This window comes from Haloarcula salina, assembly GCF_010119195.1.
In the GTDB taxonomy this organism is placed as follows: Archaea; Halobacteriota; Halobacteria; order Halobacteriales; family Haloarculaceae; genus Haloarcula; species Haloarcula salina.
This window is the reverse complement of sequence record NZ_WRXL01000009.1, coordinates 57,672-112,720: the sequence shown is the minus strand read 5'-3', so window position 1 is coordinate 112,720 and position 55,049 is coordinate 57,672. Positions and strand designations below refer to the sequence as shown.

The 55,049-nt window shown below is 66.4% G+C and carries 57 protein-coding genes and 1 pseudogene; 25 read left to right on the top strand and 33 right to left on the bottom strand.

The window, feature by feature from the left end:
- The first annotated feature begins 77 nt into the window (after window positions 1-77).
- The gene (locus GM656_RS18665) at window positions 78-881 is read left to right on the top strand and encodes a sugar phosphate isomerase/epimerase family protein (RefSeq protein WP_162415219.1); all 804 of its coding nucleotides are present in this window, start codon (window positions 78-80) and stop codon (window positions 879-881) included.
- A 58-nt stretch (window positions 882-939) separates the two neighbouring features.
- Here GM656_RS18665 and GM656_RS18660 read toward each other — a convergent pair whose 3' ends face one another.
- The 5 genes from GM656_RS18660 to GM656_RS18640 all read right to left on the bottom strand — a co-directional run bounded on the left by GM656_RS18660 (window position 940) and on the right by GM656_RS18640 (window position 7,396).
- Entirely contained in the window at window positions 940-2,028 is a 1,089-nt protein-coding gene (locus GM656_RS18660) for a Gfo/Idh/MocA family protein (protein WP_162415218.1), read from the bottom strand.
- A gap of 132 nt (window positions 2,029-2,160) precedes the next feature.
- Window positions 2,161-2,994 (bottom strand): ATP-binding cassette domain-containing protein, encoded by an 834-nt coding sequence (locus GM656_RS18655; RefSeq protein ID WP_162415217.1) that lies wholly within the window; start codon window positions 2,992-2,994, stop codon window positions 2,161-2,163.
- A 141-nt stretch (window positions 2,995-3,135) separates the two neighbouring features.
- Window positions 3,136-4,668 (bottom strand): ABC transporter permease, encoded by a 1,533-nt coding sequence (locus GM656_RS18650; protein WP_162415216.1) that lies wholly within the window; start codon window positions 4,666-4,668, stop codon window positions 3,136-3,138.
- A gap of 276 nt (window positions 4,669-4,944) precedes the next feature.
- Complete coding sequence (locus GM656_RS18645; RefSeq protein WP_162415215.1) at window positions 4,945-6,198, bottom strand: substrate-binding domain-containing protein; 1,254 nt, start codon at window positions 6,196-6,198, stop codon at window positions 4,945-4,947.
- Window positions 6,199-6,298: 100 nt separating this feature from the next.
- Window positions 6,299-7,396, bottom strand: coding sequence for a Gfo/Idh/MocA family protein (locus GM656_RS18640; RefSeq protein ID WP_162415214.1), 1,098 nt, complete (start codon window positions 7,394-7,396; stop codon window positions 6,299-6,301).
- Between the two features lie 220 nt (window positions 7,397-7,616).
- On the opposite strand from GM656_RS18640, the gene GM656_RS18635 reads away from it, so the two are divergent.
- Both GM656_RS18635 and GM656_RS18630 read left to right on the top strand, forming a co-directional pair.
- On the top strand, window positions 7,617-8,420 hold the full coding sequence (locus GM656_RS18635) for an aldo/keto reductase (RefSeq protein ID WP_162415213.1): 804 nt from the start codon (window positions 7,617-7,619) through the stop codon (window positions 8,418-8,420).
- 66 nt (window positions 8,421-8,486) lie between these two features.
- Window positions 8,487-9,305 (top strand): sugar phosphate isomerase/epimerase family protein, encoded by an 819-nt coding sequence (locus GM656_RS18630; protein ID WP_162415212.1) that lies wholly within the window; start codon window positions 8,487-8,489, stop codon window positions 9,303-9,305.
- A gap of 30 nt (window positions 9,306-9,335) precedes the next feature.
- Here the strand turns inward: GM656_RS18630 and GM656_RS18625 are convergent, their stop codons facing one another.
- The 3 genes from GM656_RS18625 to GM656_RS18615 all read right to left on the bottom strand — a co-directional run bounded on the left by GM656_RS18625 (window position 9,336) and on the right by GM656_RS18615 (window position 12,713).
- Window positions 9,336-10,268, bottom strand: coding sequence for an EamA family transporter (locus GM656_RS18625; RefSeq protein WP_162415211.1), 933 nt, complete (start codon window positions 10,266-10,268; stop codon window positions 9,336-9,338).
- Window positions 10,269-10,293: 25 nt separating this feature from the next.
- Window positions 10,294-11,361, bottom strand: coding sequence for a 2,3-butanediol dehydrogenase (locus GM656_RS18620; protein ID WP_162415210.1), 1,068 nt, complete (start codon window positions 11,359-11,361; stop codon window positions 10,294-10,296).
- 116 nt (window positions 11,362-11,477) lie between these two features.
- The gene (locus tag GM656_RS18615) at window positions 11,478-12,713 is read right to left on the bottom strand and encodes a mandelate racemase/muconate lactonizing enzyme family protein (protein WP_162415209.1); all 1,236 of its coding nucleotides are present in this window, start codon (window positions 12,711-12,713) and stop codon (window positions 11,478-11,480) included.
- A 354-nt stretch (window positions 12,714-13,067) separates the two neighbouring features.
- Here GM656_RS18615 and GM656_RS18610 point away from each other — a divergent pair, with 354 nt between their 5' ends.
- Window positions 13,068-13,865, top strand: a complete 798-nt coding sequence (locus tag GM656_RS18610) for an HpcH/HpaI aldolase family protein (RefSeq protein ID WP_162415208.1) — start codon at window positions 13,068-13,070, stop codon at window positions 13,863-13,865.
- A 194-nt stretch (window positions 13,866-14,059) separates the two neighbouring features.
- Here the strand turns inward: GM656_RS18610 and GM656_RS18605 are convergent, their stop codons facing one another.
- Window positions 14,060-15,562, bottom strand: a complete 1,503-nt coding sequence (locus tag GM656_RS18605) for a CoA-acylating methylmalonate-semialdehyde dehydrogenase (RefSeq protein WP_162415207.1) — start codon at window positions 15,560-15,562, stop codon at window positions 14,060-14,062.
- 100 nt (window positions 15,563-15,662) lie between these two features.
- Between GM656_RS18605 and GM656_RS18600 the strand changes: the two genes are divergently transcribed.
- On the top strand, window positions 15,663-16,448 hold the full coding sequence (locus GM656_RS18600; RefSeq protein WP_162415206.1) for an SDR family NAD(P)-dependent oxidoreductase: 786 nt from the start codon (window positions 15,663-15,665) through the stop codon (window positions 16,446-16,448).
- 144 nt (window positions 16,449-16,592) lie between these two features.
- Window positions 16,593-17,747 carry a scyllo-inosose 3-dehydrogenase gene (gene iolM, locus GM656_RS18595; protein WP_162415205.1) on the top strand — a complete coding sequence of 385 codons (1,155 nt, stop codon included), beginning with the start codon at window positions 16,593-16,595 and terminating at the stop codon, window positions 17,745-17,747.
- 111 nt (window positions 17,748-17,858) lie between these two features.
- On the opposite strand, the gene GM656_RS18590 is transcribed toward iolM, so the two are convergent.
- Entirely contained in the window at window positions 17,859-19,598 is a 1,740-nt protein-coding gene (locus GM656_RS18590; protein WP_162415204.1) for a thiamine pyrophosphate-binding protein, read from the bottom strand.
- A gap of 54 nt (window positions 19,599-19,652) precedes the next feature.
- Window positions 19,653-20,630, bottom strand: a complete 978-nt coding sequence (locus tag GM656_RS18585; RefSeq protein WP_162415203.1) for a TIGR03557 family F420-dependent LLM class oxidoreductase — start codon at window positions 20,628-20,630, stop codon at window positions 19,653-19,655.
- A 299-nt stretch (window positions 20,631-20,929) separates the two neighbouring features.
- On the opposite strand from GM656_RS18585, the gene GM656_RS18580 reads away from it, so the two are divergent.
- Window positions 20,930-21,694 (top strand): IclR family transcriptional regulator, encoded by a 765-nt coding sequence (locus tag GM656_RS18580; protein WP_162415202.1) that lies wholly within the window; start codon window positions 20,930-20,932, stop codon window positions 21,692-21,694.
- Window positions 21,695-22,376: 682 nt separating this feature from the next.
- Here GM656_RS18580 and GM656_RS18575 read toward each other — a convergent pair.
- Complete coding sequence (locus GM656_RS18575; RefSeq protein ID WP_162415201.1) at window positions 22,377-23,678, bottom strand: PAS domain S-box protein; 1,302 nt, start codon at window positions 23,676-23,678, stop codon at window positions 22,377-22,379.
- Between the two features lie 105 nt (window positions 23,679-23,783).
- Here GM656_RS18575 and GM656_RS18570 point away from each other — a divergent pair, with 105 nt between their 5' ends.
- Window positions 23,784-24,110 (top strand): hypothetical protein, encoded by a 327-nt coding sequence (locus GM656_RS18570; RefSeq protein WP_162415200.1) that lies wholly within the window; start codon window positions 23,784-23,786, stop codon window positions 24,108-24,110.
- 138 nt (window positions 24,111-24,248) lie between these two features.
- Here GM656_RS18570 and GM656_RS18565 read toward each other — a convergent pair whose 3' ends face one another.
- Entirely contained in the window at window positions 24,249-25,088 is an 840-nt protein-coding gene (locus tag GM656_RS18565) for a VOC family protein (protein WP_162415199.1), read from the bottom strand.
- 910 nt (window positions 25,089-25,998) lie between these two features.
- Complete coding sequence (locus tag GM656_RS18555) at window positions 25,999-26,214, bottom strand: hypothetical protein (RefSeq protein ID WP_162415123.1); 216 nt, start codon at window positions 26,212-26,214, stop codon at window positions 25,999-26,001.
- Between the two features lie 327 nt (window positions 26,215-26,541).
- On the opposite strand from GM656_RS18555, the gene GM656_RS18550 reads away from it, so the two are divergent.
- Both GM656_RS18550 and GM656_RS18545 read left to right on the top strand, forming a co-directional pair.
- Window positions 26,542-27,771 (top strand): glycosyltransferase family 4 protein, encoded by a 1,230-nt coding sequence (locus GM656_RS18550; protein WP_162415198.1) that lies wholly within the window; start codon window positions 26,542-26,544, stop codon window positions 27,769-27,771.
- A 456-nt stretch (window positions 27,772-28,227) separates the two neighbouring features.
- Entirely contained in the window at window positions 28,228-29,019 is a 792-nt protein-coding gene (locus tag GM656_RS18545) for a helix-turn-helix domain-containing protein (RefSeq protein ID WP_162415197.1), read from the top strand.
- A gap of 239 nt (window positions 29,020-29,258) precedes the next feature.
- On the opposite strand, the gene GM656_RS18540 is transcribed toward GM656_RS18545, so the two are convergent.
- On the bottom strand, window positions 29,259-29,600 hold the full coding sequence (locus GM656_RS18540) for a DUF5789 family protein (protein ID WP_162415196.1): 342 nt from the start codon (window positions 29,598-29,600) through the stop codon (window positions 29,259-29,261).
- 142 nt (window positions 29,601-29,742) lie between these two features.
- Here GM656_RS18540 and GM656_RS18535 point away from each other — a divergent pair, with 142 nt between their 5' ends.
- The 4 genes from GM656_RS18535 to GM656_RS18520 all read left to right on the top strand — a co-directional run bounded on the left by GM656_RS18535 (window position 29,743) and on the right by GM656_RS18520 (window position 32,200).
- Window positions 29,743-29,892, top strand: a complete 150-nt coding sequence (locus tag GM656_RS18535; RefSeq protein WP_162415195.1) for a hypothetical protein — start codon at window positions 29,743-29,745, stop codon at window positions 29,890-29,892.
- 759 nt (window positions 29,893-30,651) lie between these two features.
- Window positions 30,652-30,972, top strand: coding sequence for a DUF7471 family protein (locus tag GM656_RS18530; protein WP_162415194.1), 321 nt, complete (start codon window positions 30,652-30,654; stop codon window positions 30,970-30,972).
- A gap of 59 nt (window positions 30,973-31,031) precedes the next feature.
- Window positions 31,032-31,601 (top strand): nitrous oxide reductase accessory protein NosL, encoded by a 570-nt coding sequence (locus GM656_RS18525; protein ID WP_162415193.1) that lies wholly within the window; start codon window positions 31,032-31,034, stop codon window positions 31,599-31,601.
- Between the two features lie 71 nt (window positions 31,602-31,672).
- Window positions 31,673-32,200, top strand: a complete 528-nt coding sequence (locus GM656_RS18520; RefSeq protein WP_162415192.1) for a winged helix-turn-helix transcriptional regulator — start codon at window positions 31,673-31,675, stop codon at window positions 32,198-32,200.
- A gap of 6 nt (window positions 32,201-32,206) precedes the next feature.
- Here the strand turns inward: GM656_RS18520 and GM656_RS18515 are convergent, their stop codons facing one another.
- From GM656_RS18515 to GM656_RS18505, 3 genes are read right to left on the bottom strand one after another with little or no spacing between them, the layout of a single operon-like run.
- Entirely contained in the window at window positions 32,207-33,022 is an 816-nt protein-coding gene (locus GM656_RS18515; protein WP_162415191.1) for a hypothetical protein, read from the bottom strand.
- Window positions 33,019-33,744 carry an ABC transporter ATP-binding protein gene (locus tag GM656_RS18510; protein WP_162415190.1) on the bottom strand — a complete coding sequence of 242 codons (726 nt, stop codon included), beginning with the start codon at window positions 33,742-33,744 and terminating at the stop codon, window positions 33,019-33,021. The genes GM656_RS18515 and GM656_RS18510 overlap by 4 nt, the downstream gene beginning before the upstream one ends.
- Window positions 33,741-35,654: a NosD domain-containing protein gene (locus tag GM656_RS18505; RefSeq protein WP_162415189.1), complete on the bottom strand. Its 1,914-nt coding sequence runs from the start codon at window positions 35,652-35,654 to the stop codon at window positions 33,741-33,743. The genes GM656_RS18510 and GM656_RS18505 overlap by 4 nt, the downstream gene beginning before the upstream one ends.
- Window positions 35,655-35,792: 138 nt before the next feature.
- On the opposite strand from GM656_RS18505, the gene GM656_RS18500 reads away from it, so the two are divergent.
- A complete protein-coding gene (locus tag GM656_RS18500; RefSeq protein WP_162415188.1) occupies window positions 35,793-36,476 on the top strand; it encodes an SCO family protein in 684 nt (227 codons plus the stop codon).
- Between the two features lie 98 nt (window positions 36,477-36,574).
- Here the strand turns inward: GM656_RS18500 and GM656_RS19570 are convergent, their stop codons facing one another.
- Entirely contained in the window at window positions 36,575-36,697 is a 123-nt protein-coding gene (locus tag GM656_RS19570) for a hypothetical protein (RefSeq protein WP_277815067.1), read from the bottom strand.
- Window positions 36,698-36,797: 100 nt separating this feature from the next.
- On the opposite strand from GM656_RS19570, the gene GM656_RS18495 reads away from it, so the two are divergent.
- Window positions 36,798-37,514 carry a helix-turn-helix domain-containing protein gene (locus tag GM656_RS18495; protein WP_162415187.1) on the top strand — a complete coding sequence of 239 codons (717 nt, stop codon included), beginning with the start codon at window positions 36,798-36,800 and terminating at the stop codon, window positions 37,512-37,514.
- A gap of 21 nt (window positions 37,515-37,535) precedes the next feature.
- Here the strand turns inward: GM656_RS18495 and GM656_RS18490 are convergent, their stop codons facing one another.
- From GM656_RS18490 to GM656_RS19645, 3 genes are read right to left on the bottom strand one after another with little or no spacing between them, the layout of a single operon-like run.
- Window positions 37,536-39,284, bottom strand: coding sequence for a b(o/a)3-type cytochrome-c oxidase subunit 1 (locus tag GM656_RS18490; RefSeq protein WP_162415186.1), 1,749 nt, complete (start codon window positions 39,282-39,284; stop codon window positions 37,536-37,538).
- Window position 39,285: 1 nt separating this feature from the next.
- Window positions 39,286-39,801: a cytochrome c oxidase subunit II gene (locus tag GM656_RS18485; RefSeq protein WP_162415185.1), complete on the bottom strand. Its 516-nt coding sequence runs from the start codon at window positions 39,799-39,801 to the stop codon at window positions 39,286-39,288.
- 2 nt (window positions 39,802-39,803) lie between these two features.
- Window positions 39,804-39,974 carry a halocyanin gene (locus GM656_RS19645; RefSeq protein ID WP_162415226.1) on the bottom strand — a complete coding sequence of 57 codons (171 nt, stop codon included), beginning with the start codon at window positions 39,972-39,974 and terminating at the stop codon, window positions 39,804-39,806.
- Window positions 39,975-40,442: 468 nt separating this feature from the next.
- Between GM656_RS19645 and GM656_RS18475 the strand changes: the two genes are divergently transcribed.
- Entirely contained in the window at window positions 40,443-41,339 is an 897-nt protein-coding gene (locus GM656_RS18475) for a sulfurtransferase (protein WP_162415184.1), read from the top strand.
- 34 nt (window positions 41,340-41,373) lie between these two features.
- Here the strand turns inward: GM656_RS18475 and GM656_RS18470 are convergent, their stop codons facing one another.
- The 4 genes from GM656_RS18470 to GM656_RS18455 all read right to left on the bottom strand — a co-directional run bounded on the left by GM656_RS18470 (window position 41,374) and on the right by GM656_RS18455 (window position 43,903).
- Window positions 41,374-42,150: a sulfite exporter TauE/SafE family protein gene (locus GM656_RS18470; protein ID WP_394352103.1), complete on the bottom strand. Its 777-nt coding sequence runs from the start codon at window positions 42,148-42,150 to the stop codon at window positions 41,374-41,376.
- A complete protein-coding gene (locus tag GM656_RS18465; protein WP_162415182.1) occupies window positions 42,150-42,347 on the bottom strand; it encodes a hypothetical protein in 198 nt (65 codons plus the stop codon). Before GM656_RS18465 ends, GM656_RS18470 begins: the two co-directional genes overlap by 1 nt.
- A 61-nt stretch (window positions 42,348-42,408) precedes the next feature.
- On the bottom strand, window positions 42,409-43,677 hold the full coding sequence (locus GM656_RS18460) for a M20 family metallopeptidase (RefSeq protein WP_162415181.1): 1,269 nt from the start codon (window positions 43,675-43,677) through the stop codon (window positions 42,409-42,411).
- Window positions 43,678-43,681: 4 nt separating this feature from the next.
- A complete protein-coding gene (locus GM656_RS18455; protein WP_162415180.1) occupies window positions 43,682-43,903 on the bottom strand; it encodes a YgaP family membrane protein in 222 nt (73 codons plus the stop codon).
- A 209-nt stretch (window positions 43,904-44,112) separates the two neighbouring features.
- On the opposite strand from GM656_RS18455, the gene trxA reads away from it, so the two are divergent.
- Window positions 44,113-44,508: a thioredoxin gene (trxA, locus tag GM656_RS18450; protein WP_162415179.1), complete on the top strand. Its 396-nt coding sequence runs from the start codon at window positions 44,113-44,115 to the stop codon at window positions 44,506-44,508.
- A 97-nt stretch (window positions 44,509-44,605) separates the two neighbouring features.
- Here the strand turns inward: trxA and GM656_RS18445 are convergent, their stop codons facing one another.
- The 7 genes from GM656_RS18445 to GM656_RS18415 all read right to left on the bottom strand — a co-directional run bounded on the left by GM656_RS18445 (window position 44,606) and on the right by GM656_RS18415 (window position 48,698).
- Window positions 44,606-45,289 (bottom strand): DUF1641 domain-containing protein, encoded by a 684-nt coding sequence (locus tag GM656_RS18445; RefSeq protein ID WP_162415178.1) that lies wholly within the window; start codon window positions 45,287-45,289, stop codon window positions 44,606-44,608.
- 10 nt (window positions 45,290-45,299) lie between these two features.
- Window positions 45,300-46,442: an NAD(P)/FAD-dependent oxidoreductase gene (locus GM656_RS18440; protein ID WP_162415177.1), complete on the bottom strand. Its 1,143-nt coding sequence runs from the start codon at window positions 46,440-46,442 to the stop codon at window positions 45,300-45,302.
- Window positions 46,443-46,486: 44 nt separating this feature from the next.
- Window positions 46,487-46,729 (bottom strand): sulfurtransferase TusA family protein, encoded by a 243-nt coding sequence (locus GM656_RS18435; protein ID WP_162415176.1) that lies wholly within the window; start codon window positions 46,727-46,729, stop codon window positions 46,487-46,489.
- A 51-nt stretch (window positions 46,730-46,780) separates the two neighbouring features.
- Window positions 46,781-47,179 carry a DsrE/DsrF/DrsH-like family protein gene (locus GM656_RS18430; protein WP_162415175.1) on the bottom strand — a complete coding sequence of 133 codons (399 nt, stop codon included), beginning with the start codon at window positions 47,177-47,179 and terminating at the stop codon, window positions 46,781-46,783.
- A gap of 150 nt (window positions 47,180-47,329) precedes the next feature.
- Entirely contained in the window at window positions 47,330-47,731 is a 402-nt protein-coding gene (locus GM656_RS18425) for a helix-turn-helix domain-containing protein (RefSeq protein ID WP_162415174.1), read from the bottom strand.
- Between the two features lie 113 nt (window positions 47,732-47,844).
- Window positions 47,845-48,444 (bottom strand): DsrE/DsrF/DrsH-like family protein, encoded by a 600-nt coding sequence (locus GM656_RS18420; RefSeq protein WP_162415173.1) that lies wholly within the window; start codon window positions 48,442-48,444, stop codon window positions 47,845-47,847.
- On the bottom strand, window positions 48,441-48,698 hold the full coding sequence (locus GM656_RS18415; RefSeq protein WP_162415172.1) for a sulfurtransferase TusA family protein: 258 nt from the start codon (window positions 48,696-48,698) through the stop codon (window positions 48,441-48,443). The genes GM656_RS18420 and GM656_RS18415 overlap by 4 nt, the downstream gene beginning before the upstream one ends.
- 241 nt (window positions 48,699-48,939) lie before the next feature.
- Here GM656_RS18415 and GM656_RS18410 point away from each other — a divergent pair, with 241 nt between their 5' ends.
- The 7 genes and pseudogenes from GM656_RS18410 (at window position 48,940) to GM656_RS18380 (ending at window position 54,704) form a co-directional block, all read left to right on the top strand.
- Complete coding sequence (locus GM656_RS18410) at window positions 48,940-49,413, top strand: YeeE/YedE family protein (protein ID WP_162415171.1); 474 nt, start codon at window positions 48,940-48,942, stop codon at window positions 49,411-49,413.
- The gene (locus GM656_RS18405) at window positions 49,410-49,868 is read left to right on the top strand and encodes a DUF6691 family protein (RefSeq protein ID WP_162415170.1); all 459 of its coding nucleotides are present in this window, start codon (window positions 49,410-49,412) and stop codon (window positions 49,866-49,868) included. Before GM656_RS18410 ends, GM656_RS18405 begins: the two co-directional genes overlap by 4 nt.
- 269 nt (window positions 49,869-50,137) lie before the next feature.
- Window positions 50,138-50,281 (top strand): annotated as a pseudogene (locus GM656_RS18400) (DUF7512 family protein); the annotation flags it as partial.
- 68 nt (window positions 50,282-50,349) lie between these two features.
- Entirely contained in the window at window positions 50,350-51,381 is a 1,032-nt protein-coding gene (locus GM656_RS18395) for a sulfite exporter TauE/SafE family protein (protein ID WP_162415225.1), read from the top strand.
- Window positions 51,382-51,561: 180 nt separating this feature from the next.
- Window positions 51,562-52,755, top strand: coding sequence for an MBL fold metallo-hydrolase (locus GM656_RS18390; protein ID WP_162415169.1), 1,194 nt, complete (start codon window positions 51,562-51,564; stop codon window positions 52,753-52,755).
- Between the two features lie 88 nt (window positions 52,756-52,843).
- Window positions 52,844-53,677, top strand: coding sequence for a DUF2270 domain-containing protein (locus GM656_RS18385; protein ID WP_162415168.1), 834 nt, complete (start codon window positions 52,844-52,846; stop codon window positions 53,675-53,677).
- A gap of 568 nt (window positions 53,678-54,245) precedes the next feature.
- Window positions 54,246-54,704 (top strand): hypothetical protein, encoded by a 459-nt coding sequence (locus tag GM656_RS18380; RefSeq protein ID WP_162415167.1) that lies wholly within the window; start codon window positions 54,246-54,248, stop codon window positions 54,702-54,704.
- Window positions 54,705-55,049 lie beyond the last annotated feature (345 nt).

The window sequence follows — 55,049 nt, the reverse complement described above, 5'->3', positions numbered from 1 at the left end:
CGGTCCGGCTATCGAGCGCAGGCGCGTCGACTCGTGTACAAAAGGTTTTGTCCCTGGCCCGTGTGAGATGTAGCCGTATGGGAACCGGATACGCGACCATCATGTACGACTCGGAGGCGGTCGTCTCCGAGGGCATCGGCGACTTCGCGGCCTGCCGCTACGACGGCGTCGAGATCGGTCTCGGCAAGGCGGAGGCAATCGGCGAATCGACACTGCGTGACCTGCTCGAGGAGTACGAACTCGACCTGTACTGCGTCATGGCCGGCTGGCTCAACACCGAGGAGGACCTGCGGGCGGCCGTCGACGGCGCGGGACTGGCCGGCTCGCTCGGCGCGGACTTCCTCGGTATCCTCCCGCCGCCTCGCGGCGTCGTCGACGACGAGACGTTCGCCGACTGGCTCGACCGGATCGGGGCCGCCGCGGCCGAGGCCGGCGTGACACCAATCGTCCACCACCACTTCGGCGCGCACGTCGAACAGCCAGAAGAGATCCGCCGCTGGCTCGACGAGGGACCGGACAACCTCGAACTCCTGTTCGACACCGCCCACTACTACGCCTACGGCGACATCACCGAGGGAATCGAGCGGTTCGCCGACGACATCGCCTACGTCCATCTCAAGGACGTCGACCCGCCGGCGGAGTTCCAGACGCACGTCGAGAACCTCACCGCCGGCAAGAAGGACTACGACAGCATCGTGAACTACATCTGGGCCTTCACCGACCTCGGCAAGGGCGACATCGACTTCGGCGAGGTCTCGGAGACCCTCGATGCGGTCGGCTACGACGGCCACCGAACCATCGAGATCGAGAACCAGAAGGACCACCCGCTGGTCCACGCGAAGGAGAACATCGACCACCTGCGATCGGTAACCGATCGCTGAGCGCTGTCAGAACCGGTCCGGTCGGCAATTCGTTTCGGAACGCGAATCGGCTGCGGAGTTACGTCCGGGCGTCGCCGACGAGGTCGCGACCCTCGAACTCGCGGAACAGATCGGCGATGAGTTCCACGTCGCGTTGTGCGTCGGTCGGTGTCGTTCGCGGCGTCGCGTCGCCCTCGACGCAGCGCGCGAAGTGTTCGAGTTCGCGTTTGAACGCCTCGTCGTACGACGGCGTGTGAATTGTCTCCTCTGTCTCCTCCGTGCCCCGCTTCACGCGCACGTCGGCCGGCGTGTTCTTGATGAACGCGTTGGAGAAGCCGATAGAGACGGAGCGGTCCGGCGCGTCCACCTGGATCCGCTCGTCGTACCACAGCCGGTCCGTCGCGCCGGATTCGAGCATACAGCGGAGGTCGCCCTCGTAACGGAGTTGTGCCGTCAGGTACTTCCAGCCGTTGAACACGTCGACGTGGTCGATGCCCGTGACAGAGCCGAACACGCCGCGCAGTGCGTTCACGTCGTGACAGATGCTCTCTAAGTGATAGCCGTAGGCGCGTCCGAGCGTCTCGCCGTCTGTCCCGATGGCCTCGGCGCACTGTCGCTGGCGAGCGGCCATGCTCTCCTCGATGAACGCGTCGTCTAAGTCGGCCTGGACGAGGTCGTACGTGTCTTCGAGGATCGCCCCCACGTCCGGCGGGATGACGACGCTGGTCGCGAGGTCGATCTGGTCGAGGTCGTCGACCAGTTCGGCAAAGCGCTGGAAGCCGGGATCGTAGCGCTTCATGTAGCCGACCATGCACACCGCATCGGTGGTCTCAGCCGTCTCGACGACGCGCTCCGCGTCCTCGGGCGTGACCGCGATCGGCTTCTCGACGAACGTGTGCAGTCCCGCTTCGAGCGCGGCGATGGCGAGATCGGCGTGGGTCTGCATCGGTGTGGCGATGACGACCCCGTCGAGATTCTCCCGTTGCTCGTCGATGAGCGTTTCGCTGTCCTGGTAGCGATTGGGAACGTTGTACCGATCACCCAGCGTCTCAGACGTGTTCTCACCAGGGTCCGCCAGCGCTTCGATCTCGACCTCGGGAAGCTCCGCGAGGTACGGGAGATGCATAATCTGGGCGATACTACCTGCTCCGATCATCCCTACTTTCATGACGTGCGAAGATGCGGGAGACGGTCACAAATAGGTTTCCCTCGGCGGGGTGAACCGACGTGCGAGAGCGACGGACTGGCCGCTGAACGAGGCAGCGAGAGACGAAAAACGGGCCGGGATAGCGGGCCGGAGTTACTGGATCGCGCCCGTCATTCGACCGACGAGGTCCTCGCGGTCGATGGTCCCGTTGTTGTCCAACTCGGCGACGAGGTTCCCCGAGCGGAGCACGGCCACGCGGTCGGCCACGTCGAAGACCTCTTGGAGATTGTGCGTGATGAAGATGACCGTCTTCCCGGAGGCCTGAAGCTCCTCGATCAGGTCGAGGATCTTCTGTGACCCCTCGACGGACACCTCGGCCGTCGGCTCGTCGAGAATGACGATTCGGGGGTCGGAGATGAGCGCGCGCGCCACCGCGACGGCCTGCTGTTGCCCGCCGGAGAGCTCCTCGGTGATGGCCCGGGGGTCGATCTCGAACCCGATCTCGTCGAGCGCCTCGATGGACCGCTGTTCCATGTACTCGCGGTCGATCCGCCGGAAGAGCTTGCCCGAGAGCCCGCCTTTCAGCGGCTCTCGGCCCATGAAAACGTTCGATGCCACGTCGTGTTGCAGCGAGAGCGACATGTCCTGGAACACGGTCTCGATGCCAGCCCGCTTGGCCATCGACGGGGACTCGAGGACGATGTGTTCCATCTCGCCGGTCTCCGGGTCGCGCATGTGAAACGACCCGGAGGTGGCGGGGATGACGCCCGAGAGGAGCTTGATGAACGTCGACTTCCCGGCCCCGTTGTCGCCGACGATGGACAGCACCTCGTTCTCCTTGATCGAGAGCGACACGTCCTCCAGGGCGACGACGCCGCCGTAGTGCTTCGAGACGTTCTCGACGGAGAGGATCGTGTCGTCGTCCGTCTTCGACGCGCTGGCGGTGCTCACGTCAGTGTTTACCGCGGACTCGTCTGCCTTTGACATGGTATGAATCTCGGCATCCACCATCATAAATGTGGTGGGTTACGACATCGGATTGGGAGGCAGCTGAGCGCCTGTATCGGGAGTTCGCGACGACTATCGGTCGAGCGCGCGTCCGGTGACGAACGGAAAACGGACCGGCACTCAGTTGACGCCCGAGACCTGCGTCAGCGTGAAGGCGGCGACCAGCGCCCAGAGGACGACCATCGTCGCGACCGACAGCGCGGCGTCTCGTCCGCTGAACTCGTGGAGGACCCGCGTCGACCGATACAGCAGGTACAGCGCCGGGAGGAACACGAGCGCGGCCGTTCCGAGTACGAGCGGCGTGAGGAAGCTCCACCCGGAGAGGAGGATCGGCACGAACAGCAGGACCGTCGGCGCGAAGCTGTAGATCACGCCCTGGAGCGTGGTGTCGAAATCGCGCCGCGTCCCGACGGCCTTCACCCCGGCGTGCAGGAAGACGGTCGACAGCAGGATGAGGCCGGCCATCAGCATGAACGTCACCAGCGGGAGGGTCCCGAGCGCCGCGACGCCCGGGCGCACGATGGTGAACGAGAAGCCCCAACCGACCGCGAAGTCGACGACGGTCATCGCGACCAGCGTCACCAGCGTCAGGATGAGGGTCCCGATAGTCGCGAACATGAGCGGCTCGTCGATGCCCTGCACGTCGCTGCGGACGTACTCGAAGAAGGACTCCGCGTCGCCGGCGAGGTCCGTGAGCGGGTCGATGTATTCCTCGGTCAGGTACTCGATGCGGACGTCCCGGCTCAGCACCTCGATCAGCACGGCCGAGATGATGAAGATGCCCGTGAACACCTGGAACAGGCGAACGCCCAGCCCGGCGAGCACGAGGATGTTCTGCGTGAGCGCGAACACGAGCGCACCGAGGAACGTCCCCGGCATCGATCCCTCGCCGCCGAAGAGGTTCGTCCCGCCGATGACGACGCTCGCGATGACGATCAGTTCAGTGCCCTGGCCGGTCGAGGGCGAGACGGCCTGCGTGAACGCGAGCTGACCGATGCCGGCGAAGGCCGCCAGCAGCGCGACCAGCATGAAGTTGATAATCTTCACGTGGTCGGTCTTGATCCCCGTCCGGGTCGCGCTCTCCTTGCTCCCGCCCGTGAACATCGCCCGGTAGCCAAAGGCGGTCTTGTTGAGGACGTAGTAGCCCAGAAGCAGGAACGCGATGGTCCAGACGATCTGGATCGGGAACTGATTGAGCAGGGCGGGCCCCTGTCCGAGTTCCGCGACGCCCCCGATGTAGTAGATGAGCCGCGGGTAGTTGTCGCTCGATATCGTCGCGGTCTGGCCCTGCAGGATGACGAGGTTCGCCCCTCGAAGCAGGGTCAGCGTCCCGATGGTGACGATCAGCGACGGGAGTCCCAGCTTGGTGATCATCAGCCCCTGGAACAGCCCGTACAGCCCCGCGAACAGGAGCACCAGCAATACGACGAACAGGATGGGGTAGCCGGTTCCGTACATCGTCGCGACCAGCGCGCCGCAGACGGCCATCAGCGACCCGACCGACAGGTCGAACTCGCCGGACACCATCAGCAGCGTCATCCCGTACCCGATGATCGCCGTCACCGCCGTGTTCCGAACGATGCCGACGAGGTTGTCCGCGCTGAGGAACACGTCCGCCCGAACGATGGTCCCGAGAACGAGGAGGACACTCACCGCGAGTATCGCCCCGACTTCCCGGCTCTGTAATAGCCGTGACACGTTACCTAGACCGCTGTCTCTTGATACCGAGGCGTCGACCTCTGCCATAGAGGTACGGTCGTCTTCATGAATTATAAAACATTGGTATCTGTGAATGTCGGTCGACTGTTGACGCCGAGAGACCGACGCCGCGCTCGCGGCGGTATCGGTCCATTACCGCCCCTGTGTGGGAAGAAAAGTGAGTCCGCGGGTCGATTCCGGTCAGTGCCAACTGATGGGCCGGATCGGTGGTCAGTAGTTGCTGTCCTGCCAGCTCTGCAGCGCGCCCCAGGACCCCGAGCGGCGGCGGGCGAACTCGAGGTTCGACTGGTCGATGACGGAGATGCCGGTGTTGAAGTCCTTCATCGGGATGCCCCGCTCCATGTAGTTCCACATCATGTTGACGGGCATGTTCCCCTGGCTGAAGGGGTCCTGTCCGGCGGTGAAGTCGATGGTTCCCTTCGCGATTCCTTCGAGCGTGGGTTCGGGCAGGTCGAAGCCGCCGACCGTCATCTCGCCCTGCAGGCTGTTGTTCTCTACGAGGCGGCCGCCGGCGATGGCGCCCTGCAGGGCCGTCCCGAGGATGAGGTTGATGTCGGGCGAGGAACTGTACTTCGTGTCCACGCGGTTGATCGCCTGCGAGAGGTCCCCGCTGACGTTGAGCGTGTCGAGGACCCGCACGTCGTCCTGGGCTTCGAGGGCCATTCGGATGCCCTCGCCTCGCGCGGAGAGCGCCGGGTGGTCCGGCGCGGAGGTGGTCGGCAGCGCGACGATCTCGCCGTCGACCTTCTCCTTTGCCCGTTCGTAGCCGGTCAGCCCGACGGCCACGCCCGCCGGAACGAACTTCTGGCCGATGTAGGGAATGACCGTCCCGAACGTGTCCATCATCTCGTTGAACTCGCCGGCGTAGACGCTCGTGTTGAACGAGGCGACCGGGATGTCGTTGTCGATGGCGTTCTGGATCGGCCCCGTGTACTGGTCCTTGTTCAGGATGCTCGTCGCGAGCGCGTCCCGGCCGTTACGGAGGCGCGAGACGGTCGTGTTGAGCGTCTCGATCTGCTGGGCGGGGGAGTGACTCGACGGACCGATGAACTCGCCCGTCCATCCCATGTTGTGCAGGGCGTCGTTCATTCCGACGATGATGCCGGTCATGAACTCGTCGACGACGTGCGTGACGAACACCATCTCGCGCTCCTCCTGGGTCGGGTTCGAGAGGTCCATGCTGTCGGCGGTTGGCGGGGGAATGAGCGGAACGCGGAGCGCAGCAGGCAGCGAACTCGAGCCGCCGCCGTCGCTCTGTCCGCCAGACCCGTCACCATCGCCGCTCTCCGTCTCCTCGCTGGTCGGTGTCTGACTGTCCGAGCGAAGTCCGCCACAGCCTGCCAACGCCGACAGACCGCCCGCGAGACCGACTGCACTCATCTGTTTCATCAGATTCCGTCGCGATACGCCGAGGTCGATCGACACGATGCCGTCTCTCTGGTCGGGTGCGTTACCGTCAGGCATACACCTACCACATTAGGGAACACACAGATAAACATTTTCATTAATCACCCATAATTTGGCCGTCGGCGAGGATGGGCTCCCCGTACGAGAGCGCGAGCGCTCAGACCGTGACCCACTCGCCGCGGTCGTCGCTCTCGCGGATGGCCTCGACCACTCGCTGGACCGCGACGCCGTCCTCGAAGTCCGGCCGGTACCGCTCGCCGTCCGCGACCGCCGACAGGAATTCGTAGTTCTCGTGGACGAACGTGTGCTCCCAGCCGACGACGTGGCCCGCCGGCCACCAGCGATCCATGTACGGGTCGTCGTCGTCCGTCACCAATACCTGCTGGTAGCCGCGGTCGTCAGTCCCCTTGACTTGGAGTTCGTTCAGCCGGCGGAGCGAGAACGTCAGCGCGCCCTCGGAGCCGTATATCTCGATGGCGTTGTCGGCCTTCCGCCCAGTCGCGATGCGGGAGCCTTCGAGGACGCCCTCAGCGCCGTTCTCGAACTCGACGAGCGCGGAGTACTCGTCGTCGGTCGTCACCGGCCGAGTCCCGTCGCCGTCTGGGTCCGGCCGCTCGGTGACCTGCGTCGCGAGCGAGCCGCTGAGGCGGTCGATATCACCGACGAGCCAGCGCGCGAGGTCGATGGTGTGCGAACCCACGTCGCCCACCACGCCGGTGCCGGAAACCTCGGCGTCACACCGCCAGTTCCACGGGAGAGTCGGATCGGCAAGCCAATCCTGGAGACAGCGCCCCTTCACGCGGTAGATTCGACCCAGTTCGCCTCGGTCGACCAGTCGCTTGGCCAACTGGAGCGCCGGCACGTAACGGTAGTTGAACCCCGTTGCGGCGAGAGCGTCGCTCGCGCGGGCGGCGTCGCGCATCGCTCTCGCCGTTTCGATGTCCGGCGCGAGCGGTTTCTCGCACAGGACGTGGACGTCCGACTCCAGAGCCGCGATGGTCGGTTCGGCGTGGACGTGGTTCGGCCCGAGGTTGTAGAACACGTCCACCTCGTCGATCACGTCGCGCCAGTCCGTCGCGACCCGGTCGAATCCGAATCGGTCCGCCGCGTCGCGGACCGCCGCCTCGCTTCGGCCGACGAGCACGTCTCGGTTCGTCGCCGGCGCGTCGGGGAAGAACATCGGGAGCCGAGCGAGCGCGTTCGCGTGAGCTTTGCCCATGAAGCGGTAGCCGAGGAAGCCGACATCGAGGGTCATGGGGTCACCCCCGACCTATCGCGTTCGCCCGCGGTAGGTGGCCTGCCCGGACAGATATCCAATACTGACACGTTCGAGTGACGGCGGGCACCGTCGGTGTGGAACTCTGCGCACATCGGATGAAATCTCGGTACCCCTCGAAATAAAGATTTGGAGAGCCGCGACCCTGGGACTGATCGAAGCCGGTACCACTTTACGACTCGCATCTGTACGCGCAGCTATGCTCGAAGGCGAAACGCGACTCGGACTCGGGACGTACACGCTCACCGACGCGGACGGCGTCGAGACCATCAAAGCGGCCATCGAACACGGTTACCGCCACATTGACACCGCACGACTCTACGGGAACGAGGAGGAGGTCGGCGAGGCTATCGCCGCCGCAGACGTGGACCGCGACGACCTCTTCGTCGCGACGAAAGTGGCGCACTTCGAGGAGCCCGAGAAGACGACGGAATACGTCGAGCGGGCGGTCGACGAGAGCTTCGAGAAGCTCGGCCTCGACCGCATCGACCTGCTCTATCACCACTGGCCGCGCGGCCAGGACGACATCGAGACGGTCCTGCCGGTGCTCGCGGACCGGGTCGACGACGACCGGATCGACAACCTCGGCGTGAGCAACTACACCGTCGACGATCTCCTGCTCGCCGACGACCTGATCGACCGCCCCGTCGACGCGCTCCAGGTCGAGATGCACCCGCTGCTCCAGCAGGCCGAGATCCGGGCGCACCTGGACGGCACCGACACCGACGTCGTGGCCTACTCGCCGCTGGCCCAGGGCGAGGTGTTCGACGTGGCTCCTATCTCCGATATCGCTGAGAAGCACGGCGTCTCGGAGCCGGTCGTCTCGCTGGCGTGGCTCCTCTCGAAAGAGCGCGTGGCGGCCATCCCGCGGACGAGTTCGGTCGACCACCTCCGCGACAACTTCGGCGCGCTCGACCTCGAACTCGACGCCGAGGACATCGAACGAATCGACGCCATCGAGCGGACCCACCGCTGTGAAGACCCCGACTGGATGACCTGGTAGGAACGCTCCGTTCTGGTGGGTGTGTCCGACCCACACGCTTTTGACGACGACGGAACAGTACCGAGTATGGGAACCGGATACACCACCATGATGTACGACAGCGCCGACGTCGAACAGGGGTTCGAAGACATCGCCGCGTGTCGCTACGACGGGGCGGAGATCGGCCTCGGAAAGATTCGTGCGGCCGGTCCCGAGACGGTCGAGCGCGCTCTCGACGAGACGGGACTGTCCCTCTACTGCGTCATGAGCGACTGGCTGGAGTCCGAGGCGGCAGTCGAGCGCGTCGCCGAGGACCTTCCGATGATCGCCGACCTCGGGGCCGAGTTCGTCGGATTGCTCCCGCCTCAGCGGCACCGCCACGACGACGCCACCGTCCAGCAGTGGTTCGGTCGCCTCGCGGACGCGGCGACCGAGGTCGGCGTGACGCCGCTCGTCCACCACCACGGCGCGACCCACGTCGAACGGCCGGCCGAGACGCGGCGGCTCCTGGACGCCGTCGACGACCTCGAACTGCTGTGGGACTCGGCGCATCACTACCCCTACGGCGAGCACTTCCCCGAGGGCGACGTGTCTGACGGCGTCGAACGGTTCGCCGACGACATCGCCTACGTCCACCTCAAGGACGTGGCCCCGCCGACCGGGTTCGACGACGTTCGAGACAGCCTCACCGAGGGCGACTTCCACCTCGACAACGTCATCAACTACTTCCGCTCGTTCACGGACCTCGGAAAGGGCGTCCTGGACTTCGAGGGACTGTCAGACGCCCTGACCGAGGTGGGCTACGACGGCCACTGCACCATCGAGATCGAGAACCAGACGGAGAAGCCCCTCGTCCACGCCAAGGAGAACTTCGACTACTGGCGGGCGGCCCGCCAGGGACGCTGAGGCGGACCGCTGTGGTCGCCGTCGGACCGCTCAGGACAACTGCATCAGCGTGGCCCCGGCGACGATGGCGGTGATGCCGGCGAGCACCCGCGGCGACTTCGGCAGCCGCCGGGCGAGTCCGTACGACAGCGCGACGATGACCAGCGGATAGACGTTCGACAGCGGGACGACGGTCACGACGGTCCCGAGCTGGAGCGCTGAGAACCAGGCGAGCCAGTTCCCGGCGACGAACAGCCCCGCGAGGACGAACGCCAGCAGGGCCGTCCGGTCACGGATTCTGACGCGTCGCCGGGAGTCCGACGAGACGCCGAACAGGCCGACGAAGGCGACGAGCGCGGCCGTCTGTCCCACCGCGGTCGCGACCAGCGGCTTCGAGTAGGCGTTGAGCCCGATCTTCACGAGGACGAACGAACAGCCAAGCAGCGCCATCGCGGCGAGCGGGAGCACGAGGTCAGTCGGCGCCATGGCTCCGAGTTCCTCGGAGATGAGGTCGCCGGATTCGCCCGCCTCCGTCCCCGAGAGCTGGAGCAGGGCTCCGCCGGCGACGATACAGAGCAGTCCGACGCCTGTGAGGACGGTGAACGGCTCGCCCAGCAGTGGCAGGGCGAGCACCGCGGCGACGGCGGGGTTCGCGCTGACGACCGCAGCCGAGACGCGCGCGCCGATGCGATCGATGCTCCGGAAGTACAGCAGCCGGAACGCCGCGGGGTTGGCGAGGCCGGCGACGGCGAACGGGGCGAGCTGCAGCGGTTCGACGCCGGCCAGTGATGTTCCGCGCGCGAACAACAGCGCCCAGAACACGACGACGCTGACGACGATGCTGAGGACCGCCGCCGTCAGCGCCGGCTCCCGGTCCTCCAGGAACGACCCGTTGTCGAGGCCGTACTCCACGGAGAGCGACTGGAAGGCCGAGAGCACCGACGCCAACAGTGCCAGCCCGGCGCTCAGTTCCAACAGCGCCATCGCTACGCAGCGCTCTCGACCGCGATCATGGCTCGACGAGGATCTTGACGTGGTCGGTGTCCGGCGAGCCGAGTTCCTCGATGCCCTCGTCCACGAGATCGGCCAGCCCGATCCGCCTCGTGACGAAGGCGTCCGCGTCGACGCCGCCGTCGCCCAGCGACTCGACGACGGCGTCGAACTCCGTCCGGAACGACCGCGGGGGGAAGCCGTAGCAGTAGGTGCCGCGGACGGTCCGCTCGCCCGTGACCACCCGCTGGAGGTCGACGTCCGTCGTCCCGCTGGTCATGCTCCCGACGGTCACACCGCCGCCGCGGCGCGTGCTCTCGATGGCGGCGTTGACCGCCGGAGCGACGCCGGCGAACTCGAACGACGCGTCCACGCCGCCGTCGGTCGCGGCCGTGATCCGCGCCGCGGCGTCCTCTGCCGTCGGATCGACGGCCACGTCCGCCCCGAGTTCGAGCGCGACCTCGCGCCGCGCCGGGTTGGGTTCGGAGACGAAGACGCGCTTTGCGCCCGCCTCGCGGAGCGCGCGAACGACGGTCAGCCCGATGGGGCCGCAGCCGAAGACCGCGGCGGTGTCGCCGGCGCGCAGCCCCGATCGGCGGACCGCGTGGAGTCCCACGGCGAGCGGTTCGACGAGCGCGCCCTGCCAGACGGGCACGTCTGCGGGGAGCCGATGGACCTGCTGGGCCGGGACGACCGCCGCCTCGGCGAAGCCGCCGGCCCCGGTCTGGAGGCCGACCGCCAGCACGTCCGCACAGCGGTTGTAGGCCCCGTCCTCGCAGTAGCGACACGAGCCACAGGGGATGTTGGGGTGGACGGCGACCGGGTCGCCGACCGCGACGCCGGTCACGTCGTCGCCGACCTCGCTGACGATCCCGCTGAACTCGTGCCCGATGGTGATGGGGCGGCTCGCGCCCGATCTGGGATGGGCCTCCGCCGGCGTGTACTCGGCGTGTTCGTACTCGTGAACGTCCGTACCGCAGATGCCGCAGGCCGTCACGTCGATCCGCACGTCGCTCGGCCCGACCGCGGCCGGCTCAACGTCGTCGATCCGCACGTCGCCCGTGCCGTAGAAGCGCGCGGCTCTCATGGCTGTCTCACCGCTGTGTCACTCGGTTGCATGTGCAGTCTAGCGTGTCTCTCGGATGCGTGCTAACACTTTCGGTCAGATGATCGCGAAAACGAACCGGCGGTGCGCTATCGACGTTACTCCTTGCGGTGTTGCTCCACGACGTCCCAGTCCAGTTCGATGCCCAGGCCCGGCGAGTCTGGGATCTGGATGCGCCCGTTCCGGATGAAGTCCGCGTCGCGGGCGAGCAGGTCCTCCCACCACGAGACCTCGCGAGCGTGATACTCCAGTGCGACGAAGTTCGGCACCGTCGCGCCGACGTGGGCCGTCGCCGCGGTGGCGACCGGGCTGCCGATGTTGTGCGGGACGAGCGCCTGGTAGTAGGCCTCGGCCATGTCGGCGACCTTCTTCGTCTCGGCGATGCCGCCCGTCTTCGGCACGTCGGGCGCGAGGAAGTCGACGGCCTGGTCCTCGATCAGGTCGCGGAAACCGTGGCGGCCGTAGCGGTTCTCACCGGTGAGGATGGTCGCGTTCACCCGGCGCTTGAGTTCGCGCATCGCGTCGGTGTTCTCCGGCGGCAACGGGTCCTCGATCCACGCGAGGTCGTACGGTTCGAGCGCGCGACAGAGCCGCTCGGCCGTCTCGGGACTGAAGTTCCAGTGGAGGTCCACGGCGACCTCGGCGTCGTCGCCGATCTCCTCCATGACGGCCGCGACGACGCGCTGCTTGTGGTCGATCTCCGGCGGGTCGAAGTGGCGAGACAGCGTGTCGATCTCGCGGCCCGAGGGCACGTCGAGGTCGAACTTCACGATGTCGAAGCCGTCCTCGACGGCGGCGCGCGCGGCCTTCGCGTAGGCCTCGGGCTCGTAAGTCTCCTCCTCCTGGCCCTCCTCGGCGGACTCGACCATCGCCTCGCCGGCGTGGCAGTCGGCGTAGACGGCCACTTCTTCGCGGACCTTCCCGCCGAGCAGCTGATAGACCGGCTGGTCGAGCAGCTTGCCCGTCGCGTCCCACAGGGCGAGTTCGACGCCGCTGATGGCGATCGTGCCGACGCCCTCCTGGGAGCCGCGTCCGGAGAGGCTCTCGCGCATGAGGTTGTAGAGCCGCTCTACGTCTGTCGGGTTCTCCCCGACCAGGACGGGGCGGAGATAGTCCGTGATAATCTCGTGGACGCCCGGCGAGGGGTAGGCCTCTCCGATGCCGGTGACGCCCTCGTCGGTCTCGACGGTGACGATGGTCCACGGGAAGTTCCCGTCGATGACCAGCGTGTTCAGGTCGGTGATCTCTGCCGGTGGGCCGTCCGCGCGGCGCGGCGTCTCGTCGAAGTCGGCCCACATCGTCGCTGCGAGCTTGGATGCGAAGTCTTCGTACATGGTTTGTGTGTCAGTCCGTACCTGGGACCGGTACGGGATGGGTGTGTCGGAGCGGGGGGCGACCGCCCGCGGTTCCGTCTCGGCAACCCGGCATCGCCGGTCCAGTGACTCCGCGCGGGAGCCGCCGGACCCGACGATACCGAATCGCATCGTTTGCGATATACACGTTTGTCCTGTTATAAGTTCCGATGAGGCCGACGGCTCGGAGGGGCCTCCCTGAGTGCCCGGTCTCGTGTGCGACGCGCACCCGCATTTTTTTATGCTTTGACCCGAATACCCATCATAGACAACTCGACTGACAGCCGAGACTAGTCGGTCGTGGCACCGTCTGACTCGGCAAGGACTCTGATACACATGACCCACATCAAAGACGCAATCGAATCAGCCGACAACCCTCTCGGGACCTGGATCTCGGTCGGGCATCCGACGGTCGCGGAGGCGACGGCCCAGCTCGACCTGGATTTCCTCCTCGTCGACATGGAACACACGACGATGGACTTAGAGACGATAGAGAGCATGGCGCGCGGCGTCGACGCCGCGCCCGGCGATACGGACATGATCGTCCGCGTCCCGTGGAACGATCCGGTCCGGCTCAAGCGCGTCATCGACATCGGCGTCGCCGGCGTCATGGTCCCGATGGTCGGCTCCGCCGAGGAGGCGGAAGAGCTCGTCCGCTCGCTCCGATACCCGCCGGACGGCATCCGCGGCATCGCCGGCAGTCGGGCGACGCGCTACGGCAAGAACTTCGAGGAGTACGTCACGAGCGCCAACGGATCGATTCTCACCATCGCACAGATCGAGACGGAACGGGGGATGGAGAACGCTCGGGAGGTCGCCGCCGTCGACGGCATCGATTCGCTGTTCGTCGGCCCGGCCGACCTGTCGGGCTCCCTCGGGATGTTCGCCGAGTGGGACTCGGCGGAGTTCGACGAGGCCGTTCAGTCGATCATCGACGACAGTCACGCGGCCGACGTGCCCGTCGGAACGCTGACGACCGATATCGGGGGCGACGCCATCGAGTCCCGCGTGGAGCAGGGCTTTGACTTCCTCATCGCGGGCAAGGACGTGGCCCTGCTGATGGACAGCGTCGAGGTGGCCATCGACAACTACGCCGACGCGCTCGACAAACCGCTCTCCGCCTCCAACGACTGACCGCGCGACTTCTGCCGTCCGACACAACGGATTCGCGAACCCACAGGCACGGGACTGTCGTTCGTCACGTGGGCTGTCCGCGGGAGACGGACGGTTCGGGACGCGAGACCCACTGCTTGTCCGGGAGTTCGCAGACGCGAAGCGAAAAAACGAACGAGACGACGTCGTGGAGCTGGGGCCGCAAGCCGCGGATTTCAGTGGCTGTAGTAGCGCTCGATGGTGATGGTCTTGTCCGTGTAGAAGTTGATGGCGTCCTCGCCCTGGGCGTGGAGGTCCCCGAAGAAGGAGTCCTTGCGCCCGCCGAAGTGGAAGAAGCCCATCGGCGCGCAGACGCCGACGTTGATGCCGATGTTGCCGGCGTCGACCTCGTAGCGGTACTTCCGGGCCTCCGCGCCGTTCTCCGTGTACAGCGATGAGGCGTTGCCGTACTGGGTGCTGTTGACCATCTCGATGGCCTCGTCGATGTCGTCGGCCTTCGTCAGCGCCATCACCGGGCCGAAGATTTCGGTCTGGGTGATGTCCATGTCCGTCGTGACGCCCTCGAGCAGCGTCGGCCCGAGGAAGTTCCCGTCGGGGTAGTCGGGGTGCTCGAAGTCGCGCCCGTCGACGACCAGGTCCGCGCCCTCGTCGATGGCGTCCTCGATCATGCCCTTGACGCGTTCCGCGGACTCGCCCGTGATGAGCGGGCCCACGTCGGTGTCCTCGTCGAGGCCGTTGCCGACGGTGAGGTCGTCGACGGCGTCGAGGACTTCCTCGCGCAGCGGTTCGTAGCTGTCGCCGACGCCGACGACCACGTCGTTCGCGAGACAGCGCTGCCCGGCGTTGCCGTACACCGAGCCGATGACGTTCGGGACCGCCTCTTCGAGTTCGGCGTCCTCGGAGACGACGGCGTAGTTCTTCGCACCGCCCTGGGCCTGCACGCGTTTGCCGTGCTCGGCGGCGGTCTGGTAGATGTGCTGGGCGACCGGTGTCGATCCGACGAAGGAGATGCCCTCGATGTCGTCGTGTTCCAGCAGGGCGGTGACCGTGTCGACGCCGCCGTTGACGAGGTTCACGACGCCGTCCGGGAAGTCGACCGCGTCCACGGCTTCGAAGATGAGCTGGGAGCTGAGCGGGACCTTCTCGCTCGGCTTGAGGACGAACGTGTTGCCCGTGGCGACGGCGTACGGCAGGAACCACAGCGGGATCATCGCCGGGAAGTTGAACGGCGTGACGGCGGTGAACACGCCCAGCGGCTGTCGGATGGCGTGTTCGTCCATGCCCTTGGCCACGTCCTGAACGTTGCCGCTTCCCTCGCGCATCATGTTGGGGATGCCGGCGGCGACTTCCACGTTCTCGATACCGCGGCGAATCTCGCCGCGCGCCTCGTTCAGCGTTTTGCCGTGCTCGCGCGTCAGCGCCTGCGCGATGTCCTCCTGTCGCGCTTCGAGTTCCTGCTTGAGATCGAAGATGTACTGGACGCGCTCGACCGGCGGGGTGCGAGACCACTCTTCGAACGCCTCGCTCGCGGTCTGAACCGCTTCGTCGACGTCCTCGGCGGTCGCGAACGGCACGTCCGCCAGTGTCTCGTTGGTCGCCGGGTTGACGACGGGCTGGCCCTCGTCTGAATCGACCGAGACCCACTCGCCACCGACGTAGCTGTCTACGGTGTCTGGGACGGCAGTCGCGTCTGGCGACTGCTCTTGCTTGCTCGTCATACGTAAAACACCTCTCGGTCCACATATAAATGTGTTACGCCATCAACACCGGGTGCGACGCAGTCGCACCACTCTTGATGGTCCAGCCGTAACGTCCGGTATGGGTTCAGTTACGTACGACTTCGACGGGGAAACGGTCATTGTCACCGGCGGCAGTTCGGGTATCGGACGGGCGGTCGCGCTGGCGTTCGGCCAGGCGGGTGCGACGGTCATCAACGCCGACATCACGCCCGAGACGAAAGACGCCGACGCGACGCGGCCGACCCACGAGGCCATCGAGGACGACGGCGGTCGGGCAGTGTTCGTCGAGACCGACGTCTCGGAGCGCTCGGACATCGAATCCGTCGTCGAGGCGGCCCGGGAGTTCGGCGGCGTCGACGTGATGGTGAACAACGCCGGCTGGTTCACCCGTGGCGACCTCTTCTCGGTCGACGCCGAGACGTTCGGCCGGATCCACGACGTGAACAGCCACGGCGTGTTCTTCGGCTGTCAGGCAGCGGCGGCGGACATGCGAGACCGCGGTGCGAGCGGGGCCATCGTCAACACGGCGTCGATCAGTTCGACGCACGCGCAGGTCGGCCAGATCCACTACGACTCGACGAAGGGGTCGATCAAGATGATCACGCGCGGTGCGGCGCTCGAACTCGCGGACGACGACATCCGCGTCAACGCGGTCGCGCCCGGCCACATCGCCACCGAGTTCGGCTCCGGAGCCGAGCAGAAAGAGGCGTCCGTCGAGGCGGGCGACCTCATGAAACCGATTCCGCTCGACCGACCGGGCTACCCCGAGGACATCGCCCCGGCAGTCCTGTTCCTGGCGAGCGAGCAGGCCGGCTACGTGACCGGCGAGATGGTCTACGTCGACGGCGGCTGGCAGACGTACTGAGCCGGTCGGAGCGACGGTGACAGATGGCGGTCGACGGTGACCGCGGCCGCGCCTTCGCCGCGGTCGACGGGTCCCCCGCCAACCGCGCAATTTCCGGTGTGTGAATCCAGTACAGTTATGTCACCGGGAACCACACGCAGAAACATGCGTTCACTAGTGCTCGACGCGGAGTGGAATCCGCGCTCAAGCTACGACCTGACGGACGACGAGAAGCAGCGCCAGCGCGCGATGGACAGTTCCAGCATCTGGCAGCACCCCGAACTCCGCGTCGAGGAGCGCGAGCGGCCCGAGCCGGCCGCCGACGAGGTCCTCGTCCGCGTGAAGTACGCCGGCATCTGCGGCAGCGATGTGGCCATGACGGAGACGGACGACGACGGCTACATGCACTACTCGGCGTACACGCAGCTCCCGAACGTCATCGGCCACGAGTTCTCCGGCGAGGTCGTCGAGACCGGCGACGACGCGGACCTGTTCGAGGCGGGCGACCCCGTGACCGCCGAGGTCACCGACTACTGCGGCCGCTGTCAGATGTGCCGCCAGGGGTTCCACGGCCACTGCGAGAACTTCGAGCAGCTCGGCTTCACGTTCGACGGCGCGTTCGCCGAGTACGTCGCCGTCCCCGAGAAAATCCTCTGGGGCGTCTCGGAGCTGTCCCGGCAGTACGAGGACGAAGACGACCTGTACCGCGCCGCCGCGACCATCGAACCGAGCACCATCACGTTCTACGGCCTCTTCGGGCGGGCCGAAGGCATCTGGCCCGGCGACTACCACGTCTACCACGGCGTCGGCCCCATCGGTCTGACTGGGATGAACGTCTCGCGCGCCGCGGGCGCGGGGAGGGTCATCGCCTTCGAGCCTTCGGACGAGCGCCGCGAGATCGCCCACGACCTCGGCTTCGAGCACGTCTACAACCCCATCGAGGTCGACGCGGTCGAGAAAGTCGACGAGGTCACCGGCGGCGAGGGCGCAGACGTCCACGTCGAGACCAGCGGCGCGGTCGGCGCGACCTACCCCGTCATCGAGGACACGCTGGCCGAGCGTGCGAACGTCGTCCACATCAGCAACGCCGGCAGCGACCCTGACATCGCGCTCCGGAAGTACCAGGGGTCGAGCGCGCAACTGTACGGCTCCGAGGGCCACACCGGCCAGCAGGTGTACCCGCGCACCATCCGGCTGATGGCCAGCGGCCGACTGGACAACCTCCCGATCGTCACGTCGACGTTCGATCTCGGAGACGCGGACGAGGCCGTCGCGCAGGCCCGCAAGCGCGTCGACGGCAAAGTCCTGATCGAAGTCTGAGCCGACCGCCAGGGAACCGCCGCCGACCGATTTTCGTCCGCTGACGCTTCGAGCGCCGCGACTAGTGGGACGGTCACTACACGCGATACGCCGGAAAACGACCGAGCGCGATCAGTGTTCGAGGTCCGCGAGGTCCCACTCGCCGGTGATGATCGCGCCGGAGTCGGGATTGTCGGGCTCGACGACCGCTTCCACGAAGGACGGCCCGTCGTGGGCGAAGGCCTCTTCGAGGACGCCGTTCAGGTTCTCGGGCTTGACGACGCGCTCGGCGTAGCCGACGTTGAACGACTCGGCCATGTCCATGAAGTCGACCATCGTCTCGTCGTCGAACTCCGTGTCGAGGACGCGGTCCCAGCCGTACTTGTTCACCTGGAGGTTCCGGATGGACTTCCAGCCGTTGTTGTTGACGACGACGTAGTTCACGTCGATGTCGTGTTCGACGGCGCAGGCGACCTCCTGGTTGCACATCAGGAAGCTGCCGTCGCCCTCGAAGTCGACGACCGTGCGCTCGGGGTCAGCGAGCTTCGCGCCGATGGCGGCCGAGACGCCCCAGCCCATCGTCGAGAAGCCGCCACAGGAGATGTTCGTCCGCGGCTCGTACACCGGGAACTCGGGGTTGATCGTCTCCTGGGGCTGGCCGGCGCTGGTGACGATGCTCCCGTCCCGCGGGAGGACTTCGCGGACCGCCCTGGCCACGCGCGAGATGCTCATCGGGACCTCGTCGCTCTCCCAGCGCTCGTCGACCTGCGCCTGCCAGTCCTCCCACAGTGCCTGGATCTCGTCGTAGTAGTCGTTGTCCTCCGTGGAGACGGGGTCGACGCGGTCCTGGACGGCCTCCGTGATCTGGCGGGTGACGACCTTCGCGTCGCCCTGGATGCCGACCTCGACCGGGTAGTTCTTCCCGATCTCCTGCGGGTCGATGTCGACGTGGACCAGCTTGCTCGGCGGGATCTCGAAGCTCACGCCCTCCTCGAAGGAGGAGGTGTGCATGTCGGTGAACCGACAGCCGACGGCGAGGATAACGTCGGAGTTCGCCGCGAGTTCGTTGCCGGCCGAGGAGCCGATCCAGCCGGCGTATCCGACGAACAGGTCGTGGTCTTCCGGGATGATTCCCCGGGACTGGAACGTCGGAATGACGGGGGCCTGGAGGTGTTCGGCGAGGGCCTGCACCTCGTCCCAGGCCTCGGCGAGCATCGTCCCGCCGCCGGGGACGATGACGGGCCGGTCGGCCTCGGCGAGCAGGTCCGCGGCGTTCGAGACCGTGTCGGGGTCGCCGCCGGGGCGACTGTGGGGGCGGTGCTTGGTCGGTTCTGGCAACTCTACGTCCGCCGCAGCGCCCTGTACGTCCATCGGCACGTCGACGTGGACGGGCCCGGGGCGACCGGACAACGCCGTCTGGAACGCCCGCCGGAGGATGCGAGGGAGCTGTTCGACGTCGCGGACGACGAAGCTCTGCTTCGTGACGGGTTCCATCACGCTCGGGAAGTCTCCGGGCTTCTGGCGCTCGATCTCCTGGAGGATTCCCTCACCGTACTCGTGGGTCTGGGGCGCGCCGGTGAAGATGACCATCGGGATGGAGTCGACGTAGGCCGTCGCCGCGCCGGTGACGGTGTTCGTCGCCCCCGGCCCGATGGAGGTGAACACGGCCAGCGGCTCGCCGGTCGCGCGTGCGTACCCGTCCGCGAGGTGTGTCGCGCCCTGTTCGTGCCGGGGTTGAATGACCTCAACCTCGGAGTCGTTGAACGCGTCGAGCAGGTTCGTGCTCCCGTGGCCGGGAATCCCGACGAGGTACTCGACGCCCTCTTTTTCCAGATAGTTGGCGATGATCTCGCCACCGTTCAGTCTAGGCATCTCATCACAAACGTGCACGCCGGTTTTATTAAACGTTCCCCCACGCGACCGCCTTCATAGCGAGGGGATGACCTCGTCGCCCATCACCTCGAAGAGCCGCTCCGGTTCGGGGCTGGTGTTTCCGAGCGCGATGCGGTCGAAGCCCATCTCGGCGTACTCCTCCAGTTGGCCGGCGATGGTCGCGGGATCGTCGGCGATGAGGAACTTCGCCTCGATCTCCTCCTCGGTCGCTTTCTCGCCCTCTCGTTCGATGTCTTTCGGGTTCGCCATCGCGCGGTCGAACACGTTCTGCGTCGTCGCCCACCACGGGCGGGTGGCCTCGCGAGCGCGCTCGTAGTCCTCGTCGTAGGAGGCGATGACGAGCAGCGTCGTCTCGATGCTGTCGGGATCGCGGCCCTCCTCCTCGGTGTAGCGTCGAATGGCGGGGTAGAGCCGGTCCGTGTACTCCTCGCCCTTCTTGACCGTGATGAAGCCGTCACCGTAGACGCTGGTCAGCGAGGCCGTCGTCGGACCGTTGGCCGCGAGGTGGATCTCCGGGCGCTCCTCGGGCATCGTGTAGAGCTTCGCATCGTCGACCTCGTAGTGCTCGCCCTCGTAGCTGAAGAAGTCGTCCGAGTCGTAGAGCCCGTGGATGATCTCCAGAGTCTCTTCGAGGCGGTCCCGCCGGACCGGGTACTCGGGCCACTCGTGGCCGAGCGGCTTCTCGTTCATCGCCTCGCCGGTCGAGAGGCCGAGCACGACACGCTCGTCGTGCATCTCCTGGAGGGTCGCGAACGCCTGCGCCATCATCGCCGGGTGGTAGTGCTCGCCGGCGGGCGTCACGCAGGTCCCGATCGGGATGTCGACCCGCTCGGTCGCGGCCCCGAGCCACGACCACGCGAAGCCGGCTTCGGCGTCCGTGTGGAACCACGGGTGAAAGTGATCCGAGGTCCAGATGAACTCGTAGCCGTTCTCCGCAGCGAGTTCGGAGTACTCCAGTAACTCCGACGGGCTGTACTGCTCCTGATGGGCCATGTAGTCGATGCTGACCATCGTACCTCCGACTTGTGGTGTCCGTGTAATATCGTTTTCCCCACGGGACGGGCTATTCGTGAGCGTGTGCGTCACCGAAACCCACGTACCGGTGTGCCACTCAAGCGTTTGAGAGGTGCGAACAGCCATCTGGTCGGCCGCGTGACGCACGGCCGACTAGCACACTGCTGCTCGGGAAAGACGGGTAATCCGCGACCTCGCCCGTCACCACCCTCCGATTACGTTCGCAGCTTCCGAACGGCCGAAATCGTTCGTCGCTGACGAACAGCTTTATGGGGGACGACGGCAAATTGCATGGTATGGCAACGCACGACGGCTCCCGAACGGTGGAAGCGGTCCAGACGACACTCGACATCATCGAACTGCTCCTCGAGCGAGACGGGGCCGGAATCACGGAGATCGCCTCCGAACTGGACCGGTCGAAGGGGACTATCCACGGGCACATGGCCACGCTCTCTCAGAACGAGTTCGTCGTGAAAGAGGGCGATACGTACCGTCTGAGTCTGCGATACCTCGAACTGGGGGAGAAGGTACGCGACCGACTCCAGATCTACGACGTCGTCACGGAGGAACTGGACGACCTCTCCGCGTCCTGTGGCGAGCTCGCCCAGTTCGCGATGACGGAACACGGACGCGCGGTATACATCTATAAGAGCGCCGGCGAGAACGCCATCCAGTCCGCGTCATCCCCGGGAAAGCGAGAGTACATGCACTGTCTCTCGCTGGGAAAGGCGATGCTGGCACACATGCCCAGAGAGCGCGTCGAGGAGATCATCGACCGCCACGGCCTCGTCGGGTACACCGAGAACACGATCACCGACCCCGAGACGCTGTTCGAGGAGCTCGAGGCCATTCGGGAGCGCGGCTACGCCTTCGACCGCGAGGAGAAGATCGAGGGCCTGCGCTGCGTGGCCGCCCCGGTGACGACGAAAGACGAGATCGTTGGCGCCATCAGTATCTCTGGGCCCGCCAGTCGATTCGAGGGCGACTTCTACGAGGAGGAACTCCCGAGCATGATCACACGGTCTGCGAACGTGATCGAAATCAATTCCCAGTTTTCCTGATGGGCGCCGCGTTTGATTCTCACGAACACGTGATTCGAAATCAGTCCCTGATTCAACAGCGATCTTGGACAGCCCCTCCTCCCTCATAACAGTAGTACGCATGTTATTTCAGTGGGTGCCGTACCTGTGCAGTACAGTCTGTTGAAATAGCGGAGCGGGTGGTTCAGGACTCTTGCGATTGCGCGCACCGGTACGTGACTCTCGCAAATAATCCGCTCTGAACGGGCAGTCATCACTGAACGTTCAAATATCGAATTTCAGAAGCATACTAATCTGTTAGATGTCCCCATATTGCTATTTGAGGACTAAATGCGCTTAAATAACTCTGCATATGGGAAAGATAGCACAAAATGGTCGCTGTCAGTCCTTATAATTTTGATAGGAGTTATATTTCCGTAATATATGGCGAGTATACCGTTCAAAGCAACTGATTCCGTTCACAGAATCGGCCAGACATGGTCGCCCTATCCCGGTTCGAAGTGTTGGGCGTCGCCAACGAGCAAAGCAGACGTCTCGACATCGTATCTCTGCCACAGTCCGCGCAGGATCATTTTCCGCGAGAGCGGTCGTGGTCGTTGATCGAATTCGAATAGCGGGACCGTCTCGGTAGCCGCCGCGTTCAGGAAGTCGTCACCCGACACACTGGCCGCGCTATCGTGGCGGCCTCGACCGTAGGGAACACTCAGCTCCGTGGGTCACGGTCTCCGACGAGTCCTTCCACGTCGGCCCGGTCGCACTCGGCTTGGTCCTCGGGTGCGGACCGGAGCCGAAGGGTCACCGTCGTCCCGTCGAACCGATTTGCGCCGATGTTGATCTCCCCGCCGGAGACCTGCGTGATCCAGCGGGTCAGCCAGAGTCCGGTGCCGGTGCTGTGCGAGAGCGGCGTCTCAGTCTCCGAAGCGAGGACCCGTTTCTCGTTCTCGGGCAGTCCCGGCCCGTTATCGCGAATCGTCAGCGTGACGCGGTCGGACTCGCCGCTCCGGGTGCCGGCCACTTCGACTTCGACGCGCGGATCCGCGGCGTCGTTGTGTTCGACGGCGTTTTCGAGGAGATTGTCGAGCGCGTAGGGCAGCAGTTCGTGGGCGAGGACCGAGACCGGACCCGGGACGGTAGTTCGGATCTCCGCCTCCGGCCACCCCGAGCGCAAGCGGGCGGCGCGCTCTTCGACCAGCGTCCCGAGGTCGGTCTGCGTGCGGTCGGGCTCGCCATCGCTCTGGAGCTGTTCGAGGCGACGCGCGGTGTCGCTCAGTTCGACGATGTTCGAGAGACGGTCGTCGATGGCCTCGAAGTGGTCGTCCCCGTTGGGGGCCGCGTCGGCCAGCAGTTCGAGCCGGCCGCGGATGACGGTGATGTCGTTTCTGACGTTGTGGCGCAACAGTCGGTTGAGCACGGCCAGTCGCTGTTCGCGCTGGCGCTGTTCGGTGATGTCGCTGACGACGAAGGTCGCGCCGGCGTAGCCGTTCCTCGACGCCTCGAGCGGGGCGGCCCACAGCCGAACGTCGAGCAGCGAGCCGTCGGCGTGTCGGTGCTGGGTGGTGACGCTCGTCAGAGCCTCTCCCGCCTCCAGCCGTTCGAGAGCCGACTCGATAGAGGTCGGAGAATCGGCCAGGATCCGGTAGTACGACTCGCCGAGAACGTCAGCCGCGTCCCACCCGAAGGTTCGTTCCGCACCGCTGTTCCACAGCTCTACGGTCCCGTCCCCGTCGACGACGATGACGGCCGCGGGCGCCACTTCGATGACCGACGCGAGTCGATCGACGAGGGACTCGACCGTCCCGGTGAGCACGTCGATTTCCTCGTCGGGCCCGAGATTCCGATGGAGGACCGTGACGAGCTCCGCGGTGATGTCGGCGATCAGTTCGTCCCGATCCGTCGCCGCCTGCGACTGATACAGGTCGACGAGCTGCCGCTGGGCCCGCTCGTGCCCCTCGCTCTCCAGCGTCCGGAAGACTGCACCGAGAAACTGGTCGGTGTACCCGTCCATTTTAGGCCATCCTAAAATACGCCTGACTAAGAAGGCTTGGATAGTGCGGTCCCGCTCCGACGGCAAATGGTTATATTTTTACTGAACGATGGCGATTCCCTTGGCATGGCAGTCCATAGCGCCCAGGGCGATGCCGGTCGCGCTGGCGGTCTCCCCGACGTCGTTCCGTTCGAGCTCTCGTACCTGTCTCGACTGAGCTGGGAGCTGGGAACGCGCATCGTCGACGACGACGAGTCGACGGCCCTCGGTACGTGGACGCACGCGGACCGTCGGTGGGAAGTCTCGGTCCACGAGGTCACGAGCGAAACCGCACTCATCCGGACACGCTCGCCAGTGGGCCGAGAACAGTTCTACGGGGCCATCTGTACCGAGCTTCGGGCGGCCATCGAGTCGTTCGAGACGATGCCATCGTGGCAGCAGCGAGGCAAGTGACGTCACGACCTCCGAGAGACGCTCAGGCGTTTCCATACTCGATCTAGCGATCGATCCCATCCGGTGATTCACCGAGGGGATACAGAGCTCCCAGCTCGGTGGACAGACGCGTGATTCGACGGTCGAGCAGCCAGTGAGTTACCCGACGCGGAACCGAATCGAGATACCGTCGGGATCGGAGATCTCGAATCCACCGTTGATCTGGTGGCAGGTGACACCGGCGTCCCCGAGGCGCTGGCGAACCGTCGCCAGCGCCTCCTCGTCGGCGACCAGCCACTCGAACCACGCCAGGCCGCGGCCGCCTGCGGGCTGGGACCGTCGGTTCCAGGCGTTGAGCCCGAGATGGTGGTGGTAGTCGCCCGCAGCGACGAACAGCGCCGACGGGGAGGCCGTCTGCAGGCGGAGGCCGAGCGTATCGACGTAGAAGGTCCGTGCGGCCTCGATATCGGTCACTTCCAGGTGGACGTGGCCGACCGTCGTCTCCGGCGGGACCGTCTCGCCTCCGTCGGACTCGCCGACGACGGCCTCGAGGTCCAGCGGGACGGTCCCGATGTCGATGGTCCCGTCGTCCGTACGCGGCCACTCGTCTCGGGGTCGGTCGGTGTATATCTCGATCCCGTTGCCCTCCGGGTCACTGAGGTAGACGGCCTCGCTCACGAAGTGATCGGACGCGCCGTCCAGTTGGCCCCGGTCCCGGACGCGCTCGACGGCCGCACCGAGGGCGGTGCGCGAGGGCACGCGAAAAGCCGTGTGAAACAACCCCGCTTGCGCCGGGTCTCGCGGCGCCGCCGTCTCGTCGGCGGTCAGTTCGAGCAGCGGCGTTCCGCCCGCACCGAGCGTCGCCGCCGACCCTGAACGGGCCAGGACCGAGAGTCCCACGACCGTCCGGTAGAACTCGATCATCTCGTCGAGGTCGGTCACTAGCAGCGCAGTCCGACCGATTCTCGCGGTCTCTGGAACGATTGGTGGCTGTGTCATGGATGTCGTCGCCGCTCCCCCCGAGCACGCCGTGCTGGGCGCGGCGGTTCGGCCGGACAGCGGTCGCGTGTTGCGTGTCCGATCACGATGTCGTCGGGTACTCACCTCCGGCATCGGTCATCTCTTCACACTGGCTAGTGGCGTCTGACCGTAATATAGTTCAGCGAACGTCGGTCCAACCAGGTCACACCGATGCCACCGACTCCGTTCTCGACGGGAAGGACGCGAACTCACCGACGATCTTGGGGGTCCTCGAACGTATCACCGTCGACAACCGACGATCGCCTAAGCGGGTGTGTCGGTTGGCGCATTGTCCCGGCGAGCGCGACTCCGATGCCGGGTTTCAGCGGTAGCTGATACCAACTCTCGCCGCCGGCGAGAGACCTGTATCGGCGACCCGGGGCGCATATGCTGCTAACAACGGGATCTGTAACGTAGCGTCATTCGAGTAGGCAATTAGGCCCTTCAATTGGAGCTCAAACCGAGCTTTTCGGTCACATCTCGAGACTACCCAGTCTTTGAAAGCGCAAATAATATTTTCTTGGCGGAATATAACTGTTAAATAGTAGACCTCTACCAAAATTGTGCTAAATTACTGGGATATTCGGAGTATCTATACGTATCGATGGCGAGCTAGCGGCGACTTTCGGTATCGGCGGGCGACGGGCACCCACGTCGTCCACGAACGCGACGACTCGACAGCCATGGGAGGGGCCGTCGAATCGACAAGCAGGCCTACGAGATGGCCGGAATCGGCCCCGACGCCCCCGACGTGACGGCACTGCGCGACATATTCACTATCATCGATTCCTCGAGCTGGAGGGTATCGTCGTCGCCGAACAGCACGGCGGCGGACTGACGGCGGTCCGACTGCGGGAATGGTCTCCGCTGACAGTGCGCCCGTGCCGGCTCAGTTCGACTGGGAGCCAGACAGGTACTGGTGGCCGCGTAGCGCGGTCGACACGACGAGACCGAACTTCGGCACGCGGTACGATACCGCTGCGGCGGCGAGCAGGATCACGCCCCGTCGGTAGCGCCTGTTGACGAACGCGAACAGTGCGTCGAGCACCGTCGACCACAGGGAGAGACTGTCCCACGGATTCGACTGATCGTTCCGTGATTTCACATCCGGAATAGGTACCGTGGTTGTTTGGCTCGTCTGCTTGCGCCTGCCAGTTTCGCGCACCGGTCTCGCGTCGATTTCTCGGGACGCCCGCGGGTCTCCACGGTCGTCGTCCTCACTCCGACGGTACTGCTGTTGGATTGGCCGGGAACGCGACCGCAAGTATCGCCTCGTGGACCACTTTCTGGGCGGGTCCCGGACGGGTCGGCCTGCAACCGCAACGCACGGCTTATTGAGCTGTCGGCCGAAAGCGTTGTCTATGCCGTCGAACCCCACGGCCGCGTGGACGCTCCACGGGATACCGCGATCGGCCGCCCGGAGGCTCCGGTGATGAGGTCGGTCGCAGTCGTCCACAAGGACCTCTCCGCAAAGGGGGGCGCCGAGGCGGTCGCGGTCAACGTGCTGGAGGCGCTCCAGCCCCAGTACGACGTGACCCTGCTCACGCTGCAGGCCCCCGACGTGGCATCGCTGAACGCGTACTACGACGCCGACGTCGACGCCGACGCGCTGACCGTCCGGCGGGCCGGCAGAGTCGCGTCCGCGATCAACGATCGGTTCGGACTCCGGTACTACCTCCTGCAGAACGCCCTTCTCGGCCGGTTAGCGCGACGCCACGCCGACGAGTTCGACCTCGTCATCAGCACGCTCAACGAGCTCGGACTCGGTGCGGGTTCGATCCAGTACGTCCACTTCCCGTTCGACTGGAACGCCGCGCTATCGGACCGAGACGACATCTTCCACGATAGCGTCCCCGCGGACTCGCTGTACCAACGGCTGTGTAGCGCGATCGCCGACGTGGACGAGCGCGAACTGGCGGCGAGCGTCCTCCTGGCGAACTCCGAGTGGACGGCGGGGAAGTTCACCGAAGCGTACGGTACGCGCCCCGAGGTGCTCTATCCCCCGGTCGACACGCGCGGATTCACCGATCGACCGTGGGCGGAGCGCGAGAACGGCTTCGTCACGATCGGCCGCGTCGAGCGGAGCAAGCGGACGCTCGAACTGATCGGCGTGATGGACGCCCTGCGCGATCGCGGACACGACGTCCACCTGCACGTGGTCGGCCCGGCCGCCAAGGAGGCGTACGCGCGGCGTCTCGCCGACGTGGCCGCCGACCGGCCGTACATCGAAGTAGAGGGGGAACTCCAACGCGCCGAGTTGGTCGACCTGATCTGCACGCACCGGTACGGAATCCACGGCAAGGAGTACGAGCACTTCGGGATGGCTGTTGCCGAACTCGCCGCCGGCGGCACCGTCCCCTTCGTCCCCGCCACGGGCGGTCAGCGTGCGATCGTCGGCGAACGTGACCCCCTGCTGTACGACTCGCTGGCGGACTGCGTCGACCGGATCAACCGCGTGCTCGCTGACCCCGAGATGCAACGCGAGCTCCAGATGGACCCCGCCGAGATCGAACGGCAGTTCGGACGAGAGCGCTTCCGGACGGCGATTCGGGCGACTGTGGCCGACGCGATTGGCGACGGCGGCGACGACGGCGACGACGCCGACGACGACCTACCGGAACCGACGGTCCGCCGACCGGCGTCGGCGTCCGCCGACGACTGACTTCGACCGATCGCTCACGGTCGGCGGTACGCGAACCGTCGAAGTTCGAGATCGCTCGTTCGACGGCGTCTTCCGGCCGGTACACCGGCGGTTGGCGGTTGGCGGTTCCCGCGTCACCGACCGGGCGTCGTTGTCCCGGCACCGCGACCGCACCACGGCGACATGTCCGTCTCGAACGTATACCTCCTGTCTCTCCGTGTAAGCGTGAGAGACCACTGCTTGCGATTGACGGCCGAGCTTGTCGGTCCACTCGTCGACCCAGCGGTGCCAGTCTGTCCTCGGGATGCCCGCCTCGAAACCGGGGGAGCGACCCGCGCCTGTCGAGCCTATCTCTTTAGGGCTAGTCGTGATGTGTCGAGCGAATGACTGTCCGCGTATGGCAGAGAGCCACTGCGGCCACTCCGTCCAGAGCCGAATGTGCAGCGCCGAGTGCGACGTCGGGGAGGGCGTCCGCCAATGACGCTGATCGCCAGCGTTCGCCTCGCCTCACCCGCGCTGGAGACGAGCGCCCGTCGAACCCCCGGATCGACCGTTCGCGTCGAACAGCAGGTCCCGACCGCCGACGGGGCGCTCGACCTCACCCTCTGGTCCACGGCCGACGACCCGCTCGAGTTCGAGTGCGGACTCGACGACGACGGGACGGTCGACCGCTGGACCTCGATCGGGGGTGCCGGTGACCGAGCGCTCTACCGGGTACGACTCACGGCGGCCGCGAGCGCGACGTTCCGATACGAGCGGTGGTCCGACGGCCGGGCGGTGTTCCTCTCGGCCGACCGGGGACAGACCGGGTGGACGGTCAACGCATACGTCCCGGACCGCTCCGTCCTCCAGCAGATCGCCTCGGGCTGTGAGGACAACGACGTCCAGTTCGAACTGGTGCGGGTCGCGGAGGTCGACCAACTCACTGGGATGCAGCAGTACGGACTGTCTGACGTGCAGGCGGAGACACTGACGGAAGCACTGGACCGTGGCTACTACACGATTCCGAGGGAAGTCAGCCTGGGGGAGTTGGCCCAGCCGCTCGACGTCTCCCACCAGGCGGTCTCTGAACGACTGCGCCGCGGGATCTGTTCGCTGCTGGAGAACACGGTCGCGGAGCGGCGGACCGAGCCCGGCGTCTCGGAGAAGGGCGGGACGTCGATACCGACGACGCAATCGGGGGATGTGAGCGGACCGACTGCTCAGGAATCCCTGGCCGGCTCCGCGACGGTACCGTCGTGGGTTGGACCGTCGACGTCCAGCCAGTGACCGCCGCGGACTGCAGTGGCGCTCCGTGACAACCGCTGGACGGGGCATAGGGGCCATTCAGTGTGCAGCGGCGCGCCCATCGGTCCTCGGCTGAATTTCGCTTTCTCACTCACTGATCCACCTGGATGGCTGCTCGATCCAGGGTCCGGTAGCGGGCCCCGATTGGGGCCGCACGGAGGACCTCGACTCCGGTCGCCTGGCGTCGTCCTCCGTCGACCGGTATCGGCCGGCGGATCGTCTCAGACGGTTTCGTCGGTGTTGTCGCCGGTGATACCGCCCCGATCGCTGTACCCCTTTCGACCGACCGCATCCTCGCCGACCATATTGTAGATCATCTGGCGGACGTCTTCGGCCGACTCGTACTCTTGATCCTCGTTCCCCACCCCCCCGAGCACCTCCTGGAGCGTGTGGGTGTCGCCCGACAGTTCGAGTTCGGCGTCTCCGTACTCGTCGAGGAGCTTGTCGGTGGTCGTCGGGTAGTCGTGCCCCTCCAACTCGTCGGCGAGCGAGCCGAGCTCCACGCCCTGTTCGCGGCTGTCTTCCGTGTCGCCACTCGCACCTGTGGAATTTTCGATTCCCATGTACTCACCCACGGGGCGACCGGGAAAAGGCGTTCTGCTGGCACTCGCCGGATCGCTCGTGGGGAGCAGGACTCCGACGCTGTCGCCGGCTCGGGGCCGCGGCCGCCCGGCGGCCTCGTCGCTGCTCGGTGGCGCTCGCCTGATGGATTCGTTCGTGCTCGTCGCCAGAGCGGAACCGTCTGTGACCCGCGACGGTTCGAAGCGGTCACCGGTACTGTTTGCACCGAGCGAAGAGATCACCGAGCGCGCCGGCAGTGATCGTCTCCGCAAGGACGGTCGCTCTGTCGAGTAGTTGGGAACTCTAGGTCAGGGACCTGATCCAGGTCGCCCGCTAATATCGCGTTACTTTCGGACTGGTCGCGTTAATTTCCGCTTAGCCTCGGCGTCAGGAGGTGTCCGTCCGCCGCTCTGGATCGTGATCGTGGGAGTCATCTGTTATCATAGACATAATGTATTACCATCACGGTTCAGAATAGTGGACAGCGAGTCGGTTCTGACGACCGACTCGGGACCGCTGTCAGACGGAATAACAATCGTACAGGAGTTAGTCAACGGGATCGAGTAGTGCGGCCGATAGCGGTGCCGACCTACCTATCCTTCTCCGCCACCATCTCAAATAATGGAATACAAAGATGGATATGGGATAGATAGGGGTATAAAAACGATATCGGCGTGTATATTTGATAAGAGGTATTGAATTGGAGAATATAGGTAAGGAGGTTCTTAATTTAATATAAGTCATGTCGATAACTCTCGAGAAAAATTTATTCTGGGATGAGATGCGCCTATATCGGGGGTAAAATCTTGTTTTAATCGCCGTATGTCTGTCAATCGGGCTCAGAAGACGATGAATTCGGATTTGTGCCTCTCGAAGCATTCGCCGCGGTCGCTCGCTAGCGATGTGGCGCTTTCCCGAGAGGCGAACTGCTTCCGTCCGACTGTCCCTACGGGGTCGTTCTGGTACGGTAGACGCGTTCGTCGGGCTGTCCCATCGACGCCGTCCGTTCGCCGAAACCGATTCGTCCCCCGACCGCGAACGGGTGGGTGAGAGATGATCGAAGCCGCCGGCGACTGGCTCGGCCCCCAGACGGCCGCGCTTTTGCTCGCCGTCATCGCGCTCGCCACGCTCGGGACACTGTCGCTTTTCCTGGTGGCCGCGGCCGGCACGTACCGCCGCCGGACGCGTCCGTACGTCCTGCTGACGACGGCGATCGGCCTGCTCGTCGTCCGGTCGGTCGTGGGCGTGGGGACCGTCCTCGGCACCGTCCCGATGCCGATCCACCACCTCACGGAACACGGCTTCGACTTCCTCATCGCGCTGCTGGTCCTCGGTGCGATCTACGCGGTCGACGCCCCTCGAACGGCAGATTGACCGTCGTTTCGACGGTCACACCAAGAACGCTATGTGGCGTCTGTGCGTAGGGTTCGCCTATGATAGAGCGTCAAGACGCGGTGACGCGCAGGCGCGTGCTCGCCGGCGTCGTCGGCACGGCCACGGTGGTCGCGCTCGCCGGCTGTCAGGGGACCGATGAGACGGCGGACCCCGTCGCACTCGACGGCGACGAGTCCTGTGACCAGTGCGGCATGGTCATCGGTCAGCACCCGGGACCCGCCGGGCAGACGTACTACCGCGAGAACTCGCCCGAGGGTCACGACCCGCCGGCGCGCTTTTGCAGTACGACCTGTACCTATCGACACCGGTTCGCAAACGAGCAGTCCGGATGGACGCCAGACGCGACCTACCTCACCGACTACAGCGTCGTCGACTACGAGGTGCGGACCGACGGCGGGACCGCGGTCATCTCGCGACACCTGGACGCGGCGACGTTCGCGTCGAGCGACGATCTGACAGTCGTCGCGAACTCCGACGTGGAGGGCGCGATGGGGCCGGCGCTCGTCCCGTTCAGCGAGGAGTCGGACGCCGCGGCCTTCGCCCAGGAGTACGGCGGCGAGACGCTGGCGGCCGAGTCCATCAGTCCCGAACTCGTCGGCAGCATGTGAGCGGATTCCCGGCCGCTGGGAACTATCGACAGCGTGTTTAGTGGCGTCCGACTAGTACGGTCCAGAAGGGTATGTCTACGGTCAGAGAGCAGGTGCGCGCCCACGTCGAGGCCAATCCGGGCGTCCACTTCAACGCGATAGCGCGAGACCTTGATATCGCGACCGGACAGGCGCAGTACCACCTCCGGAAGCTCCGACGCGGCGACGAGGTAGTCGCCGAGGAAGTCAGGGGAAAGACCCACTACTACGGCGAGGGCTACGATCCCTGGGAGCGCCGCGTCCTCGCGTTCGCCCGCCGGGAGACCGCCCGCGCGGTGCTGTTTCACCTGCTCGAGGCGGATTCGCTGGCCGCCGGCGAATTGGCCGAGCGCCTGGACGTGGCCCGCAGCACGGTCGCGTGGCACGTCTCGTCGCTCGTCGAGGCCGGCGTGCTGGAGAAGGCCTACGGCGAGCGCGGGACGGTCGTCGTCTCGCTGACCAGCCCGGAGGAGACGCGGCGACTGCTCGGCGAGGTCACGCCGTCGCTGACCGACCGCCTCGTCGACCGCTTCGTGCGGCTGGTCGACGGGACGCTCGGGGGCGCGGCGGACGACGATTGATTTCCCTCACCGCGTGTCAGTCACGAGTTCCGTCGCGACGAGTGAGCCGACCCACCAGAACAGGAGCGAGCCGACGGCGACCGCGCCGGAGACGAACGCCGACCGCCCGGGGACTGCCACGTACAGCACCTGATCGAAGACCAGCCCGCGGTAGGCTCCGGCGGGCGTCATGGCGAGCGCGCCGCCGAGCGTCTCGCTCGTCACGAGGCCGCCGTCGAGCCCCGCGAAGACGGCCACGTCGCCGCCGACGGTGACGACGAGCAGGCCCGCCAGTGCGAGCACCAGCGCACGGCCGCGGGAACCAGCGAGCGCCGAGAGGACGAACGCGAGCGACAGGGCGATCAGCGCGTACCAGAGCGTGAGCGCGAGAAAGCGGACGTACAGCAACGGCGAGTCGACCCCGCGGTGGCTCGCGAACACGGTCGTCTCCGGCCCGGCGGTCGTGGCGACCTGCACGCCGAGCGCCGCGAGCGGGAGGCCGACGAGGGTGAGCAGGACCGCGCTCCGGCCGGCGTAGACGCCGCCGACGTAGGCCCACGACGGGAGCGGGTAGGTCTCGAGCACGTCGAGTTCGCCGCGAGCCGCCGGGTCGGCGATGGCCCGGTAGCCGACGGCGAAGGCGACGGTCGGGACGAGCACCTCCACGACGACGAGCAGGTCGACGACGGTCGGGACGTACCCGCCCGCGGGACCGCCGCCGGCGCGCGCGACGCCGAACAGCGCCGCGGCGAGCACCGCGAGCAGTCCGAGGTAGGCCCGCGTCCGGATGGCGGCCCTGACCTCTCTGACGAACACCGTCCAGAACCCGTCTGCGCGGGTCACGCGTCGCCCACCTCCGTCGCGGTGACGACCGCGCTCTCCCGCTCGAGAAGCGACGTGAACGTCTCGTGGAGCGGGCCGCCAGTCCGCTCCCGCAGCGCCTGAGGCGTGTCCACGGTCACCACTGCGCCCGATTCGAGGACGGCGAGGCGGTCGGCCGTTCGTTCGACGAGCGCCAGTTCGTGCGAACTCAGCGCGACCGCCCGCCCCTCGTCGGCGATGGACGCGACCACGTCGAAGATCAGTTCGCTCATGGCGGGATCGAGGCCGCTCGCCGGCTCGTCGAGGACGACCACGGGCGGGTCGCCGGCCAGTGCCTGCGCGATGCCGAGCAGTCGCGTCATCCCGCCCGAGAGCCCGTCGACGGGTCGGTCGGCCACGTCGCCGAGCCCCACGCGCTCCAGCAGCCGGTCCGGGTCGTCGTCCACGAGGTCGGCGTAGAACCCGATGGTCTCGCGGACGGTGAACCCCGGCCTGAACGTCGGCCGCTGGGGCAGGTAGCCGAGGCGTCGGACCGCGTCCGGCCCGCCGTACTCGACGGTCCCGCCCGTCGGTCGTTCGAGGCCGAGCAGCACGCGCAACAGCGTCGTCTTGCCCGACCCGTTCGGGCCGATGAGGCCGGTCACGGCGTCGGCGGGCACGTCGAGCGACACGTCCGAGAGCGCGGTCACGTCGCCGTAGGTCTTGCCGACCTCGTTCGCCGACAGGTACGTTTCGCCCGTCACGTCGATGCCTCCCGTTGGGTCTGGTTTCGAAGCATGGCGATAGTCTCCGGATTCGCGGGTGTCGAGAGCGGCGCGGTGTCCACGATGCTTCCGCGGCGGAAGCCCGGCGTCGTCCCTCGAAGCGCGCGGAGGCCGCGGACGCTGGGCGCGGCCCGAAGGACGAACGCCGCGTCGGTCTGATGGAGTCGCCGGTCGACGGGGTCGGTCGGTGAGTAGGGCTGGGACAGCGTCGGGCCGGCGCTCCCGCCAAGGTCGGCCGCCCCGCCCCAGTAGTTCCCGCGCCCCTCGTGGGTGTAGATCCGCAGCGGCCCCGGTCCCGAGACGGCGTGGCGTTCGTTCGCCACGAAGTCGTTCTCGGTGACGATGTTCGACGGGACGACCGTGGAGGCCGCGACGCCGATGTCGTTCCCGTACAGGACGTTGCGCTCGTACAGCGACCGCGCGGCGTTCGTCGAGAGGCCGCGGCCGGTGTCGACGACGACGTTGTCGGCGACGTAGCTCCGGGACCCCGACATCGAGATACCGGCTCCCGAGTCGCTGACGGTGTTGCCGACGACGGCGTTGGCCGCGGGGTCGGTCATGACGACGACGCCGGAGTACTCCTGATCGCGGGCCGCGTTGCGGGCGACCAGCGCCCGCGAGGTGTACATCAGGTGGACGCCGAACCGGTTCTCGGTGAAGGTGTTGTTCTGGATGACGGTCCCGTCCGCGCGGTGGAGGTAGACGCCGTCGCGGCCGCCGCGGAAGGCGGAGTCCCGGACGACCACGGGCGCGTGCATCGCGACGACGCCCATGAAGCCGTCCCGCCAGTCGTCGGTCCCGTCGACCGTGACGTTCTCGACGACGGCACCCGGCGACCCCCTGAGCACGACGCCGCTGGCGGGCGTGTCGACGGCGAGGTCCGCCACGTACAGCCCCGAGGCGTTGCGCCCGGTGACCGCGGCGTCGCTGTTGCCGTAGGCGGTCGTCACCGCCGCGTCCCACGCCTCGGAGTCCGACGCCGACCGATTGCCGACCGTCTGGTTGCCGATTCCGACCACCTCGAAGCCCACGACGGCGGCCCGGTCGGCCGTCACCGTCACGACGGTCCCGTTCCCGCGGCCGTCGAGCGTCGCGCCCGCGCCGCGGAGCGTGACGGGCTTGTCGACGGTGACCTGCTCGCGGTACGTGCCGTTCGCGACGAGGACGGTCGTGTTCGGCGGGGCCGCGTCCACGCCGGCCTGTACCGTCGCCGCGTCGCGGCCGACGACCACCGACACCGGCCGGTCTCGATACCGCTGGGCTCCCTCGACGGCGGCCGCGGCCCGCTCGCGTCGCGGTTCGACCTGCTCCCGGACGGTCTCGGCCTCGTCGACGTCGAACGAGCGGTTCTCGATCCGCTCCCAGCCGACGACGCGCCCGCCGCAGTCCTCGGCGAAGGCCTCTGCGTCCCCCCGGTCGGCGAACGGAACGATCGCGGGACTGGAGGGGACGCGCGCCCGGCCGTCGACGACGTACGAAGCGTCGCTCGCGAGCACCCAGTCGGGCGGCACGTCCGTTTCGAGGTAGTTCGACTCGCCACAGCGGACCGGCTTGTCGCTGTAGTCCGAGACGTACACGGCGAGCGGGTAGCCGAACTGCTGTTCGTGGCCCGGTTCGGACAGCGCCGTCACCGCCATGTCGACCCCCGCGTAGCCGACGACGTAGCGGTACTGCGAGTAGAACACCTCGACCTTCGGGACGCTGATCTCCCGGTTCCGGGCGATCTGTGCGTCTGCCATCGTGATCCCGCGCTCGACGGTCCGGTCGAAGGGGACCGGGTCCGGGCGCGCGCTCCCCAGGTCGACGGCGAACGCGGCCCCGAACACCAGCGCGGCGACAGCGACGGCTGTCAGGGCGAGCGCCTGTCCCGTCGTCGGCCGTGGTCGCATCTATCGTCCGTTCGAGCGTCCGGGCAAAACGTCCGTTGGTTCGATGGTCGAAAGGCGGGCGTCGTCTGGTGCGACCGTCGAAACCGATCGCAGAGGTGTACCAGACCGCTTTCTACCGTACGCGACCAACGTCAATCGATGCGACGGCGACAGCTACTCCGCGGCGTCGGAACGGCGGGGACGGTGACGTTGACAGGCTGTCTCTCCCGCTTCGGCGGCGACGAGGACGTGGTCCTCGGCCCGCCGGCAGACAGGCAGTACGACAGCGAGGACCTGCCGTATCCGGCCTACGGACAGGAACTCCCGCGCGTCTCGCTCCCCGATCCGCTGACCGGCGAGTCCATCGACACCGACTCGCTCGACGAGACGCTCGTCGTGACGGCCTTCTTCGCGTCGTGTCCGGCCGAGTGCCTCCAGCTGATCGGCCAGCTCGCCGGCGTCCAGCACGGGTCGGTCGAGAATGGAGTCGCCGACGACGTGCGCTTCCTGGCGATCACGTTCGACCCGGAGCGGGACGACGCCGCGGCGCTCCGGGAGTACGCGGCACGGATGCGCGTCGACGCTGACGCCGAGAACTGGCACTTCCTGCGGCCGCCCGACGCGGAGGCGGCCCGGCGAATCGTCGGCGAGCGGCTCGGCATCACCTTCGACCGGGTGGCCGCCGACCACAGCGACCGGACCGCGGGCTACGACTTCCGACACCTCTCGCTGACGTTTCTCGCCAACCCCGACGGCTACGTCGAGCGTGCCTACCGCACTGAGCGCCCGGACGCAGACCGAGTCCTCGACGACGTGACGACCGTCGTCGAGCGATCGGGATGAGCCGATGCGCCGACGCACCCTCACGCTCGGCCTCGGGACCGCCGGCGGGGCGCGGTACGTCCGATACGACTGGCTGCCGAAAAACCGCCGCAGCCGCGTTACAGCGCCGACGCGAACGCGATCAGGTCCACGACGACGATGAACAGCACGACGAGCGCGGCGATGATCATGATCACTTTCAGGAACCACGGAATCGACCCGGTTGTAGTGGGACTACTCATACGAAGATGTTCGCGCCGGGCCGGCCTGAATTCTCGCTTGTCGCAGGACAACGCCACCGGACCGAAACTGACTGAACCGCGGGCGAACAGGTTCGACTAGATGCGGGAATTCGTCTTCGACATCCGGTACGACGCGGGGGCCGACCCGGTGATGGACCTGCTCATCGAGACACCGGAGGCCCGCTCGTCGGCGTTCCTGTGCTCGACGGCCGACGAGGCCCTCTGGCGACTGGACCGCGTCACCGGCCCGGAGTCGGTGGTCGACCGCGCGACGGCGCTCCTGACCGGGGAGGCGTACGACGCCCTCAGCATCAGCGACCGCCCCTGCGAGGGGCGGCGATACACGGACGTGCTGGAAGACGGCCCGCAGGCCAGCGTCGTCTACACGTACGTCGACGACATCGGCCGCTGTGACGCCGTCCCGCTCATCACGAACCGGTACGTCTCCGGCGGCGTCCTGTTCGAAGTGACGCGACACGGCGACACGGAGCGGTGGCGGATCCTGCTGGAGGACGACGAGAAGGTCGGGATGCTGTACGACACGCTCGGCGGGACGTTGCGCGACGGGCTGTCGTTCCGGTTCGAGCACCTCAGCGACGCGACCGAGTCGCCGACGAATCCGCTCTCGTCCGTCTCGCTTCGGCCCGAGCAACGGAGCGTCCTCGAACTCGCGGCCGAGGAGGGGTACTACGAGATGCCGCGAGAGACGACGCTCGACGACCTCGCGGACCTGCTCGATACGCCCCGATCGACGGTCTCGTACAGACTGCGACGCGCCGAGGCGGAACTGGTCGCGCAGTTCCTCTCCTCGACGTGACCGTCGACCCACCGTTCGCGCCTACACCGGGAACGGCGGCGCGGCGGGGGTGAACACTCCGTCGGCGACCATCGAGTAGATTGGGAAGCCGTACGCGATGGCGACCAGCGCCACCGCGATGAGGAACCACAGCCGCAGGTCGTCGAGCACTCGGGGGCTGTCTTCGGGCCCGGAGATGGGTGCCGGCAGGTGGCTGTCGACCCGCAGACGGCCCCGCCCTCGCTCCGCGAGCCACGTCCCGACCATGACGGTGACGAACAGCAGCGCGCCCACGGTCAACAGGACCGCGCCCACGGCGATCTGGAGGCGCATCTCTGCGACCGACCCCAGCAGCGCGTCGAAACTGACCTGCTGGTACTGGGGCTCGGCGGTCCGGCGGGGAACGCCGGCCAGGCCCGCTCGGTGCATCGCGTTCGACATCAGGCCCATGCCGATGAACCAGACGTAGGGCTGGACCTGCGCGAGCCCGTAGAACTGCAGGCGCTTCCCGGTGAGCTGGGGATAGAGCCAGTAGCTGACGGCCATCATCGTCAGCGCGCTCGCGGTCCCCACGGTGAGGTGGAAGTGGCCGGGGACCCACAGCGTGTTGTGGACGAGCGAGTTGATGTTCATCCCGGCGTTGACGATGCCAGAGAAGCCGCCGGCGGCGAACATCAGGCCGGCCAGCGCCATCCCGGCGAAGGCGGGGTTCTCCCAGGGAAGCGCCTTCAGCCATCCGAGCCGGCCGGTCCCGCCGCGCTGTCGCGCGCCGTACTCCATGCTCGCCACGACGGTGAAGGCGGTGAGGAAGCTCGGGAGCAGGAGGAACATCGTGTTCGTCATCGCGACGAACTTGAAGCCCTCCGGGACGCCGGGGTCGGCGTACTGGTGATGGAAGCCGACCGGCGTCGAGAGGATGAGAAAGAGGACGAAGACCACGCGAGCGAGCGGGTCGCTGAACAGTCGGCCGCCCGAGAGCTTCGGCAAGACGGTGTACCACGCGAAGTACGCCGGCATGAGCCAGAAGTACACGACCGGATGGCCGAAGAACCAGAACAGCGTCCGGGTCAACAGCGGGTCGACGCTCTCGATGAGCCCGAGCGACAGCGGCAGGAGGAAGACGAGCACCTCCACGGCGACGCCGAGCGTCGCGATGTACCACATCAGCATCGTCGTCAGCACCATGAACGTCTGCAGCGGGATGCGCTCGTCGGGGTTGTCGCGCCGCCAGCGATAGTACGTCCGAAACCAGTCCGCGCCGGCGAGCCACGTCCCGACCAGGAACGCCGCGAGGCCCGCGTAGAACAGCGGATGCGCCTCCAGGGGCGCGTAGAACGTGTACATCACGTCGGCCTCGAACGGGACCTGTCCGACTAGCCCGCCGAAAATCGCCGTCGCGGTCATTACCGCTCCCGACAGCATCAGCGCGAACCAGGCCAGTGAGAACCGCGACGACGGCAGCCGCCGCTCCAGACTCTTCGTCGTCCCCCAGGTGAAAATACCGGTGAGGAAGAAGATGGTAAAAAACAGGGCGAGCAGGACCCCGTGGCCCGTCAGCACCGAGTAGTAGTCCGTCGAGCTGACGACGCCGCGGAACACGTTCGTCCGGTGCAGTGCCTGGACGATGCCGAGCACCGCGCCGATCAGCAGCGCGGTGAACGAGACGCCGAGCGTCAGGCGCGTGATCCGCGCGGCGTTTGGGTAGCGGTCGACGAACGCGAGGCGCTCCCCAGTTCCGCCCTCCTCCGCCCGATACGTCCGCGGCCGCTCAGTGTCGTGTGCGTGTGCCATCTCAGTTCACCCCGCTCGCGTTGTAGGACTCGGCCGGGACGACTCGTAGTTGCCCCTCCATCGTGTGGTGGCCGCTCCCGCAGTACTCGTTGCAGACGAGCCCGTAGGTGCCCGGCTCGTCGAACTCGACGGTGACCGTCGCGACCTGTCCCGGGACGGCCATCGTGTTGACGTTCGTCCCAACCACCTCGAAACCGTGGACCACGTCCGTGCTCGTCACGTGGAAGGTGACGGTGCTGTCGTCGGGGACGCGGATCGGCTCGCTCGTGCCCGGCACGAACAGGAACTGCTTGGCTTCGACGTAGACGTCATAGCGCCCCCGCTCGCTCCCGTCGTACACGCCCGGCTCCCTGAAGTTGTCGCCGGCAGTCGGCGCGGTCGGGTCGACCTGTCCGCCCGTCGCGTCGACCATCCCGTAGCCGGCCCCGACGGCGCCGTAGGTGACCGTCCCGATGAACAGGACGATGAGCACCAGCGCGGCGACGAGCCAGAGGCGCTCGAATCGGTGGACGTGCATCGTCAGCCCACCACCGTCGGTCCGTTTCCGAGGAACTCGACGAAGTACATGAACAGCCACAGCAGCGCGATGACGGCGAAGTAGCCGGCAAGCAGCGTCGCCGTCCCGGTCGGGTCGAACGCGTCGTGGTCGACCGCCTCCAGTTCCGCGGGCGGCACGTCGGCCTCGTACATCGGACCAGCGTGCGACCCCGGTGAGGCGTCGTCGCTCCGTCGCTCCGGCCTGAACGACGGCTCGGGGCGGTCGCGCCAGCTGAACAGGTAGACGCCGGCCAGGGCCGCGGCGGAGAGTCCGAGGCCCGCAGCCGTCGCGAGCACGCCGGACCCCCCACCCGAATCGGCGGCGGCTGACCCGTCGCTGTTCGACTGCGCGCTCGCGATGCCGGTCGTGCCCAGCGCGGCCGCGGCGGTCGCTGCGAGGAGGAGCCCGCGGCGGGTCCGCGCCTCGTTCGGCGCAGCGCGTCTCGTCGAGTCCGGGTCGTCCGAGCCGGACCGCGTCTCTTCAACACCCTTCATATGGCGAAGCCATCGGCGCTCGCGAGTTGTACTCTCGCTTGTCGCAGGACAACTCTCTCGCGAGCGCGGCGGGACTTGTCCCAGGCCAGCCCCAGATTTATGTCGCTGTCCGCTGTCCCTCCGGCGATGGCTCGCGCCCTCGACCGCGACGCGGACGGGACGCCGTACGCGAACGACGTGCTCGTTTCGCCGGAGTGGGTCGCGGAGCGACTGGACGCGCTCCGCACGGACGACCCGGCGACCCGTCTCGTGGAGGTGGACCTGAACACCGATTTCTACGACGACGGTCACATCCCTGGGGCCGTCGGGTTCGACTGGGGCACGCAACTGCGTCACGAGCAGCGCTGTGGCCTGCCGGAACCCGATACCTTCGAGCGACTTCTCGGGACCCACGGCATCGGGACGGACACCACCGTCGTCGTTTACGGCGACAACTCGAACTGGTTCGCGGCGCACTTCTACTGGTTGCTCTCGTACTACGGCCACGCCGATGCGTACCTCCTCGACGGCGGTCGGGAGCACTGGATCGAGTCCGGCCGGCCGACGACGACGGCGGTGCCGACGTTCACCAGACGCTCGTACACGGTATCGGGGCCGTTCGACCGCGTCCGGGCCTACCGCGAGGACGTCGAACGGGCGCTCGACCGCCCGACGGCGCTGGTCGACGTGCGCCTTCCCGAGGAGTACGGCGGGTCGCTCCTCGCGCCGCCAGGCATGGTCGAATCGGCGCGACGCGGCGGCCACGTCCCGGGCGCGGTCAACGTCGTCTGGTCGGCGAACCTCCGCCCCGACGGCCGATTCAAGTCACGCGACGACCTCGAAGCGCTCTACCGGAGCCACGGCGTCACCCCCGACGACGACGTGATCGTCTACTGCCGCATCGGAGAGCGGTCTTCGCTGACGTGGTTCGCGCTCTCGGAACTGCTCGGCTATCCCGGCGTTCGGAACTACGACGGGTCGTGGACCGAGTGGGGGAACATGGTCGCCGTTCCTATCGCGACCGGGTCCGATCCCTCCGAGTGAGCGACGCGACGCCGTCGTAGTCGGCTCTGTACGCTCAGCCCAGCGGCTGGTACATCGGAATCGACGGGTGCGGGAGCGCGATTCCGAGGAGCAGCAGGCCGTGAGACAGCGGCAGGTAGCCGAGGACGAGGAAGACGACGCCCAGCGACCGGTGGAGCGGCCCCTGGAACCGCGGCGAGACCGACTGGAACGCGACGCCGTAGGCGAACACCGCCGGAACGGTCCCGAGGCCGAGCACCGTCAGCGAGAGCGCGCCGTAGAGCGGTGACCCGGCGGCGAAAGCGAACAGGAATGCCGGGTACAGCAGCGGACACGGCAGTAGCCCGTGCACCGCGCCGAGCGCGACGATGCGCGGCCCCTCCACCCACGCGTCGACGCGGGCCATCGCGCGGCCGGTGAGGCGCTGAAACACCGTCCCGGAGCCGAGGTGGCCGACGAGCCCCGCCGTCGTCCCGGTGAGCGCGTACTTCGCGCCGGTGAGGACGATGAACCCGCCGATCAGCAGGCCGGCGATCGCGCGCACGTCGTTCGCGACCGCGGCGACCGCAGCCGCGTCGTACAGCACCGTCCCGAGCAGTCCCATGACGGCCCCGATCAGGGCGTAGCTCGCGGATCGGCCGAGGTTGAACAGGAGGTGCTGGCGCACCTCCGTCCACGCCACTGGACCGTCGTCGCCCAGCCGGTCGGCGTACAGCGTCACGAGCGGGCCGCACATTCCGAGGCAGTGGACGCCGCCGAGCAGTCCGACGAGTGCGAACACGACGAGTCCGACGTCGCCGGCGGGCATCGCCGCACCGTGGCCGGCTGACATCATCGCACGCGCCCCTCGCCGCGCCCCAGGCGTTCGAGGTCGCGCGATCCGAACATCAGGCGAACCGCGACGACGATCAGCACGGTGTTCACCGCGGCCAGCGCGGCGATCGGTTCGAGCGTGACCACGAACGCGACGACGAACGGGAGCGCCAGCAGGCCCACGAGCGGGAGCCACGAAACGGGTAGCGAACGCATACGCTGTCGTCTCGCACCGTCCGAGGTAAGCGCCCGGTTGGCGCTCGACAACGTCGGACCGCTACCGTTCCTGCCGGGGCGAATCGCCGTCTCCGGCCAGTCGGTACGGGAGCGCGGCGTAGATCAGCGCGTTGCCGCGCAGGGCGTCCACGGTCGTGTACTCGTCGGCGGCGTGGGCGGTGTCGGTGCCGAGCGCGAACTCGACGGTCGGAACGCCCGCGTTGCGGAGCTTCTTCGCGTCGCCACCGCCCGTCGCGCTCCGCCGAAAGACGCGGTCGCCGGTCGCGTCTGCGACGGTCTCGGTCACGGAAGAAACGAGCGGGCTATCGAGGGGCTCGTAGGTCCCGACGCTCCAGCTCACGTCCGCGATTTCGATGCCCTCGCAGTCGGCCACGCAGTCGCGGAGCCGCGCGAGCACGTCCGGCGTTTGAACGCCGGCGGTCAGCCGAACGTCGAGTTCGGCTCGCGCCGAGACGGGGACGCTGTTGACGCTCTCGCCGCCCGACAGCGTTCCGAGGCTGATCGTCGGTCGGGTGAACAGGTCGCGCGCGGCCGTCTCGCCCATCGTCGGCTCGTAGTACGAGACCGACTCCTCGACGATGGCCGCGACCGCTGGGTCGAGGTCGAACGGCTCCGTCCCGAACCGCGAGCGGATCGTCTCGACGGCCCGGTATAGGCGGTCGATAGCGTTGTCTCCGAGTATGGGGCGTGACCCGTGCGCGCCGCTGCCGGTCGCTTCGAGGGTCAGCCAGACGCTGCCCTTGTCCGCCACGGTCACGGAGCGCCGTTCCCCGCCGCAGGTCGTCTCGCCGATGACGCACCAGTCGGCGTCGAGGCGGCCGGCGTCGAGGACCGCCGGCAGTCCCGGGTCGCCGGCGACCTCCTCGTCGCTCACGAGGGCGAACTGCAGGGTCACCGGCGGGGTCGTCCCGGTCTCGGCGTAGACGGCCGCCGCTTCGAGCATGGCCGCGAGCGGCCCCTTCATGTCGGTCGCCCCGCGGCCGTAGACGCGGTCGCCGTCGCGCTCGCCAAGGGGGTCGCGTTCCCACGCCCGTTCGTCGTACGGGACCGTATCGAGGTGGCCGTTGTAGAGGAGCGTTCGCGGGCCGTCACCGGGGATCGTCGCGAGCAGGTTCGGCTTCGCCGGGTCGGCTACGACGCGCTCGGTCTCGACCCCGAGCCGGTCGAAGCGCGCTTCCACTGCGTCGGCGAGCGCGCCCGTCTCGCCCGGTGGGTTCGACGTGTCGACGGCGAGCAGGTCGAGCAGGGTTTCGACCAGGGCGTCCGCCCGCCCCGACAGTTCGGTCTGCAGCGGTTCGGGAAGCGCCATCCGGCTAGCGGCGCTTCTCGCCGGTGTCGATACCGAACGCGTCGTAGATGAGACAGCGTCGACTCGTCCCCGTGACGAACAGGACCGCCCCGATGGCGATGGCCAGTGCGGCCACCAGCGCGCTGGCCGCGAGGTAGCCGGCCAGCGCCAGCACGCCCACCAGGGCCGCGAGCACTCCCAGGACGATGCGAACGTTGCGGTCGAGTGTACCGACGTTTCGCTCCATAGGATTGTATTTGTCTCACACTACATTGTAGGTTTCGGTCAGTACTCGCTTGTGAGAATTGCACGGTAGTTCTCACATTAGCCGAGCACGCATTCGGTTTGGTGGATCTACCGACGGAAGGTACCTTTCGCTGATGAACTGGCGTGCTGGAATAGTATTGTCTTGACTGCACAAAACAGTAAAGTACGTCCAGCTCGTAGAGACTGTTGATGAGCGATATTCCAATCGACGAGATCCGCGAACAGAAGGCCGAGAAGCTGAAAAACGAGACCGGTGACGACGCCGCGCCCGGCGAACCGGTCCACGTGAACGGCGCGTCGGAGCTGTCCGCGGTCGCGAGCGAGAACGCGGTCGTGTTGGCCGACTTCTACGCCGACTGGTGTGGCCCGTGTAAGATGATCGCGCCGATGCTGGACGAGATCGCTGCCGAGACGGACGCGGCCGTCGCGAAGGTCGACGTGGACCAGAATCAACAGCTGGCCGCCCAGTACGGCGTCCAGGGCGTCCCGACGCTCGTGCTGTTCGCCGACGGCGAGCCGGTCGAGCGCCTCGTCGGCATGCAGAACAAGGATCAGTTGGTCGCTCTCATCGAGCGCCACGGCTGAGCGCGGCCCCGTTCTTCGCTTTTCAGGAACAGTCACCGTCAGCGGAGCGAAAAATTGCGAGCGTCGCCGGACGTCGACGAAACCGATGGGCGTCGGCTCACGCCTCGCGACGGTCGCGGCCGAGCGCCTTTGCCACCGCGAGCAGGAACCCGAGTCCGGCCTTGACCTCTGGGTCCCGCATCGCCCGCGCGAGTCCGAGTAGGCCCGGCGATTCGGGCGGTTGGTCGCTGGCCTCGCCGAGCGCCGCCAGCACCGACTCCAGCGACTGCGCGACCTCCTCGTCGGACGCGGTGTCGGCGATCTCCCCGAGGCGCGACCCGGTCGCGGCCAGGTTCGTCACCATCTCGTCGTCGAGCGCCGCGGTAGCGAGCGAGAGCGTGTCCGCGAGCGCCAATACGTCGTCGAGCGTGCCCGACCGCTGGAGCTCCGCGAGCGTCTCGATCGCCTCGGCCAGTTCCGTCGCGTTCTCGCCGGTCGCCTCGCCCAGCCGCGCGGTCTCGGGCGTGGCGAGGCCGTCTGCGGCGGAACCGAGATTCGTTCCCGTCCGCGCGAGCGTCTGGACCATCTCGTCGTCCATCGCCGCCGTCCCGAGCGCCGCGCCGTCGAGCAGGTCGTTCACCTGTTCGAGGTTACCGAGGAACCGCGCCACCTCGGCGGGCCGCTCGGCGACTGCCTCGCGCACCTCCGGTGGGAGGTCCGTCCCGGCGTCGGGCATTCGTCCCTGTTCGTCCGTCTCTACGTCGGCGTCGGCAGCGTCCTGCTGCTGGTCTTGTTCGGCCATCCGAGTCACCTCACAGCAGCCCCCTGGCGGTCAGCCAGTAGGACTCGTTGTAGCCCAGCTTCGCCCAGTGAATCGGTTTCGAGGGGGCACGGACGGTCGGTTGCGTACCGTACTCGAACTCGACGAACGTCGCCTCGTCCATGCCGCTCTCGATGAAACAGACCGTCTTGCCGTCGTACGTGGCCGTCGGGACCTGCCCGCGGACGCGGCTGGCGAGCCTGTCGGCGACGGTCCCCGCCTCGTAGTGGGCGACGCTCCCGGCCTTGCTCGTGGGCACGTCCGCGAGGTCGCCGACGACGAACACGTCCTCGGCGTGGGGGGATTCGAGGGTGTGTCTGTCCACGTCGGCCCAGCCGTCGTCGCCGAGGCCGGCCGCCGTGACGAGGTCGCTCCCCGCGTGGGGCGGGATGCCGACCAGCAGGTCGTAGTCGAGTTCCTTCCCCTCCATCGAGTGGAGTACTCCGGCGTCGGGGTCGACCTCGTCGGCGTTGAAGAACGTCTCCAGGCGGATGTCGCGCTCCTCGAAGGTCGTGCTCGCCCAGTCCGCGATGCTCTGGATCCCGTGCGCGCGCTGGATCGGGTACGTGTAGGTGATCTCGACGTCCTCGCGCAGCCCGCGCTCGCGGAACCAGTCGTCGGCCATGAGGACGAACTCCACTGGCGCAGCCGGGCACATGTGGGGCGTGCCGATGACCGACAGCACGAGGTGGCCCTCGGTGAACGTCGCCAGTTCGTCGCGCAGCGCCGCGGCCCCGTCCGGGCCGTAGAAGTGGTGGCCGCCCTCGGCGAGGCCGGGCACCTTCTCGGGCACGAGCCCCGTGCCGGTCGCCAGCACGAGGTGGCCGTAGGTCATCCGACCGCCGTCCCGGAGGTCGAGGCGCTTGCGGTCGGTGTCGACGGCCTCGACGCGGTCGATCTCGACGGTTATCTCTCGGTCTACCAGGTCGGCGAGCGGTCGCTTCGCGTCGGCGACCGTCTTCTCGCCGAACGGGACGTAGAGGAAGACCGGCTTGTACACGTGGTTCCTGTCGTCGGAGACGAGCGTCACGTCGACGGCACCGCGCTCGAATTCCGGGCCGAGCCTCTCGGCGAGCCGGTTCGCGAGCACGGTGCCGCCGGTGCCGCCGCCGACGACGACGATGTGTTCAGTCATGGTGTGTCGTGGGTGGTGGGTGGTGTCGAGCGGCGATGCCCCGGCTAGTTCGTCCGGACGAACAGGCTCCAGTAGTCGCCGTTGTCGACGGTGTCGAGCAGGTCGTGACCCGCTTCGTCGAGCCACTCCGGCACGTCGCTCTTGGACCCGCTGTCGGAGGTCCGGAGTTCGATGACGGTGCCTGGCTCGGCTTCCTTGACCTTCCCGATGAGGTCCATCAGCGGACCGGGACAGGTCGCGTCGCGGGAGTCGATCGTCACGTCGGGGTCGTAGTCTGAGTCGTTCATTGTCGTGTTCTGATAGGGGTGTCGTGCGCTCGTCGTGCAATTCCTCGGTCGTCAGACGAAGACGACCTGCTTGTCTCGCGCCCGGTTGAGGAACCCCGACACGCCGAGCGTGTCGTCGAAGACGTCGACGTAGTCGTCGAGGTCCGTCTCCAGGAGGTCCATCGCCATCTCGCAGGCGTACAGTTCGATGTCGCCGATGCCCTTCGCCTGCGCGAACTGCTCGTAGAACAGCGGCATCTCCGCGCCGTCCGCCTCGAGCATCTTCGCTCCTACCGGGCCGAAATCGAAGTCGCCGGACTCGACGGTCTCCGTCCGGAACGGGAGCAGGCCCTCCATGGTCGCGAATATCTGTACCGGTACGTCGGAGGCCGCGGCGACCGACGCGATGGTGCTGACCGCCTGGACGCGCGACAGTTCGCGGGAAGCGAGGACGATTGCGTAGCCTGACATGGGTGCAGTTGATGCTTCGAACCCCAAGCTGATAATATTGTGCTCTATTCCCAATACATAGGAATACTCCTCCCCCCAATCAGGGGTAGTCGAGGAGGCGAATACGTCGAGATTAGTCGTGGTCGCGGGCAGACGCGAAAAGCAGGTCCGTCAGTCGTCGACCGGAACCGGGTCGGCGGTGTCCTCGTACTTGGTCCTGAACTCCTGGATGAGCGTGCCGATCTGGGCGTACCAGTCGTTCAGGAGCCGCTGCATGTCGTCGGCGACGGCGTCGGGGTCCGCCGGGTAGTAGACGTGGTAGTAGCCGCCCTGGTCGTAGTTGATCTGTTCCTTCTGGACGAGGCCCGTGTCGAGCAGTCGCTGGATCGACCGGTAGGCGGTCGAGCGCTCGCGTTCGATGCGGTCGGCGATCTCGTCGACGGTCAACGCCCCGTCGCTCTCGGCGAGCACCTGGAAGCACTCCCGGTCGAGGTCTTTCAGCCCGTGCAGACACTCGAGCAGGCCCTCGCACTGCATGTCCTGTCTGAGCATCTCGGCCATCGAGTCTGGCATACGTCTCTCTACGGCGTGAACCAATAAAAAGGGTTATGCAAATCTTGTACAACACTGCGCGTCGCCGGTTGGGACACGGGCGCACAGGGTGGGATCGAGGGGTGGCGACCGGGTCAGACGAGGAGCTGCACGTCGGCGTCGGCCATGCGTTCGAGCGCCGTCGCGGCGCCGACGCCGACCGTGACGCCGTCGTAGAAGTCGTCCTCGTCGTAGTCCATCAGGTCGATGGTCATCTGGCAGGCCTGCATCTCGACGCCCATGTCGAAGCAGGTGTCGAGCAGTTCCCCGATGCTGGCCGTCTCGTTGTCGTCGATGCGCTTTCGCATCATCTTGGTCGTCATCCGGTCCATGCCCGGAAGCGACGCGATGGCGTTCGGGACCGGCATGTTCGGGTTCCCGACGGCGCTGAGTTTGAGATCCTTCGAGCGCTCCTCGTGGAGGATGTCGAGCCCCCAGAACGTGTGAAACACTGTCACGTCCCAGCCGAAGGCGGCCGCGGTCGAGGCGAGGATCAGCGGCGGGTACGCCATGTCGAGGGTCCCCTTCGTCGCGACGATGACCATCGACTTCGTGTCGTCGTCCGTCTCGACCGCCGCGTCGGACAGCTGCTGCTCTAGTTCGTCGACGCGCTCGCGGAGGGCTTCCACGTCAGCCGCTTCGGTGTCCCCCGCCGGCGCGTCCGCGTCCGGTGCGTCCTCTGTTTCCGTGCTCATTCTTCCACCTGCACGTAGTGGACGTAGACGGTCTCACCGCCCTCGTCCCGTTCCTCCTGGTCGACCAGCGAGACGCCGTCGGTTCCCGACGCCCAGCCGTCGATGTCGCTCATGCTGCCCGAGTCCGTCGCGACGACTTCCAGGAGGTCGCCCTGCGAGAGGTCGTCGACGGCCTGTTTGGTCTTTACCACCGGCATCGGGCAGGCGGCGCCTTTCACGTCGAGCGTCTCGGTCGCATCTGTTTGGAGACTCATGTGTTGTCTTCAACGTACAATACTGGGTGGGGGATTGTTAATTGTGTCGGTATTGCCCACTACAGTGGCTCCTAAAAACAAGGATATGCGATTTCAGGCCCAGTATAGGTGCACGAGGTTGAATTAGTATTGTGCAATTAGTGGTGTTCTATGAAAATCCTTTTGCGTGTTCGGCCAGTACAGTCGGGTGTTACATGACCGAAAACGCACGCAGTCTCGGCCCGGGAGGCGGTTCGAACCGATGATCGGCCCCGAACTGTTCCCGAACGGCATCGCGCGGTACGCGATCGGCGGCGCGCTCATCGGGGGCGGCGTCGCGTTCATCTACCTGTCGACCGGTATCATCGCGGGCGCGAGCACGTTCCTGGAGTCGACGCTCTCGTACGTCTCGTCGGTCCCGCGGTTCAACCGCGGCTCGTACGTCGCCTCGCGCGACTGGCGCGTCGTGTTCACCCTCGGCATCGTGCTCGGCGCGGCCGTCTACGCCGTCGGCTGGCAGGGCGGCGCCTGGACGACGGACGTACAGTGGTGGCGACTCCTGGGCGGCGGCGTCCTCGTCGGCGTCGGGACGCGCCTCGGTAAGGGGTGTACCTCCGGCCACGGCGTCTGCGGCGTCGGCTCGATGTCGCGAACGTCGCTCGTGAACGTCGCGACCTTCATGGCCATCGCCATCGGAACCGCACAGCTCGTACAGGCCCTGGGGGTGACGCCGTGAGCCGGAACGGCGCGGCGTTCTACCTGACCGTCCTCGTGGGCGGACTGATCTTCGGATTCGGGCTCGCCTACAGCCACATGGCCAGGCCCGAGGTCGTCCTCAATTTCCTCCAGTTCGACGACCTCGGCCTGCTGTTCGTCATGGGCGGGGCGGCTGTCGTCTCCGGTGTGGCTTTCGCCGTCGCCACCCGCCTCCGTGGGCGGGCTCCGCTCACCGGCGAGGAGTACGTCCGCCGGCTGAAGTCCTTCGATCGCAACGTCGTCGCCGGCGGCGCGATCTTCGGCGTCGGCTGGGGCGTCTCCGGCATCTGTCCCGGTGCGGCGTACGCGAGCGTCGGCATCGGTAACTGGCCGATCCTCTGGGCCATCGGCGGGATGTTCCTCGGCGCGTACGCACAGGGGTACCTGCGCTCTCAGTTGACCGACGCCAGTGCCGGTCCCACGGCGGCCGACTGAATTCGCCGCTCCGACTGTTCTCCGCGAATCTCGTTTTCGCTCGTTCTCGTGCACTCGACCGACGAGCGGTGCGTCGTCCGCTCGCCGCGGCCCGGGGTGACGGGCCGCCGACGGCGCGGTAGCCACTGATACGTTATGCATCACCACCGATTCGTTACGCCGATATAGTCTTGTACTATCATCCCACAACCGTTATCTATCTCTGCCGATTAGCACGATTGTGCAGTATTTCACTAAAAACACAATATCGGAGGTAACGTCGGAGAACTATGTTCGGAATTGAATCGCTCGGACCCTCACTGCAGGCGGCCGTGCTCGTCGGCGTGGTACTCGTCGAAGCGGTCGTGCTGTACGTGGGGTACGGCGGTCTCGAAGCGGTGTTCGGTCCCTCGCTGAAGCGCGTCTTGCAGGGGCGATGCGCGCTCGCCGACGTGGTGTTCCGTCGGTGTCCCACGGCCGAGAACGGGGGTGGGAACCGATGATGGAGATCATGGGCGTGAGCGCGACGCTGCTGGCGACGTTCGCCGGCTTCGGACTGCTCATCGGCATCCTGTTCGGCTTCTTCGGGATGGGCGGTTCGTTCCTCGTGACGCCGGCCCTGCTGGTGATGGGCTACGAGCCCAACGTCGCGGTCGGGTCCGGGCTGGCGTTCGTCTTCGGGACCTCGGTCATCGCGACGCTCAAGCACCGCGACCTGGGGCAGGTCGACTACAAGCTCGGGCTCCTGATGATCGCCGGCACCACCGCCGGTCTCGAAGTCGGGAAGATCGGGCTGGAAGCCCTCCAGCACATGGGCCTCGCCGACTCGGTCGTCAGCGTCGCCTACGTCCTGTTGCTCGGCGGCATCGGCGCGTTCGTGACGCGCGAAGCCCTGAAAGGAGACGGCGGCGGCCTGGATCACGACGTCGATGACGTCGACGCCGACGACGCGGAGATCCCCGAGATCGCACAGACCATCCAGTCCTATCGAGTCTGGCCGATGATCCGGCTCCGCGGGGGCTACACCGTCTCCCTGTGGCTCATCCTCGGGGTGGCGTTCGCGACCGGACTGCTCTCGGGCTTTCTGGGTGTCGGCGGCGGATTCATCCGCATGCCCGCGCTGTTCTACCTCATCGGCGTCCCGGTTCCCATCGCCGTGGGGACGGACCTCTTCGAAATCGTCTTCTCGGGCGGAATCGGCAGTCTGCTGTACGCGCAGTCGGGCGCGGTCGACCTGAGCATCGTCGTGCCGCTGCTCGCGGGGAGCGCCCTCGGGGCACGGCTCGGTGCGGCGGCGACGGCCCTCGTCGCGGAGGAGGACATCAAGGTGTACTTCGGCATCATGTTGCTCCTCGGCGCGCTCGCCGTCGCCGTGCGGCAGATCGGCGGCCTGCTGGAGCTGCCGGTGTTGAACACCGTCAGCCTCGCGATCATTCTCGGGGCCGCGCTGCTTGTCAGCGGGGCGGTCACCTACAGCGCCGTGCGGGAACTGCGTTCCGTTCCGTCGGAGCGAGCGGTCGACGTCGACGCCTGACAGCGGATGACTTCGGTCCGCTAGCGATCGATTTTCCGCTTTTCGTGCGTGCGAGCTGTTGCCCCGATACTGCGATTTCACCCGTCTTCGACGTGTTCGTCCTCTCTCAAAACCGAATTCGGAGTATTGCACAAAACACACAAGATATAAGGCGATCAGTCTCTAATCGGTGAGTGTAACATGAATCCGGAAGACTTCCCGACCCCGGCCGCCGAGGTCGACGAACTCGAACCGCGCGAACTGAAGCGACGCATCGACGACGGCGACGACGTGACCATCCTCGACGCCCGGATGGAGGGCGACTTCGAGGAGTGGCACGTCGAGGACGACGCCGTCGACATCGCGAACGTCCCGTACTTCCACTTCCTCGACGACGATGTCGACGACGAGGTGTACGAGCAGGTCCCCGAGGGCGACCCGCTGGTCGTCCTGTGCGCGAAGGGCGGGGCCAGCGAGTACGTCGCCGGCACGCTCGCCGAGGCGGGCCGCGACGTGGTCCACCTCGCCGGCGGCATGAACGAGTGGGCCCGGATTTACGAGCGCGAGGAGGTCACATCGTACGACGGACCGGGGACGGTCTATCAGTACCAGCGTCCTTCCAGCGGCTGTCTCGGCTACCTCGTCGTCGACGGCGACGAGGCGGCGATCGTCGACCCGCTGCGGGCGTTCACGGATCGCTACCTCGAAGACGCCGCAGAGTTGGGCGCTGACCTCGTGTACGCGTTCGACACGCACATCCACGCCGACCACATCAGCGGCGTCCGCGACCTCGACGACGAAGGCGTCACCGGCGTCATCCCGGAGTCGGCCGTCCAGCGCGGCGTGACCTACGCCGACGACCTGGAGACCGCGGCCGACGGCGAGACCTTCGAGGTGGGAGACGCCGAGATCGAGGCGCTCCACACGCCCGGCCACACCACAGGTATGACCTCCTACCTCGTCGGCGACAGCCTCCTGACGACCGGCGACGGGCTCTTCATCGAGAGCGTCGCCCGCCCCGATCTGGAAGAGGGCGACGAGGGCGCGCCGGACGCGGCCCGACAGCTCTACGAGACGCTCCAGCAGACGGTGCTCGCCCAGGGCGACGACGTGCTCGTCGGGGGCGCGCACTTCAGCGACGCCGCGGACCCGGCCGGCGACGGGACCTACACCGAGACCGTCGGCACGCTCGTCGAGGAGATGGACGCCCTCAGGGCAGACGAAGACGAGTTCGTCGACACCGTCCTCGCGGACATGCCCCCGCGTCCGGCCAACTACGAGGACATTATCGCCACGAACCTCGGCCAGCGCTCGGCCGACGACGAGGAGGCGTTCGAACTGGAACTCGGTCCGAACAACTGCGCCGCGAGCCAGGACGCGCTGACCGGAGACTGAAACTCCGACACCGCGCGATCGGATAGTTATTACTATTTTGGACAATATACACACAAACGTTATGGACGGAGATGGCCTAGGCCCGACGATGAGTGAGCGCGAGCGGGCCGCCGCCGGCGAGTCAGCGGCGAGGAAGTCGGAGTCCAGCGCGGACGCCGCGACTGCAGACGGGTCGGACGACGAGCAGCGCGGTTCCGACCCGTTCGTCGGCGAGGGGCTACTCGACCGCGACATGGGGCCGAGTTCGGCGATGGCGCACCTCTACCGCGGCGAGATCCACCGGATGAAGCTCTGGCGCGAGCGCCTCGACAAGACGACGAACTGGGCGGTGCTCCTGATGGCCGCCGTCCTCACGTGGGCGTTCTCCAGCGAGTCGAACCCACACTACGTGATTCTGGTCGGGGACGCGGCGGTCGCGATGTTCCTCGTGATCGAGGCCCGGCGGTACCGTGCCTACGACGTGTGGCGCTCGCGCGTGCGCGATCTGCAACAGCACGTCTGGGCGGTCGGCCTCGATCCGGAGATCGGCCTCCCGAACGACGGTTGGCGCGAGTCGCTGGCACAGGACTACATGTCGCCCCGCCTCAAGATCTCCGTCGAGGAAGCGATGGCCCACCGGCTCCGGCGGGTGTACTTCCCGCTGTTCACCGTCCTCAACGGCGCGTGGGTGCTGCGCGTGACCGCGTTCGCCGAGACGCCGTGGCCGGCGAGCGCGGCCGTCGGGTCGCTCCCCGGAACGGTCGTCTCCGCCGCCGTCGTGGTCGTCTACCTCGGCGCGCTCGCCATCTGCTGTCGCCCGCGGACGTGGCACACGCGCGGGGAACTCCTCGACGAGGACCTGCGGCAGAGTCCCGGTGGCACGGATATCAAGGAGAACTCCGACGGCGCGGGCCGCAAGCGGAACCCCGACGGCGAGGCGTAGTCGTTCTCGATTCCGTGGCGGTTGCCCTTGCCGTCTCGATACTAGTAGTTGTGAGTTCAGGTTCGTTATTCGTAGCACCGGCTGAAACAGCCACTCAGTACGTGTGCGTTTTGACCGCTGTGACGGCTGTCAGTTTCGAATGATATAGGAGCTCATCTTCTGAATATAGCACACATCCTCGTTACGTACTACTGGCCTGCTGGTGGCTGCTCGAAATGATCGCAGTTGATTGTAGTTGAATACAACTATTGCTCTGAAACAGCATTGTCACAACTGTCTTAAACGCAGAATTTTTTCTGTTGATATGGTTGCCCGCCCACGAGGTTCCCTCCACACCCTACTATTGGCCGTTGCCCTGTTGCTGGCCGGGTGTTCTGCCCTACCTGTCACAGACCAACAGACACCGACTGCCCAACCGACAGTAGAGAATTTCTCGTACCCGTCAGGATGGTCTCAAACAGGGATTACAAATATCGCTGTCGCGCTGCGTACGCACGATGAGACTGTGGAAAATGTCTCCAGAAAAAGTCGATGGGTTATCATCCAGGGGGACTATAATCGCACGGTAGTGCGAACGTTCGATGCCGATGCTGGTACCGCTGCAATGAGGTTTGTCGACACGGAATTTGAGACTGATAGACACGTATACTACAGCGCTAACGGCGTATACGAGTATGATCGGACGACAGGCGAACTGGACCAGCGTCCCGACGAGGATTGGGAACCAAGCCGTGTCGCCACCCACGAGGGAATTCAACGGCCCCTGTTGCATCTCGAAATAAACGCAACTGAGATTGTCTCGGTTAAGGGGACGACAGCTGTCAGGTACACCGTGACTGGCATCAGGCGACCTGACTCAGCCATATCCAATACCGCAACCGGACACATAGTCGTTGCCGAGGAGGGGTACATCGCGGAATACAATATCACAAGAGGCAACGACGAGTTCACCCGGCAGACGCTATACGACGTTTCTGAGTTCGGAAACGCGAAGGTGTCCCGGCCAGCGTGGTTGCCCGACGAGTAGCTATTATCGGTTGCGATAGCCCGTCTATCGTGAAGTGTGGACAATCCACTATGGTATTCTAATGGTATTATTTTCTGAGCCACAACTTCGCAGGATGGATTTGTTGTGTACGTCAATTCTGTCCGCTATCTTCCAGAACAACCGTCAGATGGACATTGAGAGGCAAAAACACCGAGAATGCGAAGAACTGACGGCAATTCATATTGTTCGATTTGTATAGATAGGTGCCGTATTGGGGACAGAAAACCCGAATAGCTCAGCCGCACCAAGAGGAGGAACTGATACATAGGTTCCCTGTACTGACCACCTCGGCCGTGCATAGATTCGCTGTATTCACACCAACTG

Bases quoted from the DNA above. Each gene is read 5' to 3' on its own strand.
- GM656_RS18395 (WP_162415225.1), top strand. From the start codon at position 50,350: ATGGAGATCATGGGCGTGAGCGCGACGCTGCTGGCGACGTTCGCCGGC.
- GM656_RS18615 (WP_162415209.1), bottom strand. From the start codon at position 12,713: ATGTACGAAGACTTCGCATCCAAGCTCGCAGCGACGATGTGGGCCGAC.
- GM656_RS18460 (WP_162415181.1), bottom strand. From the start codon at position 43,677: ATGGCGCTTCCCGAACCGCTGCAGACCGAACTGTCGGGGCGGGCGGAC.
- GM656_RS18440 (WP_162415177.1), bottom strand. From the start codon at position 46,442: ATGACTGAACACATCGTCGTCGTCGGCGGCGGCACCGGCGGCACCGTG.
- GM656_RS18545 (WP_162415197.1), top strand. From the start codon at position 28,228: ATGACGCTGATCGCCAGCGTTCGCCTCGCCTCACCCGCGCTGGAGACG.
- GM656_RS18575 (WP_162415201.1), bottom strand. From the start codon at position 23,678: ATGGACGGGTACACCGACCAGTTTCTCGGTGCAGTCTTCCGGACGCTG.
- GM656_RS18585 (WP_162415203.1), bottom strand. From the start codon at position 20,630: ATGGTCAGCATCGACTACATGGCCCATCAGGAGCAGTACAGCCCGTCG.
- GM656_RS18625 (WP_162415211.1), bottom strand. From the start codon at position 10,268: ATGGCGCTGTTGGAACTGAGCGCCGGGCTGGCACTGTTGGCGTCGGTG.
- GM656_RS18470 (WP_394352103.1), bottom strand. From the start codon at position 42,150: ATGTCAGCCGGCCACGGTGCGGCGATGCCCGCCGGCGACGTCGGACTC.
- GM656_RS18645 (WP_162415215.1), bottom strand. From the start codon at position 6,198: ATGCCTGACGGTAACGCACCCGACCAGAGAGACGGCATCGTGTCGATC.
- GM656_RS18605 (WP_162415207.1), bottom strand. From the start codon at position 15,562: ATGACGAGCAAGCAAGAGCAGTCGCCAGACGCGACTGCCGTCCCAGAC.
- GM656_RS18485 (WP_162415185.1), bottom strand. From the start codon at position 39,801: ATGCACGTCCACCGATTCGAGCGCCTCTGGCTCGTCGCCGCGCTGGTG.
- GM656_RS18655 (WP_162415217.1), bottom strand. From the start codon at position 2,994: ATGTCAAAGGCAGACGAGTCCGCGGTAAACACTGACGTGAGCACCGCC.
- GM656_RS18475 (WP_162415184.1), top strand. From the start codon at position 40,443: ATGGCTCGCGCCCTCGACCGCGACGCGGACGGGACGCCGTACGCGAAC.
- GM656_RS19570 (WP_277815067.1), bottom strand. From the start codon at position 36,697: ATGAGTAGTCCCACTACAACCGGGTCGATTCCGTGGTTCCTGAAAGTG.
- GM656_RS18630 (WP_162415212.1), top strand. From the start codon at position 8,487: ATGGGAACCGGATACACCACCATGATGTACGACAGCGCCGACGTCGAA.
- GM656_RS18385 (WP_162415168.1), top strand. From the start codon at position 52,844: ATGAGTGAGCGCGAGCGGGCCGCCGCCGGCGAGTCAGCGGCGAGGAAG.
- GM656_RS18410 (WP_162415171.1), top strand. From the start codon at position 48,940: ATGATCGGCCCCGAACTGTTCCCGAACGGCATCGCGCGGTACGCGATC.
- GM656_RS18435 (WP_162415176.1), bottom strand. From the start codon at position 46,729: ATGAACGACTCAGACTACGACCCCGACGTGACGATCGACTCCCGCGAC.
- GM656_RS18505 (WP_162415189.1), bottom strand. From the start codon at position 35,654: ATGCGACCACGGCCGACGACGGGACAGGCGCTCGCCCTGACAGCCGTC.
- GM656_RS18445 (WP_162415178.1), bottom strand. From the start codon at position 45,289: ATGGCCGAACAAGACCAGCAGCAGGACGCTGCCGACGCCGACGTAGAG.
- GM656_RS18610 (WP_162415208.1), top strand. From the start codon at position 13,068: ATGACCCACATCAAAGACGCAATCGAATCAGCCGACAACCCTCTCGGG.
- GM656_RS18660 (WP_162415218.1), bottom strand. From the start codon at position 2,028: ATGAAAGTAGGGATGATCGGAGCAGGTAGTATCGCCCAGATTATGCAT.
- GM656_RS18535 (WP_162415195.1), top strand. From the start codon at position 29,743: ATGGATTCGTTCGTGCTCGTCGCCAGAGCGGAACCGTCTGTGACCCGC.
- GM656_RS18430 (WP_162415175.1), bottom strand. From the start codon at position 47,179: ATGTCAGGCTACGCAATCGTCCTCGCTTCCCGCGAACTGTCGCGCGTC.
- iolM (WP_162415205.1), top strand. From the start codon at position 16,593: ATGCGTTCACTAGTGCTCGACGCGGAGTGGAATCCGCGCTCAAGCTAC.
- GM656_RS18530 (WP_162415194.1), top strand. From the start codon at position 30,652: ATGATCGAAGCCGCCGGCGACTGGCTCGGCCCCCAGACGGCCGCGCTT.
- GM656_RS18520 (WP_162415192.1), top strand. From the start codon at position 31,673: ATGTCTACGGTCAGAGAGCAGGTGCGCGCCCACGTCGAGGCCAATCCG.
- GM656_RS18425 (WP_162415174.1), bottom strand. From the start codon at position 47,731: ATGCCAGACTCGATGGCCGAGATGCTCAGACAGGACATGCAGTGCGAG.
- GM656_RS18640 (WP_162415214.1), bottom strand. From the start codon at position 7,396: ATGACCCTCGATGTCGGCTTCCTCGGCTACCGCTTCATGGGCAAAGCT.
- GM656_RS18495 (WP_162415187.1), top strand. From the start codon at position 36,798: ATGCGGGAATTCGTCTTCGACATCCGGTACGACGCGGGGGCCGACCCG.
- GM656_RS18490 (WP_162415186.1), bottom strand. From the start codon at position 39,284: ATGGCACACGCACACGACACTGAGCGGCCGCGGACGTATCGGGCGGAG.
- GM656_RS18580 (WP_162415202.1), top strand. From the start codon at position 20,930: ATGGCAACGCACGACGGCTCCCGAACGGTGGAAGCGGTCCAGACGACA.
- GM656_RS19645 (WP_162415226.1), bottom strand. From the start codon at position 39,974: ATGTACGAGGCCGACGTGCCGCCCGCGGAACTGGAGGCGGTCGACCAC.
- GM656_RS18455 (WP_162415180.1), bottom strand. From the start codon at position 43,903: ATGGAGCGAAACGTCGGTACACTCGACCGCAACGTTCGCATCGTCCTG.
- GM656_RS18500 (WP_162415188.1), top strand. From the start codon at position 35,793: ATGCGACGGCGACAGCTACTCCGCGGCGTCGGAACGGCGGGGACGGTG.
- GM656_RS18420 (WP_162415173.1), bottom strand. From the start codon at position 48,444: ATGAGCACGGAAACAGAGGACGCACCGGACGCGGACGCGCCGGCGGGG.
- GM656_RS18390 (WP_162415169.1), top strand. From the start codon at position 51,562: ATGAATCCGGAAGACTTCCCGACCCCGGCCGCCGAGGTCGACGAACTC.
- GM656_RS18635 (WP_162415213.1), top strand. From the start codon at position 7,617: ATGCTCGAAGGCGAAACGCGACTCGGACTCGGGACGTACACGCTCACC.
- GM656_RS18665 (WP_162415219.1), top strand. From the start codon at position 78: ATGGGAACCGGATACGCGACCATCATGTACGACTCGGAGGCGGTCGTC.
- GM656_RS18570 (WP_162415200.1), top strand. From the start codon at position 23,784: ATGGCAGTCCATAGCGCCCAGGGCGATGCCGGTCGCGCTGGCGGTCTC.
- GM656_RS18620 (WP_162415210.1), bottom strand. From the start codon at position 11,361: ATGAGAGCCGCGCGCTTCTACGGCACGGGCGACGTGCGGATCGACGAC.
- GM656_RS18540 (WP_162415196.1), bottom strand. From the start codon at position 29,600: ATGGGAATCGAAAATTCCACAGGTGCGAGTGGCGACACGGAAGACAGC.
- GM656_RS18600 (WP_162415206.1), top strand. From the start codon at position 15,663: ATGGGTTCAGTTACGTACGACTTCGACGGGGAAACGGTCATTGTCACC.
- GM656_RS18565 (WP_162415199.1), bottom strand. From the start codon at position 25,088: ATGACACAGCCACCAATCGTTCCAGAGACCGCGAGAATCGGTCGGACT.
- GM656_RS18525 (WP_162415193.1), top strand. From the start codon at position 31,032: ATGATAGAGCGTCAAGACGCGGTGACGCGCAGGCGCGTGCTCGCCGGC.
- GM656_RS18550 (WP_162415198.1), top strand. From the start codon at position 26,542: ATGAGGTCGGTCGCAGTCGTCCACAAGGACCTCTCCGCAAAGGGGGGC.
- GM656_RS18415 (WP_162415172.1), bottom strand. From the start codon at position 48,698: ATGAGTCTCCAAACAGATGCGACCGAGACGCTCGACGTGAAAGGCGCC.
- GM656_RS18590 (WP_162415204.1), bottom strand. From the start codon at position 19,598: ATGCCTAGACTGAACGGTGGCGAGATCATCGCCAACTATCTGGAAAAA.
- trxA (WP_162415179.1), top strand. From the start codon at position 44,113: ATGAGCGATATTCCAATCGACGAGATCCGCGAACAGAAGGCCGAGAAG.
- GM656_RS18465 (WP_162415182.1), bottom strand. From the start codon at position 42,347: ATGCGTTCGCTACCCGTTTCGTGGCTCCCGCTCGTGGGCCTGCTGGCG.